Source organism: Musicola keenii (assembly GCF_014855505.1).
In the GTDB taxonomy this organism is placed as follows: domain Bacteria; phylum Pseudomonadota; class Gammaproteobacteria; order Enterobacterales; family Enterobacteriaceae; genus Musicola; species Musicola paradisiaca.
Map to the genome: position 1 here is coordinate 1 of NZ_JAAWVW010000006.1, position 57671 is coordinate 57671.

Here is a 57671-nt window from a genome sequence, read left to right on the forward strand (position 1 = left end):
GAGCGCTTCTTCCGTAGCCTGAAGACAGAATGGGTACCGACAGATGGCTACCGTGACAAACATGAAGCACAGAAGCAGATTAGTCTTTATATATTGAGCTATTACAACAGTGTCAGACCCCATCATTATAATGGAGGACTGACACCGGAAGAATCGGAAAATAGATATCGTTCTTACCGTAAAACCGTGGCCAATTTTACTTGACCACTACACAGTGATGTTATTGCCATGGGGGTGTTGTCAGCATGCCGGAAACTGAATATCCCAGTTCCCGGGCAAATCAGTGTCGTGGGGTATGACAACCTCGAATTTGCCGCTCACCTTGAACCGCCATTAACAACTCTGGCGATCCCTGCCGAGGCTATGGGTGTTCAAAGTGCAGAGGCGTTGATTGCACGTTTGCACAACAATATTGAAATCAAGTCGCATCAGCTCGAGACAGAGTTAATTATCCGAGGTTCCAGCCAGTAAACACAGCAGGTGTCGGTCATGAATACATCGGCTATGCGCAATACATCCGACGTCCCGCGTGACACGCGCCCCCTCAACCGGGGGCATTATTTTCTATCACGGTTATTGTCCATCGACATGTCGAGTCACGCGGCTCCAGCAACTCAAAACATTGCCACATGCAGCACGGTTCTAACCACAATGCCGAACAGCGCTCCCAATGCGGCATAGCGGAACAGTCGCGTTAACCGTGAGCCAACGCCGAGAAATATGCCGATCCCCGGCAAATCAAACGTCTGAACCAACAATCCGGCGGATGCATTGATCTGGCTGGCGGTCATTTTTCCCTGATGAACCAAATCCGATACCACACCGAAGTACGCCGTGCCGCCGGCCAGGCATTTCACCAGCGTCGGCAGCACAAAGACCGGGGAAATTCCGGCAGATGTCAGCAACGGCGATAAAACATGATCCAACGCCGTCACCGCACCGGCGGCTTCCAGCACACCGACAATCACCATCGACAAAATCAGCATCGGCACCGATCCCAACGCCAGCCGAATAGCATCCGATCCCGCACTGTTGATAATGCCGATCAGCCCTTTACCGCCCGTTTCCTCAGCCGGAACCTCGTTGGAACGACGGCCTTCTGACGAGGACAACCTGCGTCCCAGCACATGGTAGGTCAGGGCCGCCGCCGCCAGCCCACCGATAATCGAAATAACGATAGCCGCCGCCCAATGCAGCCCAAATGGCGTCAGGGGATAAAACACATTTCCTTGCCCCATAGCGAACACCATGGCCATGGTCGCCGCCATATGACGATCAGAAACGCCGCGTTTTTCCATAATAGACAGCGTCGCCAACGGCGCGGCAAAGCTGACGAAGTTAAGCTGGATCAACGCAAACGTGCTCATTCCGCTTAGCCCAAACGGGCGCAGAAGCGGCGCCATCCAGCGAACCAATAGATCGACAATCCCTTTGACTTCCAGAAACCGCATGATGACCAGCATCACGACCATGATCGGCAACAACGTATAGAGCGCGACGTCGACGGAGGATTTCCCCGCCGACATAATGATTCCAATAATGTCCATTGAATATCCCAGGCCGGTCATACGCATGAAGCCCGGCACATTACCCGTACTGTCCCGGTAATTTGCTATTGTCATTATCGTGCGGGAACATACGCCCGCCCCAAGCCCGGACATCTCTCCGCCTATGCGGAACCGATCCGGCCGTTCACTGGGCTATTTTCGTGATCTTCATCACGATATGCCAGTACATCTTGCACTCATCGCCAATGCTGATTTCATAAAAAGGCAGAGTGGCCACACGTAACCACAGCCCGGTATCTACAGATCACATCGGGCGCCGTTCGAATTACGACGATAAGGAGATGGCAATGAAGGTATTTTTAACATCCGCCCTACTGGCAACCATGCTGGGATATGGTGGGATTGCAGAGGCAAATCAGACCTTTGTCTTTATCCGTCACGGTGAAAAACCAGACAACGACAGCGGCCAGCTCACCTGTAAAGGATTGAATCGGGCACTGAGTATTCCGCAGGTATTACTCGGCCGTTACGGCACTCCCGATGCCATTTTCGCCTCGGCGCCCAAAACCAAAAAAATCGGCAGTTCCCTGCGACCGCTTACCACCATCACCCCCACCGCGATCCGAATATCACAGCCAGTCGATCTTCGATTCCGCGCAGACGATACCACCGAGCTTGCCAAGACACTGCTGACCGGGAAACCGCGCCAGTTGGTCTTTCTCTCCTGGGAACACAAGAACCTGGTCGTCGCCGCAAAAAAAATCATCAACATGGCCGGCGGCGATGACAGCGTGGTTCCCCCCTGGGCGGGATCCGATTTCGACGGCATTTATATCATCAAGCTGGACGACGCCGGCAAGTTCATCGCCTTCAGCCGGGAAACGGAAGGCCTGAACGGCGTGCCAGACACTTGCCCCAACACGTAATACCGACACGCCCATTACCGCATCAACACCAAGGGTATTGCTATGCGTAAAATTTGGTTTACCACCGGGGCCTCTCGGGGGGTTTAAACGTCGCTTTGTTGAGAGCGTGAAACAGCATTTCACGACCAGGCCCTATCCTGGTTCGTGACGGCATGTTTTACGCCTTAAATTCTGCGGCTCCCCGATGCCCAACGTTTCATCACCTTTACATCCCGAAAACAAAACAATAACTGTCCATTATTGTTTCACGAATAAATTAACGTCCGTTTTCCGGATATGGGCTGAGTAATGCCCGAACGCAGACGAAATTAAGAGGACAAACCGCAACGAGGCAACAAGGCCGGGGAAAATACAAGGCAGCGCTGCACCAGATGCTAACCATGCGGGTATAACACAGCAGGATGAAATATCGCGCCGTGGGGGCATCGTTACCCTATGATTTTTCTTCCATATTAGTGCGGACTTACCGATCGTATTCCTTCAGAGACAATCCGAATAATAACCGCTGTTGTTTCTTTAAATGCACTGGTTTAATCACCAATAAATAATTTTATTTATCAATTAGTTATCCAAATAATCGAGCAGTTGTCTCTCTGGCAGTCTGCACTCTTCAGAAAACAGGAGCGCTCGGAAAAATATCTCCCGCTTGACCCTATAGTAACGCTTGACCCTATAGTAACTACAGGGTGTTGAATAAGCCGCATACCACGGGTGGCGCGTCTCCACAGCGTCAGTCGTCTGGCAAATTCCAACAGTGAGCGGAGAAATATCTATGGGTATTTTTGACAAACTATTTGGCGGTCATCACGGAGGGGGACATCATGGACATCATCACGGCAATGGCCATCGTGATTCTCATGGCAGTTACCCAACCGGGAACAACGCGGGGATGAGTTGTCCGAATTGCCGATCGCTCAATGCCACCATCGCGCGTTTCTGCCAGCAATGTGGCTCATCGCTCGTGCCGGCAGACTGCCCACAATGCGGCACCTCGGTACAGGCTGGCGCGAAGTTTTGCGGCCAGTGTGGGAACACCATGACCTGATAACACCGTCACCTGATCCCCGGCGGTGTCCCGTAATGATGCGCGACGCTGCCTAGAACACCGAACCAGCGCACCGACAACGCCTTTCACTTCCAGAAACCGCATGATGACCCGCATCACGACCATAATCGGCAACAGTGTATACAGCGCAACATCAACGGACGCTTTCCCTGATGACGTGATAATTCCAATCACGTTCATGTAATGTCCCTGCACGCGGAAGCTGTCCCGGTATGTGCCAACAAGCACATACCAGTGCTCTCAGCCCGGACATTTTCGTGATAAATATCACAACATTCCGGAAAGTTTTTCACCCCATTCGGACGAACGCATCGTCTGCCGGTATCCGACGCCAGCCATCGGAACATCGCTATTGGCGACTGTAGCGCAGTAGCGAGCTGCCGCTTTCCCCGGTCATTAAAAGTGGATGGTTTCCTCGCCGTAACAGTAACGCGCGTACAGTTCTGGGTTGATATCGAAACCGATGCCCGGTTTATCCGGCACCGCCACCATACTGTCCTGATCCAGCGTCACTTCCGGCAGCATGAAATCCTGCGCCCAATAGCGTGACGACGGCGGAATGTCATGCGCCAGCAGGAAGTTGGGCAGCGTCGCCACCGCGATGTTGTGCGCCTTGCCGACGGCGGTATCCAGCATGCCGCCGCACCATACCGGGATCCCGGCATCCTGGCAAAAATCGTGGATCAGCTTGGTTTCGGTGATGCCGCCCACCCGCGCCACCTTGATATTGATGATGCGGCCGCTGCCTAGCTCAATGGCTTTGCGGGCATCCTCCACCGAGGCAATGCTCTCATCCAGACAGATAGGCGTCTCGATCGCCGCCTGCAACTTACGGTGATCGACGATATCGTCGTGCGCCAACGGCTGCTCGATCATCAGCAGGTTGTATTTGTCGAATTCCCGGAACAGCGGAATATCGTCCAGCGAATAGGCGGAATTGGCGTCCACCATCAGCGTGATATCGCCGAACTCGCTGCGCAGCGCCTGAATGTAGGCCAGATCCTTGCCCGGTTTGATCTTAATCTTGATACGGCGATAGCCTTCTTCCCGGTAGCCTGCCACCACGCGCACCAAATCCGCCGGCGTCGGCTGAATACCGATGCTAACACCCGCCTCGACCCGATCGCGCACGCCGCCCAGTTCGCGCCACAGCGGCGTCTGTTTCTGTTTGGTATAAGCGTCCCACACCGCGCCTTCCACCGCCGCTTTGGCGCAGTTGTTGCGGCGCACCGGCGCAAAAATATCGCGCACGTCGGAAGGATGACGAATCTCGCCGGCCTGGCGCAGCATCGGCACCAGAAAATCACGCATGATGTGCCAAGCGGTGACGTTGGTTTCCTCGTTGTAAAACGGCAGCGAAATCGCCGAACAATCGCCGTAACCCACCACATCGCCGCAGTGCGCTTCCACTACAGTGAAATACTTCTCCGTCTGGGTAGCGAAGCTGGTGGTAAACGGGGTTTTCAGCGTCATCTTCATTTGACGCAATACAATTTTATCTATTTTCATCTTTGTCCTTCACAACACAGTTAACGTCAAACCTGCGCCGCGACGCCGGGCTGTGCCGACGGGCGCGTGTGGATAGTCAGGCTCACCACCGCAGAGAACGCGGCAGCGGCCATCAAAAACAGGAACGCCGAGGGGTAGCCGAAGTGTTCGACCATCGCGCCGATCACCAGCGGTGCGATAAACCCGGCCGCCTGTCCGCCGACATTGATCACCCCGATACCGGATCCCACCATGCGCGACGCCAACACCTTGGTCGGCAGCGCCACGGCGATCGCCAACACAAACGATTTGAAAAAATAGGCGCAAGACTGGGCCACCACCACCGCAGTGATACTCGACGCGCTGTACATCAGATACAAGAACAGCGCGGTCAACAAGGCGCAGCCCATCAGCATTACGCGCTCACGGCCGTCAAAGAACCGGGTCATCACCCAACCGCCGGAGGCGGTCGCCACCCCGGCCATCACGTAAGGGATCGGTAACAGCACCCCCACCGCTTTCAGATCCAGATGACGCTCGGTCATCAGGTAAATCGGCATCCAGGAATCCAACCCTTTGTTGATCAGGCTCAGACCGAACCACACCGCCGCCAGCCGCCATAACAGTGGGTTTTTCATCACCTCGCGCCAGTCGGCGCCGCTCAGCCGCTCCGGCTCATTAGATACCCATGCCGGCTTAGCGCTGACAGTCAGGGTGTAGACCAACACAAACGCAATGCCGAGCAGGCCGATCACCATAAATGCATGGCGCCAGCCCAACGCCAGAATCAACGGCGCGATCAGCAAGGGCGCAATCATGCTGCCCACATAGTTGGAAGACATCAGTAACGACGTCATACGCGGCTTATCGCTGGGCGGAAACTGTTCCGCCGCGTTCTTGACGGAAGCGGAGGGATAAGCGCCTTCTCCCAACCCGAACAGAAAGCGAATCACCAGCAGCGCCGTCAACGACCAGGCGATGCCGGTTAGAAACGTAAATAACGACCACATGGCGATCGCCATCGCCACCACCACTTTGGCGCCGAAGCGATCCGCCAGCCAGCCGCCGGGCAACTGCATCAACCAGAAACCGAAATAAAATGCGCTCAGCACCAGCCCGATCTCACTGGGCGACAACGACAGCTCTTTCGCCATCTGCGTCGACCCCATACTCAACACCACGCGATCAATAAACGCCACGCACCAGCCGATATACAGCAGGAACAGCACCCAATATGATTTTTTTCTCGTGTAATGACCCATCTGTCCTGATTCCCCTGTGTGATGTTTGCGTTGTCTGCGGCCAGTGCGTTCTGCGACGCCTTCTTCCCTGCCGATACTCCCCTCCTGATTGCATACTAGACACCCGCCATCCATACTGCTATTTCAACTTTTTCACCACCCTATTGCCGAAACGGCAAACTTTAACCCTCGAGAAAATGCCATGACCGCCCGTTATCTGCAGGACACCGCCATCCGTTACTTTCTGGAGGTGGTGCGTTCCGGCTCCATCAGCGAAGCCGCCCAGCGCCTGAACGTCGCGGGTTCCGCCATCAGCCGCCAAATCAGCGGGCTGGAAGACCGGCTCAACACCACGCTGTTCGAACGGCGAAAAAGCGGCATGACCCCCACTGCCGCCGGAGAGTTGCTGGCGGCCTACGCCTTTCGTAATCAGTTAGAAACCGAGCAGGTCACGCAGGAAATTCGGGAATTGCAGGGATTACGACGCGGTGATGTGCGTATTGTCTCCACCGCGGGATTCAGCCTGGATTTTATTCCGATGGCGATCTCTTCGTTCCGCCAACGTTACCCCTACATCCGTTTTCAACTGCTGGTGGCGACCGCCGAAGAAGTGGCGCGTCGGCTGAATGAAGGCGAAAGCGATATCGGGCTGACATTCAGCCAGATCCCCACCGCCAATATTCACGTCGCTTACCGGCTGCATTCGCCGCTAGTGGCGGTGATGCAACGCCACCACCCGCTGGCAGAGAAAACGAATCTGCGGTTGTCGCAACTGGCGGGTTATCCACTCGGCGTGCCGGTTCGACATATTCTGACCCGGCGGCTGTTCGATGCCTGCTGTAGCCGTCAGGGGTTATTGATCGACCCGGCATTCGAAACCACTTCCATCAGCGCCCTACTGGCGTTTTCTCGCTATTGCGACGGCGTGGTGATTTCCACCGAACTGGTGGTGCGCCAATACCTGAAAGATCACGACATGGTGGCGGTGCCGATTACCGGCCAGGATCTGAATGGGCTCAATATCGAATTGAATACGCTGGCGGGGCGCACACTGCCCAAAGCGGTCTCCGCGTTTACCGAACATCTGATCCGGATCATGGAACAAGAGCAGGAACCTGACGCCTAGCCGCCAATGCCGCCAGCCGGGCGTATAATTCGGTTTTTTCCCTATGGACGTTGCGCTAACATGGCCGCCACGTTGTTTCTGGCAGAGTTATATGGATATCTGATGCGTCGCCTGATTGCAGTTGTTCCCCTGTTGGTTATGTTGTCCGCCTGTAGCAATACCCCGTCCGAATCACAGCCGGACACAATGATAACCGGCACCCATTCCCCCTCGTCCCCCACGCCGACCGGCGGATTCTTCAACCCAGGCGCCCAGAGCGGCATGTTGGCAAACGGCGATTTCGCCAACAGCCCGGATGTCGATCGCTTTATCGGCAAAATGGCGCAGCAGTACGGTTTCGACCGTCAGCAACTGCACACTATTCTGGGCCAGGCGCAACGGCTGGACTGGGTAATTCGGCTGATGGACAAACAGGCGCCGGCGCCGTCTGCAGCGGTGCCGTCCAACATTCCCAACGGCGCCTGGCTGCGTTACCGCAAACAGTTCATCACCCCGGATAATCTGCAGAACGGCGTCGCCTTCTGGAATCAATACGCCGATGCGCTGGAGCGCGCGCGGCAAATCTACGGTGTGCCGCCGGAGATCATTGTCGGCATCATCGGGGTGGAAACCCGCTGGGGCCGGGTGATGGGCAAAACCCGCATTCTGGACGCACTGGCGACACTGGCCTTCGCCTACCCGCGTCGTGCGGAGTATTTCCAAAGCGAACTGGAATACTTCCTGTTGATGGCGCGGGAAGACGGGTTTGACCCGCTATCGCTGCGTGGCTCGTTTGCCGGTGCGATGGGCTATGGCCAGTTTATGCCATCGGCCTTCAAAAAATACGCGGTGGATTTCAACGGCGACGGCGTCCCTAACCTGTGGGATCCGGTGGATGCCATCGGCAGCGTCGCCAACTACTTCAAATCAAACGGCTGGCAGCCGAACGAACAGATAGCGGTGCCTGCCAGCGGCCAGACCTTCTCACTGGATACCGGCTTCAAAACCCGCTACTCCCTGTCGACGCTGGCAGCAGCCGGGCTACGCCCCACCGCATCGCTGGGCGGCTATCAGGAAGCCAGCCTGCTGCGCCTTGATATGGGCAGTTACTACCAGTTCTGGTACGGCCTGCCGAACTTCTACGCGATTACCCGTTACAACCACAGCGTGCACTACGCGATGGCGGTATGGCAGTTAGGGGAAGAAGTCAGGAAAGCACGGCAGGGGTATTAAACCTGAGTTCAACTGCTGACAAACCCTTTAAGTACAGGGTGAACGGGTTTTCCGGCGTCAAAAACTGTGCTGAGGTGGGCGACTTCGCCGGGTGAGCCGCATGGACGCGGCGAAAGCCCGTGCCGCTCCGGGAGAGCGTCACGGGCGGCCCGAACAGCGAAGGCGAACGCCGAAGGAACCGCGAAGCGGCATAGTTTAGCCCTCAAGCCAGTGGTCAAGGAGAGGCGGCGTTTGAGCCTCTCCTTGTCGTGCGTGCGATGAAATGGCAAAGAAACTACACCGTTTATCCCGCACGAAACCATTCACTACCCAGACAGACTTCACCATACTAAACAACATGACCAGTTGGGTTGGCAACCCGGTTCTATCTGTACGATAAAAAGCCTCATACATCGTCTCATCCGCTGTGTTTTGCTGCATATTCTGCGCTGTTCACCCACTGGTGATCCTGCTCCCAGCTAAAGCGCCACTGGCGCACCGGCCCGGCCATCACGTTGAGGTAATAACTGTCGTAGCCCGCCAGCGTCGCTACCGGGTGGTAGCCACGCGGCACCATCACCACATCCCGGTCGTACACCGCCATGCACTCGTCCAGCGAGCGATCCTCGGTATACACCCGTTGCAGGCAGAACCCCTGCGGCGGATTGAGCCGGTGGTAATAGGTTTCCTCCAGATAGGTTTCCTGCGGCGGGTTATCGGCATCGTGCTTGTGGCTGGGGTAAGAACTGGTGCAGCCCTCGTCGGTGTAAACCTCTACCACCAGCAGGCTGTCCGCCGCCTTGTCTTCCGGCAGGATATTGTGCACGAAACGACGGTTATGCCCGATGCCCCGCGCTTCGGCGTCGATATCCTGTGGCGCGATCAAGCGGGTAGGATAGTTCCCGGCGCCCGGCGCGGCACAGACCGCCAGTTCCAGCGGCGTCTCAGCGCGGATGCTCACCGCTTCACCCGGCGTGACGTACACCGCCCAGGGTTTCTTGCGCTCGAACGGATTCATGCGATCGCCGATATGCTCAAACCGCACCTGTGGCGTCGTTACCGTCGCCCGGCCGCCCACCAACACCAGACAGCGCTCCTCGGCCACCACCGGCAGCGCTAGCGTCGCGCCGGTCGATAATTGGTAAACTTCAAACCCGACATGACGCCAGCCGGCGCGCGCCGGGGTAATCTGCTGGATGCGGCCCTGCGCATCCGGCGCGTGATAACGGGACAGCAATTCAGACATCGCCTACCTCCTGAAACATGCGTCTACGGCTCAGATCAGACCCGCATCACGGGCAAATCGCTGCAAATTATTGAACCCCAGCGTAGCGTAAGTCAGTGGGTGTGCCACTGCCGGGTCCTGTTCAGCTTCCACCACCAGCCAGCCCTGATAATCCTGCGCTTTTAGCAGTTGGAACAGCGACGGGTAATCGACACAGCCGTCACCCGGCACGGTGAACACCCCACTGAGTACCGCATCCAGAAAACTGGTTTTGCGGTTTTTCACGTCTTTGAGCACCTCGGGGCGGATATCTTTGCAGTGCACATGGTTGATGCGGCTTGCCCAGCGTTGCGCCACCGCCAGCGGGTCAGCACCGGCAAAGGTGAGATGACCGGTATCCAGCAACAATCCGACCTCCGGCCCGGTATGGGTCATCAGTTGGTCTACATCGTCGGCGGTTTCAATCACCGTGCCCATATGGTGGTGATAGGCGATTTGCACCCCCTGCTGCTGGGTATAACGGGCGAATTCGCTGAGCTTCTCGCCGTATTCCTGCCAGCGCGCCGCCGGGAAACGCGGCCGTAAATGCACCGGCGTGCGCTGCTCGCCATGCACCGCGCCGGTCACTTCGGCGAACACCAGTACGGTAGCGCCTAATTCCCGCAGCAGGTTGAGGTGGTCCTGCACCGCGGCGACTTCCTCTTTGACCGAACGGGTCAGCAACTGGCCGGAATACCAGCCGGAGACCAAACGCAGCCCATGCTGTTGCAGAATCGGCCCCAGCACGCTGGACTGGCGCGGAAACTTGTTGCCCAGTTCAAACCCGGCGAAGCCGGCCTGACGCCCTTCGCTCAGGCAGGTTTCCAGCGGGGTTCCCGCCCCCAGCGATGGCAGATCGTCGTTAGTCCAGGTCAGCGGATTGATACCCAGTTGAACGCTCATTTCGATTCCCTCTGCTCAGAATTAATGGAGTTAGCCACGCTGACGCCACAGGGCGATCAGCCGCAGGTAGTTGTCTTTAACGTCGGCAATCAGTTGCTGGTCGTCGATGTCACCACGCAGCCACTGTTGCGCCGGTTGGGCGAACAGCGTGCGCCCCACCGCGAAGCCTTTCACCACCGGTTGACCGGCGGCGGCGTTGAACCCCTGACGTAACGTCTCGATCGGCGCGTCCAACCCGAGGATCACCACACCACGGCAATAGGGGTCGCGCTCGGCCAGTAACTGTTCCAACCGTTGCCAGCCGTCGGCGGACAGCGGCGGCAGTTTCCACCAGTCCGGCCGGATGTCGAGGTTGTAAAAACGTTGGATCGCCCGCAGGTACAGCTCATCGCTGCGCGGCATATCGGCAGGGAGGATCACCTCCAACAGCAGCTCATGCCCGGACTGGCAACAAGCGCGATAAACCTCGCTCACCTGCCGCTCCTGCGCCAGTCGTAACGGGCTGTCGTCTTCCGGGTGGAAAAACACCAGACACTTCACCACCTGTTCCAACGGCCAGTTCACCAATTGCGAACCGATATTGCCGTGCTCCAGCACCAGCGGGCGCGAGCCCGGCAGTTCGATTGGGCGACCAATCCACCAGCCTTGCCCGGTAATGGTATTCAGCGCGTCCTGCCCGAAGGTGCCGTCGCATAATAGTCCGGCCTTGCCCGATGACATGCCATCACGCTGTAAACCGGCCTGCTGCGCCGCCTGCTGGCTGGCCTGGAGGATCAACTGTTTAAGTCGTGGAATACGGCTACGCTCAGCGCCGCAGGCCAGCGCCATTTCCTCCAGTTGGATACGGTGATCGAAGGCGATCACACACAGCTCTTCCCAGCGCCGACGGCGAGTGGTGACGCGGTGCAGGTGATTCAGCTCCCGATCCCGATCCGGGCGCGGCACCGTGTCGGCACGCGCCAGATAATTATCCAATTCGATACGGCTCGGCATCGCTGGGGCACAGCCGTGGCGTGATACCACCAGCGCACCACAGGCATTGGCGTAAGCACAGGCTTTTTCCCAACCCTCGCCGCTGAGATAACCACGCAGCAGGCCGGACATAAACGCATCACCCGCCCCCAACACGTTGAGCACCTCGACGCGCACGCCTTTGACGGTGATGCCCTCATCCAGCGACGCCGGAATGTCGCCGGTGAACACCGAACAACCCAGTGGGCCGCGCTTGCACACCAGTTCGGCGGCGGTGTGCGCCCGCACCTGCCGCAGCGCCTGTAGGGTGTCGGTGCTGCCGCCGGCGATATGAAATTCCTCTTCGGTGCCAACAATCAGGTCAAACAGGTTCAGCACCTGTTGCAACTGTGCCGTCACCGCCACCGACTCGATGAAACGGGTTTCGCCGTCGCCTAACGAGGTCAACCCCCACAGCACCGGCCGGTAATCGATATCCAGCACCGTTTTCACGCCGTGACGACGGGCGTAGCGCAACGCGGTCAGCACCGCCTCGCGGGTGTTCGGGTGTGACAAATGAGTACCGGTGATCGCCAGACAACGCGATGAAGCGATGTATTCCTCGCTGACGTCTTCCGGCGTGATGGCCATATCGGCGCAGTTATCGCGGTAGAAGATCAGCGGAAAGGTTTCCCGATCCTTGATGCCGAGCAGCACCAGCGCGGTCAGCCGTGTCGGGTCAGTGATCAGGTGGCTGGTGTCGCAGCCGACCTGCTGCAACTCTTCACGCAGAAAGCGCCCCATGTGCTCGTCGCCGACCCGCGCCAGCATGGAGGAGCGCAGCCCCTGCCGGGCGGTGCCGTAGGCCACGTTGCCGGAAGAACCGCCCAGATATTTGGCGAAGCTGCCCATGTCTTCCAGGCGCGACCCGATCTGTTGACCGTACAGGTCCACCGCTACCCGCCCCATGCAAATCACGTCAAACTGCTTTTGCGTAGTCATTACGTCCATTCCTGTCAGCCCAAAAGGGAAATCGACAACACGTCGGCCCGACCGTTATCCCACTTCGGTTATCCCGCTTCATGTACCGCCACCCAGCGCGCAGCCTGATGCGACAACACAATCGCGTCCAGCACCCGAGAAACCCGCCAGCCCTCTTCAAAATCAGGCCACAGCGGCAGGTCGGCGGCGATGCCGTTGATAAGATCGCGTACCTCGACGGTTTTCTGATCGTTAAAGCCGATGCCATGCCCGGCGCTGGCACAAAACGCGGCGTATTCCGGGTGCTGCGGCCCGATCAGCAAGGTTTGGAACCCCTGCCGGTTTGCCGGGTCGTCATGCCGATAGAGCTTCAGTTCCGCCATCCGCTCCTGGGTAAAACTGATGGCACCACGGGTGCCGGTGATGACATAACTCAGCCCCATTTTGCGCCCACAGGCCACCCGCGAGGCTTCGATCACCCCGCGTGCGCCGCTAGAGAAACGCACCATGGCATGGGCCTGATCCTCGTTTTCCACCGTCACCCGCTCGGCGGAACCGGCGCTAACCGGCCGCTGCGTGACCACCGTCTGCAGATCGCCGCATACCTCGGTAATGTCGCCCACCAGGTAGTGCGCCATATTGACGATGTGCGCCCCTACATCGCCCAGCGCACCCAGCCCGGCGGTGTGCCGGAAGCAGTGCCAGTCCGCCGGTTTATTCGGGTCGGCCAGATAGTCTTCGTTGTGGGTGCCGTAGAAGTGGGTCACGTCGCCGATTTCACCGCGGGCGATAATCTCTTTCGCCAGTTGCGCCGCCGGGTTCTTCATGTAGTTGAACCCCACCAGCGTTTTGACGCCGGCCTGGCGGGCGGCATCCGTCATCGTTCGCGCAGCGGCAGCGTTGAGCGCCAGCGGCTTTTCTGAATAGACGTGTTTACCGTGGCGAATTGCTTCCATCGCCATTTCCTGATGCAAAAAATTGGGGGCGCAGATATCCACCACGTCGATGGCCGGGTCGGCCACCAGTTCCTGCCAGTCACTGGTGAAGCGGGCAAAACCCAGTTCACGCGCGCGTTGCTGTGCCAGCTCCGGCGAGACTTCCGCCAACATCTCGCACACCCGTTGCCCTTTCAGCGCATACACCACCGGCGCCTGCGCATAAGCGATGGCGTGAGCGCGACCGATGTAGCCGGTGCCGATAAGACCGATTCGAACCTGTTTCATGTCTGTCGCTCCCGCTGTCAGAGTGCGCCGCGTCGGTTCTTGGCGTAGGTATCGAACGCCACCGCCAGCACGATGATGAGGCCGGTGATGATCTGCTGGTAATAGGCCGAGACATTCATCAGCACCAGCCCGTTAATCAGGATCCCCATGATGATGGAACCGATGACGGTACCGCTGATGCGCCCGTAACCGCCCATCAGCGAAGTGCCGCCGATCACCACCGAGGCGATCACCCGCAGTTCGAACGAAATACCCGCCACCGCTTCGGCGCTACCCAGCCGGGCGCTGAGAATAAACCCCGCCAGACCGGCCAGACAGCCAATCACCACATAGACGCTGACCAGTACCCGCTGCACGTTGACCCCGGCCAGTCGTGCCGCTTCGGTGTTGCCGCCGATGGCGTACACAAAACGCCCCCAGCGGGTTTTATGCAGCGCCAGCCAGCCTAACAGCGCCACCAGCGCAAAGATCCAAATCGGGATAGAGACGCCGAGCAGTTCGCCGCGTCCCCACCAGCGGTAGCCGGGGTCAAACCCGGCGATGGGCGCGCCGTCGTTAACAACCAGCGTCAGACCGCGCCAGATGGTCATGCCGCCCAGCGTGACGATGAACGGCGACAGCCGCAGACGGGTGACGCCTAGCCCGTGCAGAAAGCCGATCGCGGTGCCCATCATCAGGCAGATGCCCAACCCCACCAGCCAGCTCATGCCGCCCCAGGCCTGCGCATCGACGGTGGTGAAGTTATCGCCTTTGATAACGTAAGCGGCGGTCATGGCGCACACCGCCAGAATCGACCCGACCGACAGATCGATACCGGCGGTCAGGATCACGAAGGTCATCCCCACCGCCATGATGCCGTAGATAGACACCTCGGTGAGGATGTTGGTGATGTTGCGCTCGGTCAGGAAGTTGCTGTTCTGCGACTGAAAAAAGATCAGCAGCAGGATCATGAAAATGAACACCCCGAAACGCTCAAAGAAGGCGATCGGGTCAATGCGTCCCCGGCCGTTAGCCGGCGTCGGCAGTTTGGTACGGGATAAGGGTTGCTGCATGCTCATAGACTCTCCGTTATGCGGCCTGTGGTGCGTCATGGCAGATGGCCATCAGGGTCATCAGCCGCTCTTCCGTGGCGTCATCGCCGTGCAGTTCGCCGGTCATCCGGCCTTCGCTGAGCGTGATGATGCGATCGGAAATCGCCATCACCTCCGGCAAATCGGAGGAAATCACGATCACCGCCACACCGCGTTTCGCCATATCGAACAGCACCTGATGCACTTCGGACTTGGTGCCGACATCGATGCCGCGCGTCGGCTCATCGACGATCAGCACCCGGGGGTTGAGCGCCATACAGCGCGCCAGAATCACTTTCTGCTGGTTGCCGCCGGAGAGCTTGCGCACCTCCTGCTCACTGTCCACCATCTTGATGCGCAACGCCTGCCGGTAAGATTCGATCAGGTCGTCTTCACGGCGGGTATCCACGAAGTAGCGCCAGCGCAGCAGCGACGACAGGCTGGAGAGCGACAGGTTGTTGCGGATCGACAAGCCCAGCACCGCGCCCTCTTTTTTGCGATCTTCCGGCACCAGCGCGATGCCTTGATCGAGCGCATGCAGCGGATCGACCGGGTGATAAGGTTGGCCGTCGAGCCAGAACTCACCAGAGGTAAACGGGTCAGCGCCGAACAGACAGCGCGCCACCTCAGTACGACCGGCGCCCACCAGCCCGGCGATGCCGAGGATCTCGCCGGCGTGCACCTGAAAACCGATGTGGTCGAGCGCGATGCCGTGCGGGTCGAGCGGCGGTTTTTCCCGACACAACCCTTTCACCGCCAGCCGCACCGGCTTGTCCTGATGATGGGTTTCCGACGCCGGGCGGCGGGTGAACACCACATCGCGCCCGACCATCATGCGGATGATGCCCGCCACATCAATGTCGGACACATTGCCGGAGCCGGTGTAACGCCCGTCCTGCAATACCGTGAAGCGCTCGCACAGTTGGAACACTTCGTGCAACCGGTGGGTGACATAAATCACGCTGACGCCGCGTGCTTTCAGCTCACGTACCACCCGATGCAGGCTCGCTACTTCGCTGTCGCTCAGCGCGGCGGAGGGTTCATCCATCACGATCAACCGGGCGTTCAAGGTCAGCGCACGGGCGATTTCCACCATCTGCTGCTGCGCCACGCTCAGCCGCGCCACCTGGGTGGTCGGCGCTATGTTCAGTTGCAGGTACTCCAGTACCGTGCGGGCTTCCTGATTGACCGCCTGCGCATCGACAAACAGCCGATTACGTTGCAATTCGCGGCCAAGAAACAGGTTTTCCGCCACCGTCATATTGGGCAACAGATTGAATTCCTGATAGATGGTGACGATACCGCGGTTTTGCCGTGCTACCGGCGAGTCCTGTGGCGACAAGAGTTCGCCGTTGAAGCGGATATCGCCGCTGGTCTGGGGTTGCGCCCCGGCCAACGCTTTGAGCAAGGTGGACTTGCCGGCGCCGTTCTCGCCCAGCAGGGCGTGGATCTCGCCCGGCAGCACCGTCAACTGCACCTTGTTGAGCGCCCAGACACCGGAGAAATTCTTGGCCAGATCGGTAATCTTCAGTAAGGGTTCAGTCATGGGATAGCCCTCGTTGCGCACCCGCCGACGGGCCGGTGCGTGAGTGGAGTGTCCGCTTATTTACCCGCTTCGCCGATACGTTCCGCGTCGTTGAGGTTGTCTTTGGTGATCATGGTCGGCGGATAATCTACGCCGGTGATCGGCGCCTTGGTGCGGATATTGTTGGTCAGTTGCGTCATCGCCTGCGTGACCGCATAGCCGGGACGCTGATCGGCCGTCACCGACAGCCAACCGTCACGCACGCGAGCCAGCGCTTCCGGTACCGCATCAAACCCCGTGACCATCACGTCCCCCGGTTTCAGCCCCTGGCTTTGCAGCGCTTCGATCGCCCCCAACGCCATGTCATCGTTAGCTGACAAAATCACCTGTGGGCGTTTGGGCAATGACGGCAGCACGCTTTCCACAATGCGCATCCCTTCGGAACGCATCCAGTTGCCGGTCTGATCCGCCACCAGACGGTACTTGCTGCCGCCCGCTTTCAGGCTGTCGCGGATGCCCTGAGTGCGTTCAATATTGGATGAGGAACCCGGCTGCCCGGTCAGCAGCACGATATCGGCGCCGTTCGGAAAGCGCGCTTTGACGAAATCGGCAATCGCCTGCCCGCCTTTGTAGTTATTCGCACCGAAATGCGGCACGTTCTTGTCGGTTTTCACCGAACGGTCCAGCGTCACCACTGGCAGTTTGGCGTCCTGAATCTCCGTTACCGCGCCCGACACTGCGTTGACATCATTCGGTGACACCACAAAACCCTGGGCGCCGCGAGTGATGGCGTTCTCCAGATCCGCCACCTGTTTCGGGGAACTACCCTGGCTGTCCAACACCTGCAGGTTAACGCCCAATTCTTTAGCGGCCTTGACCGCGGTGCGTTGCATGTGGACTTCAAAAGGCATCGCCAGGTTGGGGGTACTGAATACAATCTGTTCGTTCTGGGCCTGCACCAGACCGGACGACATCGTGAAGGCCATCGCGGCGGCCAGGATGGTTATCTTTTTCATGGTGTTGTCTCTGTATCAGTTAGTTGGGTGTAAAGGTAAGGTCATGTTGTTATTGATGTCGTGATGCCAGGGCCTGATGCCATGCCAGACCCTGTAGTTGTGTCATGTCGTTATGTCAGAGCGAAACCGCACGCCCTGTCGCCAGCGACTCCAGCGCTTTGTCGGCCAGATACAGCGCCCGCTCGCCGTCGATGCCGCTGCACTCAGGCTGGGTACGCCCGTGCAGCACCTCGACGAAATGACGCCATTCCGCCGCGTAGGCGTCGCGATAGCGTTGCAAGAAAAAGTGTTCCGGTTTGGCGGCAAGGCAACCGGCCTCGCCCCAGTGTTCAACCTGATTTTCACGGATATTGCCCGCGCTCAACACGCCACACTCGCCGTGCAGTTCCAGCCGCTGGTCGTAGCCGTAGCCGGAGCGGCGGCTGTTGACGATGGTCGCCATCGCACCGGAAGCGAATTTGAACACCACCAACGCGGTGTCGATATCACCGGCCACGCCGATGGCTGGATCCACCAGATTGCTGCCCTGCGCGAACACCGACACCGGTTCTTCCCCCATGATAAAACGCACCATGTCGAAATCGTGGATGGTCATGTCGCGGAACATGCCGCCGGACACACGCACATACTCCGCCGGCGGCGGCGCAGGGTCGCGGGAGATAATCATCAGCGATTCGGGTTTGCCGATGCATCCTTCGCTCGCCAGCGTTTTCACCCGGCGAAACTGCGGGTCGTAGCGACGGTTAAACCCGACGAACAGCGGCACCTGCTGCTGCTCCACCACGTTCAGGCAGTCGCGTACCCGGGCGATATCCAGATGCACCGGTTTTTCGCAGAAGATGGCTTTGCCGTGGCGGGCGGCCAGTTCGATCAGATCCGCGTGGGTGTCGGTGGCTGAGGCGATCAACACCGCATGTACCGCCGGGTCGGCCATCGCCTCGTCGATCGTTTGCAGACGAGCCTGATATTTATCGGACAGCGCTTGAGCGTTGATCGGGTTGGGATCGACCACGGAATACAGGCAAGTGTCATGATGTCCGACGATATTCACGGCATGGACCTGGCCAATGCGGCCGGCGCCCAGTAAAGCAATGTTAAACATGGCTGCTCCCTCGATACGCTGACGTATCTCTGATGGGTTGTAGGGGTTCAGAGTCTGTTTAGAGTAAAGACAATAAAACGTTTATTTCAATTTCAGTAAAACTGGAAATTATATTTTTGCGCGCCAGGTAACATTTTGGTGACATATAAGCAAAATAGTGTTAGCACAATCACGAAACCGCCGCCGGTACACCATTGCGTTGCATGACAGGAAAAATATGAATACAGGAATAGGGTTAGCGCCAAAAAGCGGGAAAAATCAGGGAGTCGTGCCCCTGGCTGTCGTCGTGTTAAAACGGAAGAACCGAACCCACCAAGGTATTCACGTCAGAGATAGCATGAAAAAATAAATGGAATAAATATTTCGATTAATACCCTAACCTCACAAAAAAACCATCATGTGCATCCCCGACATCACTTCCATAGAGAAATATCTCCGCCCCTAAAAATTTGAGGCAGGTTTTACGTTTACTAAAAATGGATCGCCGGAGCTGCTATAAATCAAAATCTGCACTATTACTTTCTTATCAACGCCAAAACATTTATTCGTCATGCGACACATTGCAAACCTGCCGCCCTGCTTGAACCTCAAATTCGTTAGGGCGTAAATGTCACTGTTATATTTCCGGTATAGGGGATGGCGATGTTTGGATTATCAAAAATGCTAAATATAGAAGGAAGAAAGATTTCAGCGTCAAAGGTCAGTACGCTGGAATATGACATGAGCGCGATTAAGCAAAACATCCCTTATATCGAGTTTCTACCCAATGGCACTATTCTTTATGCCAACGCCATGTTTCTTGACTTCATGGGGTACTCCCTAGCGCAACTGCAGGGAGAACACCATCGTTTATTTTGCGATCCACATTATGTTGTTTCGGAGGCATATCGCTCTTTTTGGCAACGCTTAGCAAATGGCGAATCATTTTCAGGCGTATTTGAACGCTATAATAGCCAGCAAGACCAAGTCTTTCTGAAAGCCACCTATTTCCCGGTCAAAAACCGTAACGGTGAAGTCGTCAAAATCATTAAGTTGGCGGCCGATGTCACCCAAAACCATCAACGCTTGCAGGACAAAGAATCAATATTGTCTGCATTACACCGGTCATTAGCCGTGATCGAATTTACCCCGGAGGGAGAAATTATTTGGGCTAACGATAATTTTCTGAAAACGATGGGGTATAGCCTAGAAGACATTCAGGGCCAGCACCATCGGATATTCTGTTACGACACGTTTTATCGAGAAAACCCGCATTTCTGGGAAAAACTCAAAAATAGCGAGTCTTTTGTCGGCCGTTTTGAGCGTAAAACGTCGCAAGGAGAACGGGTTTGGCTGGAAGCCAGCTATAACCCGATCGTTGATAGCAACGGCCATGTATACAAAATAATCAAATTTGCCTCCGATATTACAACCCGTGTCGAGAATGCTAAACGCATTGCCGATATCGCCGTAACGACCTCAGAGCAGACGTCGCAAATTGCCTATAACGCAAATGATGTTCTCAATGAAACCGTTCGGAATTCGGAACGGGTCATCGTGTTGGTAAAACAGGCCTCAGATATCGGCACCCGGTTACATGAACATGCTAAAAACATCCGTGACATGATCGGCACGATCGATGCTATCGCTGCGCAAACCAACCTTCTGGCGCTCAATGCCGCAATAGAGGCTGCACGCGCAGGCGAATCGGGCCGCGGTTTTTCCGTCGTTGCACAAGAAGTACGCAAACTGGCGACCTCAACCTCAACGGCGACACAACAAATCACCCATATGGTTGAAGATAATTCCCAGTTAATTGAACAGATATATCAACAAATGGAGCAAATTAATCAGTTCCTCAGTAATGAACAGGAAAAAATACACGACTTAGCGCGCGGTTTTAGCGAAATAAATAGAGGTGTATCGGCATTTGTTGACGTTATTCATCGATTAAACATATAGCTCAGATACCATTCCGGTGATTTATTTCATCGGCAGATCACGAATAACCACCTTATTATTTTTTATCACAGCAAATAAAAATGGGGTGGTTATTAAAAACATCAGGCCCGGCAGCTATAGATGCCGGGGATTTCAACCAACGCTCAGAGATTCAAATGTTCATACCCAGTATATGAAGAAGGCTCTGCTGTGAAGCCGTTTGTAATTTAGTATCCTTGATATAACCGAAGCCCAGATTTTCATAAAATTTACGGGCACGAGCATTGCCCTCAAGAACCTCTAACCACAAAAACCCTTCACCGCGTTGCTGGGCAAGACTGACAATATATTCAAACAGTTGTTTTCCATAATGTTGACCTGTAGCACTTGAAGCCAGATATAACTTGTTCAGTAGTACGCCCGACATTTCCGTATCAGGAATTTTATCTGCCCATGTCACTTTGGCAAAACCCACTGGGTGATCGGTTTCTGCCAGATACCAGCACACATTGGGATCTGTCAGGTTTGACGCCAATATCGGGGTTGAGTATTCGCGCTCCAGATAATCATTCATTTCAGAATGCGATACCCACAGATGCTTGAAGTGAGTGCTATAGATTTCAAAGCCTAGTTTATGAAGTAACACTGAATCCGCTAAATGAGCCTTCCGTATATTCAATGCCATCTGGCAATCCTTACGTGTTAAACCAGATGCATAGTGTAACCTGTTAGATAAACGCTACATGATGCTCATTTTACAATCTGTTATTTTTCAATCGAAAAGATCATGGTTACTGAGCAGGTATGGCAGCAGATAAATGACCACTCTCTCCCTGACGAGGCGCTCGTTCCATTATCTGTCTCAATTAGCGCTGTTGGCATAATACGCTTGGTGAGTTAATAGCCTGATTAAGGTAGGTTCTCAATCCATCTCCCATTATTTCCATTAAGGATCAGCTATGGATTACAACATTCAGCGTCTGGATCAACGCCATGTAGTTGGGTTCCGTCTGGTAGGGCCGTGGGAACAAACCGTGCCGCAAGGGTTTGAACAACTGATGAAATGGGTGGATAAGCACGCAGTACAGCCACTGGAATGGATTGCGGTTTATTACGGCAATCCACAAGAGACATCACCGGAAAAACTGACGGCGGATACCGTGGTAAGCGTATCTGCTGATTTTCGCCTGCCTGCCGATAGCGAAGAGGTAATGGCACTGGAGATCACCGCAGGTCGGTACGCGATTGCCCACGCGCGCGTATCCAACGATGACTTCGGCGCGTCATGGCAGGCCTTTTTCGCCTCATTGCTCGTCGATGGAAACACGATCGACCCGGCGCGCGCTTGTTTCGAGGTGTATCTCAACGACGGCTACCGCGACGGCTACTGGGATATCGACATGCATATCCCAGTTCAGTGACACACCGTATTGATAGCGAAATGAAGTCATAACGATGATGAGCATCTGCTCCCGCAACAAAATCATCGCGGGGGCAGATGCCGCTAAAAATGCCGTCTGAAAGGTTTATCCGTCGTCAGCCCTAATACTGCCGTGCCTTCGCGCGCTGCCATTGCACTTCGCGTGCTGCGGCCTCAATCGCCGGGTTGTCCGCGACCTGCGCGGTACCGGTGTTCCACCAGGCGTCATAGCCATGGGTCATGGTTTTCGGCAGCACCTTGATGTCCAGCAGGCAAGGGCCGGAGTGTGCTTGCGCCTCACGCAACGCTTGTAGCAGCGACGTTTCGTCCCGCACCGTCCACGCCCGACAACCGTAGCTTTCGGCGTTACGGGCGAAGTCTACCGTCACCAGCGGGCCGGTCAATTTGCCGTTGACCGGGTCGCGCCGCCGGTTCTCGGTACAGAAACTGCCCATACCCTGACTCATCTGCAAATTGTTGATACAACCAAACCCAGCGTTGTCGAACAACAGCACGGTGATCTTAATCTCTTCCTGCACCGCAGTTTGCAGCTCGCTGTGCAGCATCAGGTAAGAACCATCGCCCACCATCGCATACACCGGCTGTCGCGGCGCCGCCAGCCGCGCGCCCACCGCCGCCGCGATCTCATAGCCCATGCAGGAATAACCGTACTCCAGATGGTAGCTGTCGGGCGTTTTCACCTGCCACAGCCGTTGCAGGTCGCCGGGCAGCGACCCTGCGGCGCCCACCACGATAGCGCTCTCCTCCACCGCATCGTTGAGCAGCCCCAGCACCCGGGTTTGCGTCAATCGGGTGCCCAGCGCTTCGCGGTATTCCGCTAGCTGTGCGTCCAGATGCCCGGCGATTTCCAGCGCCTGCCCGTCGCCGTCGCTCCGCTCGAACAGCCGCTGACGTTCCCGTTGCCAATCGAGGCTCGCCTGCGCAATTTCATCGTTCCAACCGCTGCGATAACCCCGCGCCTCCAGCATCTGCGTCAGTTGCGTCAGCCCCTCGCGGGCATCGGCGATCAGCGCGGCGGCATCCAGTTTGAATGCGTCGAACTCCGCCACGTTGAGCAACAAAAATTCGACCTGGGGATGGGCAAACAGCGATTTGGAGGCGGTGGTGAAGTCGGTCAGACGGGTGCCGACGCCAATCACCAGATCCGCCTGCGCCGCCAGCCGATTGGCAGCCTGCCCGCCGGTCACGCCAATGCCGCCCATGTTCAGCGGGTGCGATGAGACCACCGCGCCCTTGCCCGCCTGGGTTTCGCCAAACGGCAGGTTGAAGCGCTCGGCAAACTGGCGGAAAACCTCGTGCGCGCCGGCATAACGCACCCCGCCGCCGCAAATCAGCAGCGGGCGGCGTTTGCGCGCCAGCAATGCCGTCGCCTGTGCCAGCCGGGTAGCATCCGGTGGACGGCGCTCCAGATGGTGCACCCGCCGCTGAAAGAACGACAGCGGGTAATCCCAAGCTTCCGCTTGTACGTCCTGCGGCAGGCACAGCGTCACCGTGCCGGTATCCGCCGGGTCGGTCAGCACCCGCATGGCATTGATCAGCGCGCTCATCAGCTGTTCCGGGCGGCTGATGCGATCCCAGTAGCGCGACACCGGGCGCAGGCAATCGTTGGTGCTGACGGTGGCGTCATGATATTGCTCGATCTGCTGCAATACCGGGTCAGGCTGACGGCTGGCGAACACCTCTCCCGGCAGCAGCAACAGCGGAATACGATTAGCTGTGGCGGTGGCCGCCGCCGTCACCAGATTGGCGGAACCCGGCCCTACCGAGGTGGTTACGGCGTACACACGCCGCCGCCGGTGTTGCTTGGCAAACCCCACGGCGATGTGCGCCATGCCTTGCTCATTACAGCCCTGATGCACCCGCAAGTGCCCGGCATCCTGCTCCAACGCCTGTCCGATACCGAGTACGTTACCGTGCCCGAAAATCGTCATCACCCCGGCGAACAGCGGCGTCTCCTCACCGTCAACGCTGAGATACTGCTGATTGAGAAACCGGATCAGCGCCTGCGCCATGGTCATTTTCAACGTGTCCATTGTCTGCTCCCGCAAGTCAGGTGGAATTACTCCAGCGTGGGCATCACGAAGCTGCTGGCGTGCTGTTCCAGCCGCACACTGGCCGGCCAACGACTGGTAACGGTTTTCATGCGGGTATAGAAACGCACGCCGTCGTTACCGTGTACGTTGAGCGGGCCAAAAATAGAACGTTTCCAACCGCCAAAGCTGTGGAACGCCATCGGCACCGGGATCGGTACGTTAATCCCTACCATACCCGCCAGCACCTCTTCGCTGAACTGGCGGGCGGTTTCGCCGTCGCGGGTGAAAATTGCCGCGCCGTTGCCGTATTCGTGCTGGTTGATCAGGGTCAGCGCGGTCTGATAGTCCGGCACCCGCACCACCGACAGCACCGGGCCGAAAATTTCTTCCTGATAAATACGCATCTCCGGCGTCACCTTGTCGAACAGCGTCGGGCCGACGAAATAGCCTTGCTCATGCCCCGGCACGCGAAGCCCGCGGCCGTCGACGCGCAACGTCGCGCCCTGATCGACGCCGCTTTGAATATAACCGGTAATCTTGTCGCGATGTGGGCCTGAAATCACCGGCCCCATGTCGTTTTCTTTGCCTTCCACCAGGCCGGGGCCGACGCGCATCGCGGCAATCTGCTGCGCCAGCTTGCCGCACAGCGCCTCAGCGGCGTCATCCCCCACCGCCACCACCACCGACAACGCCATACAGCGCTCGCCCGCCGCACCATAGGCCGCGCCGAGAATCGCGTTGGCCGCCATCTCCATGTCGGCATCCGGCATCAAAATGCAGTGATTTTTAGCACCGCCCAGCGCCTGACAACGCTTGCCATGCGCCGATGCGGTGCGGTAGATGTACTCCGCCACCGGCGTCGAGCCGACGAAGCTCACCGCTTGCACGCGCGGGTCGGTCAGTAGCACGTCCACCGCTTCCTTGTCGCCCTGCACCACATTAAACACGCCGTCCGGCAACCCGGCGTCTTTCAGCAATTGCGCCAGCAACAGCGACAGCGACGGATCCTTTTCCGATGGTTTGAGCACGAAGGTGTTGCCGGTCGCCAGCGCGATCGGGAACATCCACATCGGCACCATCGCCGGGAAATTGAACGGGGTGATCCCCACGCACACGCCTAACGGCTGCATCAGCGAATGGCTGTCTACGCCGGAGCCGACATTGGCGGAATGCTCGCCCTTTTGCAGATGGGGAATACCACAAGCAAACTCCACCACTTCCAGGCCGCGGGTCAATTCGCCCACCGCATCGGAGTAAACCTTGCCGTGCTCCTCGGAAATTTGTCGCGCCAGCCGGTCCGTGTTCTCTTCCAGCAGCGCCTTAAAACGGAACAGGATACGGGCGCGCCGCAGCGGCGACTGTTTCGCCCAGTCGGGAAACGCGGCCACCGCCGCGCTGATAGCTTGTTTCACGTCGTCGGCGCGGCTCAGCGCCACCTGACGCACCGGTTCGCCGGTAGCCGGGTTGAATACCGGCGCGACGCGCGCGCTGTGACTGGCGGCGACCTCGCCGTGAATAAAATTGGATACGGTTTCCATGATTACACCTCTGCTGGGGTTTAGGGTGACAGATGGCTGATACCGATTTACTGTATATGAAATAAAAATTTCATTTTAATAGAAAATAAAACAAACGCTGATTATTGTGATCCAGCATAGGTTTTTCAGTAAACCTTAAGTAAACGTTGGAATATTGGAGTTCCCGCACCCTCTGGTAGGTCATAAGGTTGAAAAAAAACTGAATTATTTGTTCTATTTTCTACCGCAAGGGCAATAAATCGGTTTGAAATGACGGTTCGACTCACTAGAATCGGATCCAGAATATCCCGCCCAATGACGGAGAACACCACGATGGCCATGGCGACCAGCCTGAGAGAATTACAGGAGCAGATCCGCACGCGGTATGACACCCTGAGTAAGCGTTTGCAGCAGGTGGCGCGCTACGTGCTGGATAATACCAACAGCGTGGCGTTCGATACCGTGGCGGTGATCGCCGAGCAGGCGGATGTCCCGCCCTCCACGCTGATCCGTTTCGCCAACGCTTTCGATTTCAGCGGCTTCAACGAAATGAAACAGCTGTTCCGCATGAATCTGGTGGAGGAAACCGCCAGCTATACCGACCGGGCACGGCTGTTTCGCGAGTTGGAAGACACCGTACCGGAACGCCCGCAGGACATTCTGCACGAGTTTGCCCGCTCCAACGCGCAGGCGATGCAGCAACTGGCGGCACGCACCCGGCCGGAAGAACTGGAAAAAGCGGTCGAACTGCTGGCGCAAGCTGAGACCATCTACATTGTCGGGCTGCGACGTTCATTCAGCGTCGCCGCCTACCTGGCCTATGCGCTGAGCCATCTGGAGAGCCGTCCGGTACTGGTGAACGGGCTGGGCGGCATGTTCCGCGAGCAGTTGTGCCGGGTCAGCGCCAAAGACATTGTCGTGTCGATAAGCTTTTCTCCCTACGCACAGGAAACGGTGATGGTGAGCGAGATGGCGGCCCATGCGGGCGCCAGTCAGATAGTCATTACCGACAGCCAGCTCAGCCCGCTGGCCACCCTCAGCGAGGTGTGCTTTGTGGTGAAAGAAGCACAGGTGGATGCTTTCCGCTCCCAATCCGCCACCTTGTGTCTGGTGCAATCGCTGATGGTGTCGCTAGCCTACCGCCAGGGCAACAGCCAGCGACAGCGCGATGAGGGGCAAAAAAGCGCCTGACCGGTTGATATTCCCCCGCTCAGGCGTATGGATAAGGCTGTCACCACCATGTCGGGCGCGTACCCGGCACCGGTTTTCCCGCCATCATACCGTTGCCGGCGTGATCGTTCCCGATTATCCCCGCGAATCGACGTTTTCCAGCGACGGCGTTGCACCGACACGGCAGGCGGAGAGATAGCCAACCGCTGCCATACCGAAAACCAACCAGGGGATCAACGCCACTGAACCGGACGAAGAGCCGCTCAGAATATCCAGATTGCGAGTCACCATGATCAGCGCCGCCAGCATCGCTACCGAGGAGATCGCCGGCGCCCACAACCGGCTCCAGGCGGAGACCGGTAACTGAACCTCCCGCTGGAAGAATCGAATCACCGCCAGCGATACGCCCACTTGCAGCAACAGGATCGCCATGGTCGCCATCGCCGACCCCAGCGCGAAGATGTGCATCATCGGGTCGAGATCGGCGGCCACCATCGCCAGCAGCAGCGCCGCCATCAATCCGGTTTGCACCAGGCTGGCGATATAGGGCGTCCCTTTGCCGCCGCGCACCCGCGCCAGTTTCGACCACAGAAAACCATCGCGGCTGATGCTGAACAGATAGCGGGAAATAGTGTTGTGGAACGCCTGCGTGGCGGCGAACAGGCTAGTGATCAGCAGCAGCGACATCACCTGTTCAGACCAGCCGCCCAACAACCGAGTCGCCACATCGAAGATAAAGCGTCCAGGGTTGTTCACCGCCTGTTCGCGCACCTGTTCGACGCCGTATACCTGCACCATCGCCCAACTGGTTACGGCGAAAAACAGCATGATCAGCACCACCGCCATCAAGGTGGCGCGCGGCACGGTTTTTGCCGGATCGCGGCACTCTTCGCCGTAAATCGCGGTGGATTCGAAACCGATAAAAGCGGCGATGCTGAACACCAGCGCAATGCCGATGCTGCCCTGATAGATCACCGTCGGTGTGAACGCGGTTAGCGTCAGCGGCGTCGTACCGTGCGACCAGACCACCGCCGCATCGGTCAGCAACACGATGCCGACCTCCATCAGCATCAGAATACCCAGCACCCGCCCACCGATCTCCACACTCTCAATCCCCAGCAGGCACACCACCAGCAGCATCACCAGGCTGTACAGCCACCACGGCAGATCCACGCCAAAGTGCTCGTGCAGATACATACTGCTGAAGAAACCAAACATCGCCACCACCGCGATCTGGATGGCGAAATAGGCCAGCAGCGCCACCGCCAGCGCGCTGATGCCGGTACGCCGTCCCAGCCCCAGCGTGATATAGCTGTAAAACGCGCCGGCATTGGTGACATAGCGGCTCATGGCGATATAGCCGAAGGAAAACACCAGCAGGATCGCGCCGGCCATGATGTAGACCGCCGGAATGCCCGCACCATTGCCGGCGGAGATCGCTACCGGCAGTCCGCCGACCACTCCGGTCAGCGGAGAGGCGGCGGCTACCACGAAAAACACCAGCGACCACAACCCCAGACTGTTCTTTTTCAACTGACTGCTATTCATCCTGTACCCCCGTACCCACAACCCATCCGATAGCCCGTGCCATCGTGCAAACCGTGCGCAGACAACGCGCGCCAGCCATCCCTCGTCTATCGGGCCGGCGTAAGACGGACAGCGCACGGCAACACGAGGCCCCTTCGATAACCCGCGGCAACCGCCGCCGTTACAGGCAGGCGCGATACAGCATGTCGATATCATCACGGGTGGCGGCACGGGGGTTCTGCGCCAGGCTCACCCCCATGGTCTGCACGCAGTTATCCGCCATCCAGGGAATATCCTGTTCTTTCACGCCGAGATCCCGCAGCGTGAAGGTCAGCCCAATGTTGTGCAGCAAACGCCGCACCAGATCGATGCTGTGACAAGCCTGTTCCGTTTCGCCAAGACCGCTCGCTTCGCTGCTCATGGCGCGCGCCACCGCGGCAAAGCCGGGAATGTTGTCACGCCAGGAAAAACGCATCAGTTCCGGATACAGTGCCGCCAGCCCTTCGCCGTGGGTGATGTTGTACAACCCGCTCAGCGGGTGCTCCATCGCGTGCGGCAGGCCGCAGGCCGACAACCCGATGGACATGCCGCCCAGTGTGTTGGCCCAACACACCCGATCCCAGGCGTCGAGGTCGGTCACATCGCGACAAACGCGCGGCAGGAAGGTCGCCAACAATCCGATGGCGCGTTCGGTCATGATTTCCGTCATCGGCTGGCAAAAGTTGCCGACCCGCGCCTCGATGTTGTGGCTCAGCGCGTCAAAGCCGGTGGACGCCACCATGGCGGGCGACTGCGTCACCATCAATTCCGGATCGATAATCGACGTGCGGGCGAACAGCGCCGGCGTGAAGAATACCGGCTTGTCGTGGGTGTCCGGATTGGTGAACACCGCCACGCAGTTGCCCTCGCTGCCGGTGCCGGCGGTCGTGGTCATCAGCACCAGCGGTAACGCTCCGCCTTGCGGCTCCGGCTGCGCCAGATAGTCCAGGATCGAACCGCCGTTGCAGGCCATAAACGCGATACCTTTGGCGGCGTCCATCACGCTGCCGCCGCCGACGCCCAGCACCACATCGCACTGCTGTACGCGCGCCAACCGCGCGCCTTCATCCACCGTCGTGGTCAACGGGTTGGATTCGATCCGGTCGAACAGCGTCCAGCCGACGCCGCTTTGCGCCAGCCAGCCAGTCAGGCGATCGAGCAGGCCGGTTTTGCGGCAGCTGGTTTTTCCCGTCACCAGCAATACACGTTTCCCCAACGCCGCCACCTCTTGCCCGACGCGCTGCGCCTCCCCGCGGCCAAAACACAGCCTGACCGGCTGTACGTAAGTAAATTTCATCGTCGTCATCCTCACGCCGTGGCGGAAAGTGTGGCGGTCTGCACCCGATCGACCACCGCCGCGACCGATGACTCAAAGGCACTGAGCGCGTACTCCAACTCGTCATCCGTAATGGTGAGTGGCGGCAGGAAGCGAAATACCGCCAGGTTATTGATGGTGAAATTCACCTGGATGCGCCACTGCTCCACCATCAGGCCGGCGATGGGCGCCGAGTAGAATTCCCCCATCTCGGCATGCAGCGCCGCCGGTAATGGACAGAACTCCATACCGATCATCAGCCCTTTGCCGCGGACTTCTTTGATGACACCAGGATAGCGCGCCTGGATTTCACGCAGGCGCTGCATCATCCGTTTGCCTTTACGCTGCGCCATCCCGCAGAGATCGTTTTCAACGATAAACTGCAACGCCCCCAGCGCCGCCGCCGCACTGAGCGTGTTTTCCTGGTAGGTGGCGGTGTGGTGATAACAGGTTTCGATGGTGCCGTAAGCGGCCTCATACAACGCTTCGGTGCACAGATAGCCGCCGAACGGCACCAGACCGCCGGACAGCCCCTTGGCGAACACGATGCAATCCGGCACCACGTCTTCATGTTCGCAGCACCAGAATTTGCCGGTGCGCGCCGCGCCGCACTGGATTTCGTCCAACACCAATAGCGTGTCGTAGCGATCGCACAGCGCGCGTACCGTTTTCAGATAACCGGCGGGCGGGACGATAATGCCGCCTTCTCCCTGAATCGGCTCGACCACAAACGCCTTGTATTTGCCGGTGGACAGCGCCGCTTCCAGCTCGGATACCGAGCCGTAGGCGACATGGTCGATATTGCCCAGGGTCGGCTGCTGGCCGAAGCGCCATTTATCCTTGCCGCCCAGCGATACCGCGCCGGACGTTTTGCCGTGAAACGCGCCGAGCGTCGCCAGCAGGTGCGTCTTGCCGGGTTTGTGGCGAGTGCCGAGCTTGACCAGTTTGATCATGCCTTCGATGGCTTCGGCGCCGCCGGTGGCGGTTCCCATCTTGGTCAGCTTGCCCTGCGGTGAAAGCAGCGCCATGTTGTGCGCCAGCGCGGCGGTGACGCTGTGGTAGGAAATCGCTCCCATCATGAACAGGCGGTTGTCGAAACACTTCTGCAAACAGGACCAAACAAACTCGTTGTTGTTGCCGACGGTCACTACGCCGACGGCACCAATCATGTCCAGGTGCTTGTCGCCATTGTCATCAATGAAGGAACAACCTTCCGCCCGCACAAAATATTTGGCATGCCCATCCAGCGAACGCATGCGGTTCAGGTGGGTCAGCTGCAACGCCCGGGTGGTGTCACCGTCCAGCGCAATCGCTTCGTCAATGGTGTAAAAACCCGGTACCACGTCTTTTGCCTGTGCCATAAACAACCTCACTCAAATAGGATTCAGGGGAAATGCGAACCATGTATCAACGGTGTCTGTGAGTTGTTTATAGCGGGAGGCGGCAGGGAGAAAATAGAATAAATCGGCACCGGGCAGGGTGCAGAACCGGCGTTATTTTGGTGCATTTTTGCACTAAAAAAAGGCGGCCGTTTCGACCCACCATCAAACGCTCGCCCTAGACCGGGAGATATTGAAAAGGCTCGGATAACAACCCGTTAGCGTGAACTGCCACTATGCGGCGGCATCAGCACTGCCGGATGCGATGTTGGTAACGTACCGCCTGCAGCCCGGCGAGATAACGTTTCGGCGAGCAGGACGCAAACTGTTTGAATTCACGAAGAAAATGGGACTGATCAGCGTAGCCGAGACGTTGGGCCAACTGCGCCAGACTCTCCACGTCGCCATGATTGAGCAGTGATAATGCACGCTGAAAACGAATGGTGCGGCAGAAGGCTTTCGGCGACATGCCGCAGTGGTCGTGAAACAAGCGGTGAATATAGCGGGCGGAATAAAGCGTCTTTCGCTCCAGATCCTCCACCCGGATCACGCCGTCGTGGGCCATGATCAGATCGATAATCTGCAACAGCAGCGGCGACGAGGCGCGGTTGGTCCAGTGGGCGAAATAATGCAGGAACAGCGTGATCTGCTCACTGAAATCTCGGCTGCGCACCAGCCGGGCCAGTAATCGCGCCGCACCGGGCGCCACATCCTGAAACGGGATCTCCTGACCGGCCAATTCTCCCGGCGACAGATCCAGAAACGCCGGCATCACACCCGGCATAAAGCGCACGCCGAAATAGCGCTCCCCCGGCAACAGCCGGGTGGCCTGGGCCGACACCGTGCTACCGCACACCCGGCCGCCCGGCTCGTCCTGATTGCAATGAAACAGCAGGTCGACACTGCCATCCGGCACCGCCAGCGTTACCGGCTGCTCACGCGCAACGGAAAAGCTGTAGAAATGGGCAATCGGCGAATTATCGAGATTCTTTTTCAGATACTCTTCAGCCGCATTGATAACGAACCAGGGCTGCAACGGCCGCACGCTTAACGACATTGAACAATGATGCATTTGCCCTTCTCCTTGCCGTGGTGACAATTCACCGTGATGGCAATTTTCCGTGGTAGTCATGACAACAGAGCAATTTTTACGCCAACGCCGGCATGCGGATAGCAATGCGGCCAGAGCGTGGTATAAAAACGGGGCGGCCCGCGTCATGGCGGGATAAATGCTGACCGGTTTGGCAAAAAAGTCCCCTTTTATCGCTCCATTGGCGGTCTTAAGTGGTACTCTTTCCGGGCCGGCGTCTTGTACGAATCAACGGCGGTAGCAGGTTGTAAAGTAGAAAGAATCCATAACGGAAAGAGTGATATGAGCAAAATTCGGGTTGGCGTGGTTTTTGGTGGTAAATCCTCTGAGCACGAAGTGTCACTGCAGTCCGCAAAAAATATTGTGGACGCGATTGATAAAACGCGGTTTGACGTCGTACTGCTGGGTATCGATAAACAAGGAACATGGCATCTCAACGATGCGTCCAATTATCTGCTCAACGCCAATAATCCGTCGCTGATCGCGCTCAACCGCTCCAGCCGCAATGTGGCGTTGGTGCCCGGCCAATCCCATAATCAGTTGATTGAAACCAGCAACGCCAGCGCCCTGTCACAGATTGACGTGATCTTCCCGATCGTACACGGCACGCTGGGCGAAGACGGTTCGCTGCAGGGGCTGCTGCGTATGGCCAATATTCCGTTTGTCGGCAGCAGCGTGCTCGGTTCTGCGGTCAGTATGGATAAAGATGTCACCAAACGCCTGCTGCGCGATGCCGGCCTGCGGGTCGCGCCGTTCGTCACGTTGACCCGCGCCAACCGCGAACGCCATCACTTCGCCGACATCACCGCCCACCTCGGGCTGCCGCTGTTCATCAAACCGGCCAACCAGGGTTCTTCCGTCGGCGTCAGCAAGGTACGCAACGAAGCGGAATTCCGGCAGGCCGTCGAGCTGGCCTTCAGCTACGATCACAAAGTGCTGGTGGAATCCGCCATCGTGGGCCGTGAAATCGAGTGCGCGGTGCTGGGCAACGATCACCCTGAAGCCAGTGTCTGCGGCGAAATCGTGGTGCATGACGAATTCTATTCCTACGATACCAAATACATCAGTGAAGACGGCGCGGCGGTGGCAATCCCCGCACCGATGTCGGACAGCACTCATCAGCGTATCCGCGAGATCGCCGTTCAGGCGTTTCAGGCGCTGGATTGTCAGGGAATGGCGCGGGTAGACGTGTTTCTGACCCCGCAGGAAGAAGTGATTGTCAACGAAGTGAATACGTTGCCGGGCTTCACCAACATCAGTATGTATCCCAAACTCTGGGAAGCCACCGGCATCGGTTATACCGCCCTGATTACCCGGCTGATTGAACTGGCTCAGGAGCGCCACGCGCAAGACAGCAACCTGCAAAGCTCCGTGCAACGCTAAATCCTGTCGGCCCCGAAACTGCCCGGGGCCGTTTCCCGCCAGGCTCAGAGTCGAGCCAGCGAAGTAAAGTTATCCGTCGTCATTGAGGGTTGAAAATCAATTACCTCATAGTCAGCTACCGCCTGGAACGGATCCCGCTTCAGGAAATCATCCAATTCCGCCCGCTCAATGCTTGTTGCCAGAATCACGCCCCCGGTACGCGGATTCTTGCGCCCGGAAGCGATGAATACGCCCTGCGCATATCCCTGTTTCAACCAGGTAACATGCGACTCCAGCAGATTCTCCACTTCATCTAGCGGCGCTTTGTATGTCAAACTAATAATATACATAGGCTTATCTCTATTTATCAGGGAGTTACCGGCCAGCTGCCGTTCTGCAGCACAACCCGGTAGCCATCAGGATCGCAGAAGGTTTTCCTCTGTCGTTCCCAGTAAGGATTGAATGACATCACGACGCGAAACCCGGCTCAGATCATGCGTTTGCAAACCTGCCGCCAGTCTTCGGGTTCAGGGATGTACAGCACCGACACGTCGTCCTCCGTCGGAGACGGCGTCACCGGGTGCGTATGGCAGCATAAACGCCAGATGCCAGGCCACCCCCTTGCGCCCCAGCATAGCACCGCTGAATCCATTATGTTGTGAAACATCCAGCCCGAATCCGCGCTAATACAGTCTTAGACTACGCGGCAAATCCGTGACGGGCCGGGCGATACGCTATATCGTCATTTATGAGCCCCGTGTATGCGAACGGTGCATCCCATCCTGTTGTTTCACTGTCGCGATCGGCATGACAAATTTACCACTCGCGGAAAATCCTGATTGCACACGCAGCACAAAATACTGTATTTTAATACAGTATTTTGTATGGAGATGGAACAATGTACGTAGAGCTGGTTTACGATAGAAGAAACGTGAGCGGATTACCTAACGCCGAAGCATTGATCCGGGCGGAATTGACCAAACGCATCCAGCGCACATTTCCGGATGCGGAAGTTAAAGTGAAGCCAATGCAAACCAACGCCATCAATTCCAATGCCAGCAAGCAGGATAAATCCGCTATCAACCGGATTATCGAAGAAATGTTCAATGAAGCCGACGAATGGCTGGTCAGCGACTGATCAGAAAAAACGCCCGACGCTTCTCCGCCAATGCTCTTTTGCATGTCTATACGCCGGGCGCATGCCACGGCGCGTTAATACTACGCGGCTCAACACATCACCGATGGTCAGGAACACTATCGATACTCAACCTTCGTGGTATTCGTCAGCGTCGATAACGTCTGAGCGGCGCCTTTGCCGTTGGTCATCAACACCCGACACACCACAGGATTAAAACGTACATCGTAACGACAGGTCGTGCGGGTGATACTGGTCTGCTCGCCGTTTTCCGTCACGCTCATGGTGGAGTCAAGGCGTTTCCCCGGCGCAGCATCATTACGCAGAGAAACCGACGTCACTTTGCCGCTCTCCGGCGAAGTAAAAGTCATATCGCTGGGGAAACCGTCATCATCGTACTGGTAGGTGGCGAATGGCGTCGTATGGCCGTTATAAAATACGTCGGTGATAAACCCTTTATCATCATGCCGGTAGATCAGACGCCCATCGACGGATTTTTCCAGCAGGCAGTCTTTCCCCAATTGGAACGCGGGCTTGCGATCATTGCGATCCACCAACAACTGCCCTTCGCGCACCAGGTCAAGATCCAGATTCATCGTCGGCTGGTAGCTTTTCAGCGTATCGACGCAACCGTTCTGATTCAGCGTGACGGCCACATACGCCACCACTTTCCCTTGTTCATCAGTCTGGGTCTGTGTGAAACGCTTTATTTTTCCCCGTAAGGCATCAAAACCGAAAATATTGGAAAAACCCGCCATCATCGGGCTGACCGGCTCAAGACGTTGTTTATCGTCACATCCGGCCACCGCCAACATAGCAGCAGTCAGCGCTATTGTGCGTTTATTCATATCCTTATCCAATGCTATCGATGTGAAGTAGATGCCAGTGTACGCCAATTCTCTGAGGGCAAAAAAGAAGATAAACAGACACGGCCACTGTTCGAAAACGGAGGGAAAGCGCTTCCGTAACGATGCTTCACTGCGGCGGGCAGATGCATGACGCCTAACCGATAAGCAGTCAGGCGGGAAAACGGGACGTTACGGGCGCCTCAATGCGATAAACCGCGACTCTCATCCGCTGGCGCAGCGTCACCATCGTGACGCGATGGAAACCCAGCGCGTGAAAACCGCTTTTCAGCAACACCTTGCCGGATGCCACATTCTGCGGCAGGTGACAGGCATAAATCCGCCGCACTCCCTGGGTGAAAGCAAACTGACACATCGCCCGGCAGGCTTGTGTGCCCAACCCTTGGTGCCAGTGCGCCGCCGTCAACCAATAGCCGATTTCCGGCTTATCGCCATCCATTGCACTCAACGCTATCACACCGATCAACTGCCGACTGTGCTGCAGGCAAATGGCGAAAGCCGCGCTTTGCCCCAGCGTCCAGCTGTCCTCCAGCCCGGTAATCCAGCGTTCAATCAATTCACGAGGGCACGGATACGGAATTTGCACCGTCATAGCGGCGATGCGCGGGTCACTATTGAGCAGTTGGGTCAACACGAGGGCATCCGTCAGACGCAACGGACGCAATTGCAGGTGTGTGGTGGTCAGCGAAGGTTGCTGCATGCCGAATCTCCTTTTAGACGCCCGACCCGGCCTGCAAGGCGAAGCGCACAGTATTAGGCTGCGCCCGCCGCTATGCGTGACGCAGCCTAAACCTCCCGCTTCCACGACGATCAGGAATACAAAATACCCTCCGCCTGATCGCATTCCTGCCGGGAGAACCCCGCATAAGACAATGCGTCAATCAGGGTTTTCCTATCTATGCCGGGATAAACGTCGTCATCCATAATAAAACTGCCCACTTCATCCGGCGCTAACTGAGGAAACTGCTGATGCAGCCCGATAGCGACATCGCGGGCAGCATAGCCCAGAACACGCAAAATCGATGCAATCTCCAGTGGCGACGTCTCCTCCTGATATACCGTATAAATCACATCCGCCAGTAAGCTGGGAGTAAGCACATTCACTTTAGAAACATCGTTATAGCGGCTGCCCAGCGACTGGATGATATGCTCAACGGCCTCGCTGGGCCCATAGCCCCGTTCGCGAATACGAGACAACACGGACACCATCTTCTCTTTCAGATCGATAAACATAATGCTGTTCCTTCGTCAAAATGGCGATCTCGCCCGTAAAGCGCGAAGGCATTCCTGAAATGTAAACCGACGTCCCTGTACATCGCGCCCGCATTGCAACTGCCCTACGGTTCTTTGAACCTGTACCTGACTCCAGATCCATCTGGGTGCCCGGGCAGCCCGCTCTTTGGTTCTGCCCGTCACTCATCACATTGTTCCATCAAGAGATACTCTCTCTTTATCAGCATAGGCGTCAGTCATTATCCTTCCACTGCGCCGATCCGATTTGCGATAAAAAATCCAGGTAACGTCGCCGTTAAAATTAACAATGTTATTACATTCAGCCATCATAACCCGCCATGGGCCGTCTGAGTGTGATGACCGGCAACAAACCCAGAGCGCGCGTGCGGTCTGTATCGATTTTCGCGATGTTAGGGCGGTTAATTTTAGGCGATGGCTGCTATCATGAATGAATTCCGGCCGATAACGGCCATGCCGCTCATGCCGTACCGAGACGTAGCCTGGTTGGATGTTCCGCAAACACACATTGAAACAACTCTTCCGGTCGTCATCGATAAATTTTGCCGCAGGACGGTGATAATACCCGCCCTTAACGGTCATTGTTCAGCAACATAAGGTTATTCAGTCATGATCACCACCGACGGTAATAACGCGGTCGCCTCCGTAGCCTGGCGATCCAATGAAGTTATCGCTATCTATCCGATTACCCCCAGTTCCACCATGGCGGAACACGCGGCGGCCTGGTCGAGCGACGACCGACACAACGTATGGGGCGACACACCTCGGGTGATCGAGATGCAATCGGAAGCCGGGGCGATCGCCACCGTTCACGGTGCCTTGCAGACCGGCGCGCTGGCCACCTCTTTTACCTCTTCCCAGGGGTTGCTGCTGATGATTCCCACGCTGTACAAACTGGCCGGCCAACTGACGCCGTTTGTGCTGCACGTTGCCGCTCGTACCGTGGCGACTCACGCGCTCTCCATTTTTTGCGACCATTCGGACGTCATGGCGGTACGCCAGACCGGCTGCGCCATGCTGTGCGCCAGCAACGTACAGGAAGCGCAGGACTTCGCGCTCATATCCCAAATCGCCAGCCTGAACAGCCGTCTGCCGTTTATCCACTTTTTCGACGGATTCCGAACCTCGCACGAGATCAACAAGATTGAGCCGCTGAGCGATGACCAGATCCGCCAGTTGCTGCCACAGGCGGCGATTGACGCGCACCGTGAGCGAGCGCTTACCCCTGAACGACCGGTGATTCGCGGCACCGCCTCCAATCCGGATACCTTCTTCCAAGCGCGGGAAGCCACCAACCCCTGGTATAACGCGGCCTTCGCCCATGTCGAACAGGCGATGGACGGTTTTGCCGCCGTCACCGGGCGTCAGTATCGGCCGTTCGAGTATTACGGCCACCCGGAGGCGACCCGCGTCATCGTGATGATGGGATCCGGCGCGGGCACCAGCGAAGACGTGATCGATACGTTGCTGACCCGCGGTGAAAAGGTCGGGATAGTAAAAGTGCGCCTGTATCGGCCGTTCTCCGCGCAGCGCCTGCTGGCGGCGATTCCGCACAGCGTGCAGACCATCGCCGTACTGGATCGCACCAAAGAACCTGGCGCACAAGCGGAACCGCTATATCTGGATGTTATGACCGCGCTGGCGGAGGCGTTCTCCCGAGGTGAGCGCCCACTTATGCCGAAAGTCATCGGCGGCCGTTACGGTCTCTCCTCTAAAGAATTCACACCGCAGTGTGTGGCTGCCGTCTTCAGCGAGTTAGCGCTTGCCAACCCTAGAGCGCGCTTTACCGTGGGTATTTATGATGACGTCACTCACTTGTCGTTGCCGCTGTCCGCTCAGCCGATGCCGCAGCATACCTCACTGGAAGCATTGTTCTATGGGCTCGGCAGCGACGGCACCGTCTCCGCCGCCAAAAACTCCATCAAAATCGTGGGCAACGCCACGCCGCTGTTCGTGCAGGGCTACTTTGTCTACGACTCCAAAAAAGCGGGTAGCCTGACCGTTTCCCACATGCGCGTGGGGCCGCATCCCATCAACTCCGCTTATCTGATCGAACAGGCGGATTTCGTCGCCTGCCATCAATGGCAATTCATCGACAAATACAGCATGGTGGAGCGGCTGAAGCCCGGCGGTATTTTCTTAATCAACTCTCCGTATGGCAGCGATGACCTGTGGCACCGTCTGCCGCAGGAAGTACAGGCCGGGCTGAACCGTCTCCAGGCGCGCGTGTATTGCATCAATGCGGCCAAAATCGCCCGCGAATGCCAACTGGGCGCGCGTATCAACACCGTAATGCAGATGGCGTTCTTCCATCTCACCGATATTCTGCCCGGCGGCGATGCACGGGAAAAACTGCGCCACGCCATCGCCACCAGCTACGGCAGCAAAGGCCAGGAACTGGTAGAACGTAACTGGCGCGCGCTGGACGCCACGCTGGAAGCGTTGACCGAGGTGACGCTGGCGGCAGTGAATCCGGACAGCCCCCAACGCCCGCCGGTGGTATCCGAAGCCGCGCCGGATTTCGTCAAGACCGTGACCGCCGCCATGCTGGCTGGGCTGGGGGATAGCCTGCCGGTCTCCGCGCTGCCGCCGGACGGCACCTGGCCGGTCGGCACCACCCGCTGGGAAAAACGCAATATCGCCGAGGAGATCCCTTTGTGGAAACCGGAGCTTTGCACCCAGTGCAACCACTGCGTGGCCGCCTGTCCGCACTCCGCCATCCGCGCCAAGGTGGTGCCCGCCGACGCGATGGCCGATGCGCCCGCGTCGCTGCAATCGCTGGAGGTGAAAGCCCGCGACATGCGCGGCCAGAAATACGTCCTGCAAGTCGCGCCGGAAGACTGCACCGGCTGCAACCTGTGCGTGGAAGTGTGCCCGGCCAAGGATCGCCAGAATCCGGAGATCAAGGCTATCAATATGGAGCCCCGGCTGGAGCATGTCGCGACCGAAAAAACCCACTATGATTTCTTCCTCCAACTACCGGAAATCGATCGCAATACGCTGGAGCGTATCGATATCCGCACCTCGCAGTTGATTACGCCGCTGTTCGAATATTCAGGCGCTTGTTCCGGCTGCGGCGAAACGCCGTATATCAAGCTGCTGACCCAGTTGTACGGCGATCGTCTGCTGGTGGCCAACGCCACCGGGTGTTCCTCGATTTACGGCGGGAACCTGCCGACCACACCCTGGACTACCGATGCCAATGGTCGCGGCCCGGCGTGGGCCAACTCGCTGTTTGAGGACAACGCCGAGTTCGGGCTGGGCTTCCGTCTGAGCGTCGACCACCATCGCCAGCGCGCTCTGCGACTGCTGCGCGAACTGACGCCGCAGCTCCCGGCGGAACTGGTCGCCGGATTGCAGGAAGACGGCGTCGCCACCGATCGGCGCCGCGAGCAGATCGCCCATTTACGCCAGTCGTTGGCATCACTGGAGAACGACGCCGCCCGCCAGTTGGCAGCGGAAGCCGACCATTTGGTCGACAAATCGGTTTGGCTGATTGGCGGCGACGGCTGGGCCTACGATATCGGCTACGGCGGACTTGACCACGTCATGAGCCTGACGGAGAACGTCAATGTGCTGGTGTTGGATACCCAGTGCTACTCCAATACCGGCGGCCAGCAGTCCAAAGCGACGCCGCTCGGTGCCGTCACCAAATTTGGCGAGAAAGGCAAACGCAAAGCGCGCAAGGATCTGGGCATCAACGTGATGATGTACGGCCACGTCTATGTGGCGCAGATTTCACTGGGCGCACAGCTTAATCAGACGGTGAAAGCCATCCAGGAAGCGGAAGCCTGGCCGGGCCCGTCGCTGATCATCGCGTACAGCCCGTGTGAAGAACACGGTTACGATCTGGCCTTCAGCCACGATCAGATGCGTCAGTTGACCGCCACCGGTTTCTGGCCGCTGTACCGCTTCGATCCGAAACGCGCCGAGGAAGGTAAACCCGCGCTGGTGACTGACTCCCGTCCGCCGTCCGCCAGCCTGAGCGAGACGTTGCTGAACGAACAGCGCTTCCGTCGCCTCAACAACCAGATGCCGGAAGCCGCCGCCCAGCTTTACGAGGAAGCCGAGGCGGATCTGCGCCGTCGTTACGACTTCCTGACGCTGCTGGCGGGAAAGGCGGAGAAGAGCAGTCAGGAGTAATACGGTTTCGAACGTGCGTAATACCGATGAACGCGGCTCTCGACTGAGGGCCGCCCTGTTTTCTGCGCGAAAAGGCCGGTTGTTTCCGTGATCAGCAACAAAAAATGTGATTCATTACACATCTGGTTTTCTCCGACGCCATTCTGAACATATAATGCGCACCGGTCGTCGGCAGTTCGGACTCTCCGGCCCGACCGCCTATAAATAAACGTTCCCTTATGCCGGAATGGCTTTAACACTCAACAAAGATATGAAAATGAGCATTCGCGCGATCTTGACGTTAGTGACGGCGGCCGCTGCCTTTAGCCAGACAGCCCAAGCCGTGGTTTATCCCTTGCCTGCACCGAACAGCCGTCTGGTGGGCGAAAATATCCAGGTCACCATCCCCACCGACAGCACCGCTCCGCTGGAGCAATTTGCCGCTCAGTACCAAATGGGGCTCAGCAACCTGCTGGAAGCTAATCCGGGTATTGACGTTTATCTGCCTAAACCCGGCAGCACTATGACCGTTCCACAGCAACTCATCCTGCCCGATGCGCCGCGCGAAGGCATCGTTATCAACAGCGCTGAAATGCGCCTGTACTACTATCCGAAAGGCTCCAAGACCGTGGTCGTGCTGCCGATCGGCATCGGCCAGCTTGGCAAAGATACGCCGATCAACTGGGTCACATCCGTACAGCGTAAGAAAGAACGCCCGACCTGGACGCCGACCGCCGCCATGCATGCCGAATATGCGGCCCGTGGCGAGTTCCTGCCGAAAGTCTATCCGGCCGGCCCGGATAACCCGATGGGCCTGTACGCGCTCTACATCGGCAATCTGTACGCCATCCACGGCACCAACGCCAACTTCGGTATCGGTCTGCGCGTCAGCCACGGCTGTGTCCGTCTGCGCGACAAAGACATCAAGTTCCTGTTCAACAATGTTCCGGTCGGTACCCGGGTTCAGTTCATTAATGAGCCGGTAAAAGCCACCGTCGAGCCGGATGGTTCCCGTTACGTGGAAGTTCACAATCCGCTGTCCCGTACCGAAGAGGAGTTCAACTCCGATATCCAGGTGCCGATCAAGCTCACTCAGGTGGTGGCCAAGGCGCTGGCGGATGCCAGCGTGAACGAAAGCGAAGTCAATCAGGCGCTGCAAACCCGTTTGGGCATGCCCGTCAAGGTCAACGGCCCGGCGGAAGAAACGGCCCCGGCGTCTCAGGCTCCAGAGATTCAGCAGGCCAGTTCGCCCGCGCCGCAGGATAACGTGCAGCCGACCCCTTCGGTTCAACCGGTCGCGCCGAATGCAGAGCCCGTCGCTCCGACAACCGACGCCAGTAAATCCTGATAGCAGGATGACCAGGGCTGCCACCGGGCGGCCCTGTTTTTTTGCCCCCCACCGCGCACGTATCCCTTACTCACCGCGCCCTCTCCATCATTGCCTGTTCGGATGAAACTCTCAGTGTTTGTTGCATTAGTTTTTTTCGCATTAGCTCACAATATTAATTGACATATCATCTATTGAGTTGTTAATTAATTACCCACCACATCTCACCAGATATCGCCGACCATGACTCAACCCGAAGCCACCGCCAGACGTCGTTTCGCCATTATGCTGGGGCAGACTACCCGCCTCTGGCGCCGCGTCATCGACCGTGAATTGCAACCCTACGGACTGACGCAATCCAGTTGGCTACCGCTGCTCTATATCGCCCGTACCGAAGGCCCTATTCATCAGAAAGCGCTGGCAGATGCCCTCAGTCTTGATGCATCGGGCATCGTCAGAGTGCTGGACTGCCTGCAAAAGCAAGGATTCATCGAACGTCGCGAAGGTAGCGACCGACGTTTTCGCGAGATTTTCCTGACCGACTCAGGCCAGGAACTGGTGCAAAAAGTCGAACTCTGCGCCGAAAAAGTACGTGTGCAGGCACTCACCGGGTTGACCGATCAGGAGATTGTCCAGGTCAGCCGTGTCATCAATCAGGTCATCGAAAACCTCACCCGAGCAGAACAGCAGCCGTCATGAAAAAAATCGTCGTTTTTCTGGCGGGGTACCAACGTCTGGATCATCGCCACAGAATTTTTTTGTTGGGAGGGGTCGGCACATTACTGCTGGCGTTACTCGCCGTCGCCGTCTGGCTGCATCAGCGTTTCAACCACGTCACCGAAACCGACGCGCGCGTGGTGGGTGAAGTGATTTCACTGGCCAGCCGTGAAAGTGGCTGGGTCATGGCGCGTCCGGTCATCGACGGTGATGTCGTCCGCCAGGGGCAACTGCTGGTTCAGATTGACGATCGCGACGCCCAGCTGCGTCTGGCACAGCAGGAGGGCAACCTGGCCGCCGCCGACGCCCAGATTCGCTATAGCGAAACCCAGCGTCAGGTGACGGATCTGACTACGCAATCAGCGCTGGAGGAAGCGCGCGCCAAGCTGGCCGCGACGGAATCCGCCATCAATAATGTCGGCTATCAGCTCAACCTCGCCCAGAACAATTTCCAGCGCGACGATCAGTTGCTGAAGAGCAACCTCACCGCCCGTAAAAACTGGGATGAAACCCACACCGCCTTGCTACAACGCCAGAGCGAATTACGCGAAGCGCAAGCGCAGCACAACGCGCAGCTGGCGGCACTGCATACCGCCGAAGCCGAGCGCAGCACGCTACAGGTGCTGGATCGCCAGATCGATATGCAGCGTCAACAGCGTACCGCCATTCAGGCCCAGGTCGATCAGCTCAGACAAGAGATCGCCGACCGAGCGCTGCGTTCGCCGGTGGACGGCGTGGTGGATCGCACCATTACCCATCAGGGCGATTATGCACAGGCTGGCCAGTGGCTGATGATGGTGCACGATCCGCGCAACCTGTGGGTGGAAGCCAACGTCAAGGAAACCGCCATCGATCGGATCAAGGTCGGGCAACCGGTGAGTATTCAGGTGGATGCCTATCCCGATCGCCATTTTCAGGGGCATGTCATGCGAGTCGGCAATACCGCTACCAATCAGTTCGCCCTGTTGCCCAGCCCGAACCCGTCCGGCAACTTCACCAAGATCACCCAACGGGTGCCGGTACGTATCGCGCTGGATCAGCCGGACGCCGCGCTGAAACCCGGACTGATGGCGGAAGTCAGCATCGATGTCACCCATTGAAGCCCAGGCGGCGCGGTTCGGTAGTTCCTACCGTTGGCTGGCGACCGTCACCATCATGCTCGGCACCATCGCTACCACCGCGACGGCGACCATCGTCAACGTGGCGATGCGCGACATTATGGGCGCGTTCGGCATGGGGCAGGATCAGGTACAGTGGCTTTCCACCGCCTTTCTCGCCTCTATGACCGCCACCATGCTGATGACCGCCTGGATGCTGGATCGCGTTGGCTACCGGGCCACCTATGTCGGTTCGTTAGCCATCTTCACCCTCGGCAGCCTACTCGGCACCTTCAGCCAGAACAGCGCGGAAGTGATCCTGGCGAGGATCCTGCAAGGTTGCGCATCCGGCATTATTCAGCCGCTGGCGATGATCGTCATTTCCCAGGTATTTCCAGTTTCGGAGCGCGGCAAAGCAATGGGCATTTACGGCGTCGGCGTGATACTGGCTCCGGCGTTGGGCCCGGCCGTCGGCGGGCTGATGGTGGATCAACTAAACTGGCGTGCAGTGTTCATGATGATCATCCCGTTTTGCCTGGCCGGGATCGCTGCAGCGTCCGTGATCCTGCCGCCCAAAGGCCGTGGCGACAGCCCGGCGCGGCGGCGCTTCGATGCGCTCGGTTTCCTGCTGATGGCGCTCTCCCTCACCACGCTGCTGACCGGGCTTTCCAACGGCCAACGCGAAGGTTGGGACTCGCTTTTCATCATCGGCATGCTGGCGTTTTCTGTTCTTTGCATGGCGGGATTTATCGTGCGCGAGCTCACGACCGCTCACCCATTGCTCAGCCTGCGGGTGTTCGCTAATCCGGCCTTTACCTCCGGCTGTATCGTCGCGTTCGTGCTGGGGGCTGGTCTGTATGGCTCCACCTATATCATTCCGTTATTTCTTCAGGGAATTCAGGGATATACCCCCACCCGTTCCGGCCTGCTGCTGATGCCTGCCGGGCTGGCGCTGGGGATGGTGTTTCCGTTCGCCGGCGCGTTCAGCGACCGTCTGAAACCCCACACATTGGTCGCGGCGGGGTTGCTGTTGTTCGGTATCTCCTGCTGGCTTTCCGGCGACGCCGATACCGATACGCCATTCTGGACCATGGTGTGGTGGACCATCATCGGCCGCGTCGGCCTTGGCCTGATGTTGCCTGCTATGAACGCGGGTTCATTGCGGGCCCTACCACCGGATCAATTGGCGCAGGGCGCAGGTAGCATCAACTTCATCCGTCAGCTCGGCGGAGCGATGGGCGTCAACCTGCTGTCGGTCTTCATTGAGCGTCGTACCACATTCCACGGACAGGCGCTGGCACAAGCGCTGAACGTCGGCAACCCGCGCAGTACCGACGCCATTCGGCAACTCAGTCTGTTGTTCGGCCATGGCGGCAACCCACTGGGCGAGCCGCTGAGCAGCCAGATCAATCCCGGCATTCTCACCTATCTGCAATCTATGGTATCCGCCAAAGCACAGATGCTGGCGTATCAGGACGGTTTTCTGATCGTCGCGATAGGGTTTTTCATCGCACTGCTGCCAGCCTGGTTCGTTCGCCCCCGTCCTGCAGCGGCTAACGCAACGCGCCCGACTCAGTCACGCTGAATCGACCGGTATTAAAGGATGATCCCAGTAGGCGTTATTGGCGCAGCCAGTCTGGACACCGATTACGCGCAGACAATATGCCACGCTGAGTGAACGGACAACGTAATGTGTCCGGCCCAACGGGCCAGCGCCGCGAGTAAACCGGTGCGTGCACGGCGTGCATGAGGATATCGCGCACGGCCCGGGCCGACATGGCAAGTCGAATAGCCCTAATGGGATGTCATGGGGGGATGTTTATTTTTTCCTGGTGCGGCACTGCGCCAGTGAACCAGCGCCGCAACAAACGGAGTAACAGCATGGGGCAATCGCAATGGCTTACTCATCAGGATGATATTCCAGTAAATCGCCCGGCTGACAGGTGAGGATCTCACAAATTTTCGCCAGGGTATCGAAACGTATGCCTTTCACTTTTCCTGATTTCAGCAATGACAGGTTCTGTTCGGTAATTCCAATCAAATGCGCCAACTCACGCGATTTCATTTTCCGCTGCGCCAGCAGCACATCCAGTCTGATAACGATTGGCATAGTTTGGTCAGATCACAAGATTAGTCACTTTCGCCCGCGCATACGGGCTGATATCCACGCACATCGAAAACGACGCAGCCATGGCAACATTTTCATTACAATTAATTGTTTTTACTAACAATAATGATGTTGAATACGACGACTGCCACCGGGTATATCAACGTCACAAAATCATCATCTTCGACAGATTATTTCCTCTCGGGATTATATTTTATCGTTAAACGATAAAATCTCACCCCCATACATTAATCAATGTATTTCTCTCGATTTTAGTCAGATCAAATTAAAAAAACTTATTTCATGATCTCTATGACAGAACATGACTAAAAACCGGTAAAACCCGTGACGCTAGTTTACTTTCGATGTGAACCAGCAAATGATAAGAACATAAGTTCATTTCAAATGAAATAATGTTTTAATATTGTTAGGCGAATTGATCATGAGTAAACAAATATCTTTTAAACACACGTTCTGCTACGGCAGCGCGAACTTGCTAGGCAGTGGCGCCCTGGCCATTAGCGGTGCCTGGCTTATGTATTTCTACACCACATTTTGTGGGTTGACGTTGGTTCAGGCGGCTTCTATTTTCTCCGTCGCCAGTATTCTTGACGCAATCAGTAACCCGATCATGGGTTACATCAGCGACAACTTCTACAACACCCGTATCGGACGTGCATTTGGGCGCCGTCGTTTCTTCATTCTATTGGGTATTCCTTTGGTGCTGGTCTACCCGATGCTGTGGATGGAAGGTTTCGGCTTCTGGTACTACATGGCGACCTACATTCTGTTCGAGCTGATTTACACCTCCATCATGGTGCCTTATGAAACGCTCGCGACCGAAATGACCACCGATTTTAAAATGCGCTCCAAACTGACCGGTTCCAAAGCTATTTTCGGTAAGGTCGCCAACTTCCTGGCTGCCTTTATTCCAGGTCAGTTCATCGGTATTTACGGTAAGGATTCCGCCACGCCGTTCTTCTACACTGGCTTGGCCTATGGCGCCATCATGTGTGCGGCGATGATCGCGCTGTATATGACCTCCTGGGAACGCTCTCCCAACGAGGTGATGCGCGAAAACACACAGAACCTTTTTCAGGCATTGAAGAAACTCAGCATCGACATGACCTCCACATTCCGTTTGCGTATTTTCCGCAAACATCTGGGCATGTATCTGTTCGGTTTCGGTGCTGAGTGGCTGTTCGCCTCTGCATTTACCTATTTCATCGTGTTTGGCCTGCAACAGAGCACGGCGCTGGTTTCTCAGCTCAACAGTTTCAGCTCTATCATGCAGTTCATCTCGACGTTTCTCTTCATCGGCATTTGCGTGAAGATGGGTTTCGGGCGTCCTTATCGTCTGGCGCTGACAGTCGTTATCGTGAGCGTACTGGCCTACGCCGCGCTCTATTTCACTCACTGGTCGCCGGCAGTTGAAATCATCGTACTGTTTGCCATCACCGCCGTATTCGGCCTGAGCACCGGCGGCATCTACTACATCCCCTGGACGGTTTACACCTTCCTGGCTGATGTGGACGAAGTCTTGACCGGCCGCCGCCGTGAAGGGATCTACGCCGGCGCTATGACCTTCGCCGGGAAAATGGTGCGTTCGGTCATCGTGTTTGCAATGGGTTGGATCCTGAGCCAGTTCGGGTTTATTTCCGGTAAAGCTGCACAGCCTGAAAGCGCGGTGCTGGCAATTATCGGCGTGTTCTCTCTGGGTGTGATTGGTCTGGCCGTTGTCGCGATTTACTTCAGTTCCCAAATGAAGCTGGATCGTAAAAACCACATGATTCTGCTGCAGGAAATCGCCCGTATCAAAGCTGGCGGCGCCATTGCCGATGTACCGGCCGAGGCCCGTGCGGTAGCAGAAGAACTCACTGGTTGGAAATATGAACAATGCTGGGGCAACAACCCGCTGGGCCGCACAGCGGAACAACCTGAGCCGGTGATCGCCACGTCTCCCCGCTGATATCGCTATCGGCAGTAAAAAACCACCTCTGCGAAGAGGTGGTTTTTTTGTTTAAACCCCACCCTCAGATTAGCGCGGCGTCTCGCAGTTCGCTTTTGAGATAGGCGTAGTAGATAGGAGCAGCGATCACGCCGGATATGCCGAACGCGGCTTCAAACACCAGCATCGCCAACAGAATCTCCCAAGCATGAGCCTTGATACGTGTTCCCACAATCTGTGCGTTAAGGAAATACTCCAGTTTGTGGATCAATATCAGGTAAACCAACGCGATCAACGCCATCGGCAACGAGATCGACAACGCGGCAATAAATACCACTGAATTAGAAATCAGGTTCCCGATAACCGGCAACAGACCAAAGATAAAGGTCAGTATCACCAGCGTCTTGGCGAATGGCAGGTGAATCTCAAACGTAGGCAGAATACCGAGGATAAACAGCGACGATAGAATGGTATTCACCAGCGATATTTTTACCTGAGCGAACACGATGTTGCGAAACGACGCGGAAAGCAGTGCAACCCGGTGCATCAATTCCGTTTTCAACAAGGGTTTATCTATACTGGGCTCAATGCTGTACAACGAAATGATCGCGCCGAGGATCATTCCTATCAACATGGTGACAAAACCATGCAGAAAGTCTTTCCCCATGTTCTGCAGCATGGCGACGTGCTTTTGCAGCCACATGACGAATTCATGTTGTAGCTCTTCAACGCTGACCGGCAGATAACCGGGCAGATAGGTCATAAGTTGCGTTTGTACATCATCCAGAATAAAGGCGATACGGGCGTTAAACACACTGGTATCTTTCATTTCCTGCATCAGCAACCCGACCAGAGCGCCGAATATCAGGCTCAGCAGGCTGACTACGATCGTGCTGATAACCGCGACGACCGCCAGGCGCGCACGCTTGCCGCTAATGACTTTCTGGAAATAGGGAGTCAGCAGATTGACGATTTCATAGACCAGAAAACCAGCGATAAAGCAGGCCAGCAAACGCAGTTCAATCAGCAGCAGCAGCCCCCCCATGATAAAGATGAAGCTTAATAGTCTTGCCTGTTTCAAATTCAACAACTGCATAATGACATCCTGTTTACGGATTACTACGTCAGGGAATAATCGTATCCCCCAACCGACCGGAGTTCGCTATCAACGGGGCAATGCTCTGACATTGAAATGCTATTTCAGCGAATCATTGTTAGCATTTTAGACGGGAAACACCAGTGACATTTCATCCGGCGCCGCAACATCGCTGCACCAAATAAGGGCTCTACTTTATGCAGCCATAACGTCCAGCTATAAGGTTCTTACCCTGCTCTAACCGGGCTAGGCACCCCCTGCTACGAGGATCCTTACTGCGTGCTTCTCAACATTTAGATCCTCTTCGACATGCCACACACGAATGACATTTTTAGCCCGGCAATCATGACGACAATTAACGCCTATGGGTATTTTCTGAATATTTATTCAGCGCGGAATTCTCGTTTATTCAGAAAAAAATTTATTTTTTACTGTATAAGTGACGTGACTGATAAACACCATTTTCCAATTATGCTGTCGCCGATATAGCTAAAGACAATAAATATTCCGACAGCATCATTTTATATTCCATGCTATTTAAAAAACAGGTAATACATAAAAAGCACATTTTCAAATGAAAAATGTACATAATTATTAATGCTTAATATGCCATATAACAGTCAGTGATTATCGAAACGTATCGATATAAAACTATCGGCAAAGAGATAAGGGGATTAAGACTATTGTCAGTGGAGAAAATCATACAGGCACATACAATCACCGCATCTGTATGAATGACAGACAGGAATACATCATGACCTCTTATGGACTGGGGTATCAGGAAGCCAAATTCGTCGGCTGGTCGCCATCCTCAGCATTCAGGATAAGCAGCGACAGCACCCTGTTTTCCACATTCAGTTTGGAGAAAGAGAGTGTGCTCATCGGCTTTTTGGCAAACCCATCCGACAATAGATCCCAGACAACATTAGTGCTCAGGAGATCCGCATTCGTCATAAAATCCTGATAAGCAAACTTCACGTTTACCGGTAACATCTCATCAATTGACGAAGGTGCATCGGCATCAGCGGGCAAACCAAAGTGCGCATTAAACGCCGAATTGGCGCAAAGAATCTTACATTTCTCATCAATGACGGCAATGGCGCGTCTATCGTTATGAACCGGCGTACTCAACACGCCAATGATTTCATTCCGTCCAAATATCAGACTCATCCTGTCCTCTGCTCAATGCTATGTGAAATCTATCCGTCGCCACGTAGTAACCATATGAATAAAATGACACGTGTTACGACAATAGCTTTAAAAGACACCAGACATACAAATCCGGTGAATACAGAGCAATCAAACCGTCAAAAGTAAAGCCGGACAAATCAACAAACACACATAGACAGTGTAGCCGCAGGGCATAAAGTAATTTCGTCCGTTATTATGAATAAAAAATAAATTTACATCAGATTATTATTTAACAATTATCTTTACCGTAACTTCAAAATTGAAATCGAAAATAGCTATTACAGTAAGTCAGTTTATTTATTAAACGATGCTGCACTTCCTCCTTCACTGACAGGCAGCGCAGTACAATGAGGGGAAGCACGATGATCTTCTTCTCGATCGTTAGCACTATATCTGCTTTGACCAGTCGGCGATCGTCCAAATAAGCACTATCTTTGGGCCTTTTGATCATCAATTTCGATCAATTCCAGACAATTAATAGTGATTGGCTATTAAATCAGCTATTTATCTAATGATCTATTTTACGATCGCGTTAGCGGCTATTTTGATCGCCAAACTGTGACGGCGATCGCTTAATCTCCCCCCCCCTCTCCAGGGAAACCCCGGCCCAACTTGAGAATCCGATACTATTCTTAATAGACGAAATCTCCCTGCTTTTCCTGCAATGCGTGATCCACGGCGCAAAAAAGAAACAAATGTCAACACACCACTTCTATTAACGTTTGGTTGACATAGTATTAACAACGTTTAAGGAGAAGCGCTATGAGCCAAAATAACAAACACCCTATCCCCACTAACATCGCTGAAAACGCCTTAATCACCGCCGAACAATACAAATCTATGTATCAGGCATCCGTTCAGGATCCTGAATCATTCTGGCGAGAACAAGGCAAAATCATCGATTGGATTACACCGTACACCCAAGTCAAAAATACCTCTTTTGATCCAGGGCATATCCGCATCCGCTGGTTCGAGGACGGTACATTGAACGTCGCGGCCAACTGCCTCGACCGCCATTTGGATAGCCTGGGCGATCAAACTGCGATCATCTGGGAAGGCGATAATGCCAAAGAGAGCAAAACACTCACCTACCGGGAATTGCATCAGTCAGTATGCCGCTTTGCTAACGTTCTAAAATCGCAAGGTATAACCAAAGGCGACGTCGTGGCCATCTACATGCCGATGGTGCCTGAAGCTGCGGTAGCCATGCTGGCCTGCGCCCGTATCGGTGCGGTTCATTCCGTTATCTTCGGCGGGTTTTCGCCGGAATCGATTGCCGGCAGAATCGTCGACTCCAGCGCCAAACTGGTCGTCACTGCAGATGAAGGGATCCGTGCCGGTCGGGTCATCCCATTGAAGAAAAACATCGATGAGGCACTGGCCAACCCCGCCGTTACCACTGTAACCAGCGTGATCGTATTCCAGCGTACCGGTGGTACCCCCGGTAATTGGCATGATGGGCGCGACTTATGGTGGCACGATCTGATAGCGCAAGCCGACGATCACTGCCCGCCAGAAGCTATGGATGCAGAAGATCCACTGTTTATCCTCTATACCTCGGGTTCTACCGGCAAACCAAAAGGGGTTCTGCATACCAGCGGTGGTTATCTGGTCTATGCGTCTACGACCTTCAAATATGTCTTCGACTACCATCCTGGCGATATCTACTGGTGTACTGCCGATGTTGGTTGGATCACCGGACACAGCTATCTGGTTTACGGCCCGCTTGCTTGCGGCGCGACGACGTTGATGTTCGAGGGCGTTCCGAACTGGCCCGATGCCAGCCGCATGGCCCAGGTCGTCGACAAACATCAGGTCAATATTCTGTACACCGCGCCAACCGCAATCCGAGCCTTGATGGCGGACGGTGATAAAGCAATTTTGGGCACGTCGCGTCATTCGTTGAAGATCATGGGATTGGTAGGCGAACCTATCAACCCGGAAGCCTGGGAGTGGTACTTCCAAAAAATCGGCAACAGCCAATGTCCGATTGTCGATACCTGGTGGCAAACCGAGACCGGTGGCTTCATGATCACCCCGCTCCCTGGTGCCATCGAAACCAAAGCGGGATCCGCCACCTTACCCTTCTTCGGCGTACAACCTGCTCTGGTAGATAACATGGGCAACCCGCAAGAAGGCGCCTGCGAAGGTAATCTGGTCATCACCGATTCCTGGCCAGGCCAGGCGCGTACATTGTTTGGCGATCACGATCGATTCGAACAAACCTACTTTTCTACCTTCAAAGGCATGTATTTCAGCGGTGACGGCGCACGTCGGGATGAAGACGGCTACTACTGGATCACTGGCCGTGTCGACGATGTGCTTAATGTGTCCGGCCACCGTCTGGGAACCGCGGAGATCGAATCCGCACTGGTCTCTCACCCCAAGATCGCTGAAGCGGCAGTCGTCGGAATTCCGCACAGTATCAAGGGTCAGGCGATTTACGCTTATGTCACGCTCAATCATGGCGAGGAGCCCACCAGCGAGCTTTATACCGAAGTTCGCAACTGGGTTCGCAAAGAGATTGGCGCCATTGCCACGCCGGATATTTTGCACTGGACTGATGCCTTGCCCAAAACGCGATCCGGCAAGATCATGCGACGGATCCTTCGCAAGATCGCTGCTGGCGACACCAGCAATCTTGGTGATATTTCCACGCTTGCCGATCCGGGCGTCGTGGAGAAATTGTTGGAAGAAAAACAAGCGATGGATACGCCGTCTTAACTGTCATCCGATAAAAAACGTACCGTCCACGCCAGCCGTTCAGGCGCGCGTGAGACGGTGACGGAACAGCAATTTTTCTGGCGATAATCCACTTTTGATTGGAGATTGATGATGAATGAGCTCATTTATCAACGGATTGAAAGTAACCCGCTGTTTAAAGAACTGGTACATAAACGGCAACGTTTTGCTCTGTTACTTTCAATCATCATGCTAGTGCTGTATGTCGGTTTCATTCTATTGATTGCTTTTGCACCAGGCTGGCTGGGCACGCCAGTTTCGCCCGGTGCGGGCACAACCCGAGGGATCCCGTTGGGAATCGGGTTGATCATTATTTCTTTCGTACTCACCGGTATTTATGTTTACCGGGCTAATGGCGAGTTCGATCGCCTGACCAAACAGCTGCTGGATGAGGTACAAAAATGAAAAACCGCATTTTTCTGCTGTTAGGGCTGTTAATGCTCCCCTGGTGGGGACACGCGGCTGATGCCGTCACCGGTAATGTTCAGAAGCAGCCGCTCAATATTCAGGCCATCGTGCTGTTCGTGCTATTTGTAGTAGCCACACTCGGTATTACCTATTGGGCTTCCAAACGAACCCGTTCTCGTAGCGACTACTATACGGCTGGCGGCAATATCACCGGCTTACAAAACGGCCTGGCGATTGCCGGAGATTATATGTCCGCCGCATCCTTTCTGGGGATTTCCGCGCTGGTATACACCTCTGGTTTCGACGGCCTGATTTATTCGCTGGGTTTTCTGGTGGGGTGGCCGATTATCCTGTTCCTGATTGCCGAACGGTTGCGCAACCTTGGCCGTTACACCTTCGCTGATGTCGCGTCCTACCGTCTGCAACAAAAACCGATTCGCACGTTGTCCGCCTGTGGTTCGCTGGTCGTGGTAGCCCTGTATCTGATTGCGCAAATGGTCGGAGCAGGAAAACTGATCCAACTACTGTTTGGGCTGAACTACCATGTCGCAGTCGTACTGGTAGGCATCCTGATGGTGATGTATGTATTGTTCGGCGGCATGCTGGCCACGACCTGGGTACAAATTATCAAGGCCGTTCTGCTGCTGTGTGGTGCAACGTTTATGGCGATCATGGTGTTGAAATCGGTCAATTTCAGTTTTGACGCACTGTTCACCCAGGCAATGGCGGTACACCCAAAACATGACGCCATCATGCGCCCCGGCGGTTTGGTCTCCGACCCGGTCTCAGCGTTGTCTCTCGGTCTTGGCCTGATGTTCGGTACCGCCGGCCTGCCGCATATCCTGATGCGTTTCTTCACCGTCAGCAATGCCAAAGAAGCGCGTAAGAGCGTGTTCTACGCGACCGGTTTCATGGGGTACTTCTATTTTCTGACCTTTATCATCGGCTTCGGCGCCATATTGCTGGTCAGTGCCAACCCGACGTTCAAAGACGCCGCCGGCACCCTGATCGGGGGTAACAACATGGCGGCAATCCACCTCTCCAATGCGGTTGGCGGCAATTTCTTCCTCGGGTTCATCTCCGCAGTGGCTTTCGCTACCATCCTGGCAGTAGTCGCGGGGCTGACGCTGGCTGGCGCCTCTGCGGTCTCGCATGATCTGTACGCGAATGTGATACGCAAAGGCACCGCGACAGAGCGTGAGGAACTGCATGTTTCGAAGATCACCGTACTGGTGTTGGGCGTGGTGGCTATCGCTCTGGGGGTTCTATTTGAAAACCAGAACATTGCGTTCATGGTCGGGCTGGCCTTCTCTATTGCTGCCAGTTGTAACTTCCCCATCATCATCATTTCGATGTACTGGTCGAAACTGACGACCCGAGGCGCGATGATTGGCGGCTGGGCCGGCTTGCTTACCGCCGTTATTCTGATGATCCTTGGGCCGACCATCTGGGTGAAAATTTTGGGACACACCGCCCCTATTTACCCCTATGAATATCCGGCGTTGTTCTCCATGCTAGTGGCTTTTGTCGGCATCTGGTTATTCTCGATCACCGATAATTCGCCGAACGCCATCGAAGAACGCGGCAAATTCAAAGCGCAATTTATCCGCTCACAAACTGGCGTCGGCGCGTCGCGCGGTTCATCCCACTAAAATACTGCCATCGGGGAGCCTGCATCCGGCAGGTTCCCCCCCCTCAGGCGATGTCCCGACCACGCAACATCAGCTACACACGCTCACTCAGCACCGCTTCGAGTAAATCCAGTTCCCGCAAGATTTTTTGTAGCGTTTCATTACTGATGCGCTGCGTCGCACGCAAGTGATAAAGCTCAGCGCGCTCCGAATTCACGGCCGCCAGACGAAAACGGCGCTCCAGATTCTCCACCGCCATGCTGTTCTCCATCTCATCGATCCCCGCGACGCGACGATGTAGCATACCGATGACGCGAGCGCTGACCTCCGCCAGCATTTGGTCGTCCAGATTCTCTTCACAATCCGACGCCAGACGCTCATGCATTTTCGTCAAACTGTCTATCGCCACCTGCGCCATCACGACCCGTGCCATGCGTTCTTCTTTCTTACGCACGCTGTGATCCGTCACCGTAATGCCCCGCAGTAACAGCGGCAACGCAGCAACGCCACAAAACAGCGATAACAAAATCACGCCGGTGGCGATAAATACCAACTGGTAGCGGGATGGAAAATCCTCACCGTTGTTAAGCAATAAAGGAATCGAAAGCACGCCCGCGAGGGTGATAGCGCCGCGCACGCCGGCAAATGTCGATATCAACAGCTCGCGCGTGGAATATTCGGCAAACAACATCGGCCGTTTGCTCTGGATATGACGGCTATATATTTTCATCATCCATAGCCAGACAAACCGCAATACCAACAATGCCAGATAAATCAACCCTATATCAGCGAACAAGACCCAGTTTTCAATGGTGGGATCGCGATCAGCCTGCGCGATCGACTCTTCCAGTACGCCGGGCAATTGCAGCCCAAGCATCAGAAACACCATGCCGTTGAACACAAACTCCAGCATGCCCCACACCCCATTGGCTCGTAACCGCATATTCAACGGCGCGAGACGCATCAATTGGGTTCTGCTGATCGTCATACCAGCAGCAACCGACGCCAGAATACCAGACACCCCGAAATGTTCTGCCACCAGATAAGAGGCAAACGGCAACAGCAACAGTAGGACAATCTGAGTCGCGGCTTCATCGTCACTCCAGCGCCCCATTGCCGCCAACGATTTACTGTACAACCAGGTGATGGCAATCCCCGCCAACAAACCGCCCAACGCCACATGCAGGAATGCCAGCGTAACGCCAGAAACGCTAAACACCATGGCACCCAACGCAATGGCGACAGCAAATTTCAGCGACACCAGCGCGGAAGCATCGTTCATCAACGCTTCGCCCTGCAGGATCCCCATCAATTTTTTGGGAATGCGCTCTTCCCCTACAATCCCCGAGAGCGCAACGGCATCGGTCGGCGAGAGTACAGCGGCCAGCGCAAACGCCGCAACCAGAGGCATTTGCGGGATCATCCAGTGAATCAGATACCCCATTCCCACCACGGTAATAATGACCAACACCAGCGCCAGCCCCAGTATTTCCCGGGTGTGATACAGAAATTCGCGGGTCGACGTTTTCCAGCCATCCGCGAACAATAACGGTGGGATGAACAACACCATAAACAGCTCGGGATTAAAATCCACATGCAGGCCGAATTGCGGCCACGCCAACATGGCACCGAGCCCGATTTGCATAAGAGGAAGCGGCATCTGGAAAGGCATAAGGCGAGTTATCACCCCAGACAGAGATACCACCAGCGTCATCATCAGAATGGTAAAGAATATTTCCATGCGTTCCCTGGTTATTTGCCGTTACATGAAAGTGCGCATCATGCGTAATACGGCACAACTCAGGCAGCAAAATACCAGGGTTCACCACGAGTGAGGCGTCCTTCCTGCGGCGTCCCCCGACAGCGGGCTTCAGTGAACGGTATTACACACTACAGATGTCGTTCCGGCGGACACCGAGACTGCCCTCGCCAGAAAATGACCCTTTCAATATAACAAGATACGAACGAGACGTGGGGGAAAAACACGGTACAGCAGCAAAAAAGGGGAAACGACGTTCCCCCTTTTTCGAAAACATCCACAGAACAAGGCTTACAGAGCCCAACCACCCGCGTAGAAAACCACCAGCGCAATGGCAATGATGACCGTACCGATGTTCAATTTGCGCCATTCGCCGGAGAAGATACGGCCCAAAACCAGCGTACCGAAGCCCAACATAATACCGGTCACAATGTTACAGGTCAGAACGATAAATACCGCGCAAACCAGACCAGACATGGCATCGACAAAATCATCAAAATTCAGTTTGGAAACGTTGCTCAACATCAGCAGACCGACATACATCAATGCCGGCGCGGTGGCATAAGCCGGCACCAGATAAGAGAGCGGCGACAAAAACAGGATCAGCAGGAACAGAACCCCGACCACCGTTGCCGTCAGGCCGGTTTTGCCGCCCGCGGCAGTCCCAGCGGCGGACTCGATATACACCGCAGCAGGAGATGTTCCCACCAGGCTGGAGAAAATACTGCTTACGGAGTCAGCCGTCAGCGCCCGCCCGCCATTGATAATCTGACCCTCCTTATCCAGCAGATTAGCCTGCCCGGCAACCGCACGAATCGTGCCGGTCGCATCAAATACTGCCGTCATCACCAGCGCCAGAACGCTCGGCAATACCACCGGCTGCAGTGCACCTTTGATATC

At 56.2% G+C, this 57671-nt stretch carries 47 protein-coding genes and 3 pseudogenes (1 of these 50 running past the window's edge); 21 read left to right on the top strand and 29 right to left on the bottom strand.

Going from position 1 to position 57671, the window contains the following annotated elements:
• Positions 1-204 (top strand): IS3 family transposase (locus HEP82_RS07750; protein WP_192457560.1); only part of this gene is annotated, 204 nt, incomplete at its 5' end.
• An 18-nt stretch (positions 205-222) separates the two neighbouring features.
• Positions 223-471 (top strand): substrate-binding domain-containing protein, encoded by a 249-nt coding sequence (locus HEP82_RS07755; protein WP_331252922.1) that lies wholly within the window; start codon positions 223-225, stop codon positions 469-471.
• Positions 472-614: 143 nt separating this feature from the next.
• On the opposite strand, the gene HEP82_RS07760 is transcribed toward HEP82_RS07755, so the two are convergent.
• Positions 615-1547 carry a nucleoside recognition domain-containing protein gene (locus HEP82_RS07760; RefSeq protein WP_192457562.1) on the bottom strand — a complete coding sequence of 311 codons (933 nt, stop codon included), beginning with the start codon at positions 1545-1547 and terminating at the stop codon, positions 615-617.
• 308 nt (positions 1548-1855) lie between these two features.
• Here HEP82_RS07760 and HEP82_RS07765 point away from each other — a divergent pair, with 308 nt between their 5' ends.
• A complete protein-coding gene (locus HEP82_RS07765; protein ID WP_192457563.1) occupies positions 1856-2434 on the top strand; it encodes a histidine phosphatase family protein in 579 nt (192 codons plus the stop codon).
• Positions 2435-3323: 889 nt separating this feature from the next.
• A complete protein-coding gene (locus HEP82_RS20210) occupies positions 3324-3479 on the top strand; it encodes a double zinc ribbon domain-containing protein (RefSeq protein ID WP_225622386.1) in 156 nt (51 codons plus the stop codon).
• Positions 3480-3539: 60 nt separating this feature from the next.
• Here the strand turns inward: HEP82_RS20210 and HEP82_RS07775 are convergent.
• The 3 genes and pseudogenes from HEP82_RS07775 to HEP82_RS07785 all read right to left on the bottom strand — a co-directional run.
• Positions 3540-3680 (bottom strand): annotated as a pseudogene (locus tag HEP82_RS07775) (nucleoside recognition family protein); the annotation flags it as partial.
• A 216-nt stretch (positions 3681-3896) separates the two neighbouring features.
• Entirely contained in the window at positions 3897-5009 is a 1113-nt protein-coding gene (menC, locus tag HEP82_RS07780; protein ID WP_192457565.1) for an o-succinylbenzoate synthase, read from the bottom strand.
• A gap of 26 nt (positions 5010-5035) precedes the next feature.
• The gene (locus HEP82_RS07785; RefSeq protein ID WP_192457566.1) at positions 5036-6250 is read right to left on the bottom strand and encodes an MFS transporter; all 1215 of its coding nucleotides are present in this window, start codon (positions 6248-6250) and stop codon (positions 5036-5038) included.
• A 181-nt stretch (positions 6251-6431) separates the two neighbouring features.
• On the opposite strand from HEP82_RS07785, the gene HEP82_RS07790 reads away from it, so the two are divergent.
• Complete coding sequence (locus HEP82_RS07790; protein WP_015854899.1) at positions 6432-7355, top strand: LysR family transcriptional regulator; 924 nt, start codon at positions 6432-6434, stop codon at positions 7353-7355.
• A gap of 102 nt (positions 7356-7457) precedes the next feature.
• The gene (gene mltB / locus HEP82_RS07795; RefSeq protein WP_192457567.1) at positions 7458-8567 is read left to right on the top strand and encodes a lytic murein transglycosylase B; all 1110 of its coding nucleotides are present in this window, start codon (positions 7458-7460) and stop codon (positions 8565-8567) included.
• 397 nt (positions 8568-8964) lie between these two features.
• Here the strand turns inward: mltB and iolB are convergent, their stop codons facing one another.
• The 8 genes from iolB to iolG all read right to left on the bottom strand — a co-directional run bounded on the left by iolB (position 8965) and on the right by iolG (position 18581).
• Positions 8965-9792: a 5-deoxy-glucuronate isomerase gene (iolB, locus tag HEP82_RS07800; RefSeq protein WP_192457568.1), complete on the bottom strand. Its 828-nt coding sequence runs from the start codon at positions 9790-9792 to the stop codon at positions 8965-8967.
• Positions 9793-9822: 30 nt separating this feature from the next.
• Positions 9823-10713 carry a myo-inosose-2 dehydratase gene (gene iolE, locus HEP82_RS07805; protein ID WP_192457569.1) on the bottom strand — a complete coding sequence of 297 codons (891 nt, stop codon included), beginning with the start codon at positions 10711-10713 and terminating at the stop codon, positions 9823-9825.
• A gap of 30 nt (positions 10714-10743) precedes the next feature.
• Complete coding sequence (locus HEP82_RS07810; RefSeq protein WP_192457570.1) at positions 10744-12666, bottom strand: bifunctional 5-dehydro-2-deoxygluconokinase/5-dehydro-2-deoxyphosphogluconate aldolase; 1923 nt, start codon at positions 12664-12666, stop codon at positions 10744-10746.
• Between the two features lie 68 nt (positions 12667-12734).
• Entirely contained in the window at positions 12735-13868 is a 1134-nt protein-coding gene (locus HEP82_RS07815; RefSeq protein ID WP_192457571.1) for a Gfo/Idh/MocA family protein, read from the bottom strand.
• 17 nt (positions 13869-13885) lie between these two features.
• Positions 13886-14920, bottom strand: coding sequence for an ABC transporter permease (locus tag HEP82_RS07820; protein WP_192457786.1), 1035 nt, complete (start codon positions 14918-14920; stop codon positions 13886-13888).
• Between the two features lie 16 nt (positions 14921-14936).
• Positions 14937-16484 carry a sugar ABC transporter ATP-binding protein gene (locus HEP82_RS07825; protein ID WP_192457572.1) on the bottom strand — a complete coding sequence of 516 codons (1548 nt, stop codon included), beginning with the start codon at positions 16482-16484 and terminating at the stop codon, positions 14937-14939.
• 56 nt (positions 16485-16540) lie between these two features.
• A complete protein-coding gene (locus HEP82_RS07830; protein WP_192457573.1) occupies positions 16541-17479 on the bottom strand; it encodes a substrate-binding domain-containing protein in 939 nt (312 codons plus the stop codon).
• Positions 17480-17594: 115 nt separating this feature from the next.
• The gene (gene iolG / locus HEP82_RS07835; protein WP_192457574.1) at positions 17595-18581 is read right to left on the bottom strand and encodes an inositol 2-dehydrogenase; all 987 of its coding nucleotides are present in this window, start codon (positions 18579-18581) and stop codon (positions 17595-17597) included.
• Positions 18582-19301: 720 nt separating this feature from the next.
• Between iolG and HEP82_RS20215 the strand changes: the two are divergent.
• Both HEP82_RS20215 and HEP82_RS20220 read left to right on the top strand, forming a co-directional pair.
• Positions 19302-20000: pseudogene (locus HEP82_RS20215) on the top strand (PAS domain-containing protein); the annotation flags it as partial.
• 117 nt (positions 20001-20117) lie between these two features.
• On the top strand, positions 20118-20522 hold the full coding sequence (locus HEP82_RS20220; protein ID WP_407938278.1) for a methyl-accepting chemotaxis protein: 405 nt from the start codon (positions 20118-20120) through the stop codon (positions 20520-20522).
• Positions 20523-20673: 151 nt separating this feature from the next.
• Here the strand turns inward: HEP82_RS20220 and HEP82_RS07845 are convergent, their stop codons facing one another.
• A complete protein-coding gene (locus HEP82_RS07845; RefSeq protein ID WP_192457575.1) occupies positions 20674-21186 on the bottom strand; it encodes a GNAT family N-acetyltransferase in 513 nt (170 codons plus the stop codon).
• Between the two features lie 274 nt (positions 21187-21460).
• Here HEP82_RS07845 and sbmC point away from each other — a divergent pair, with 274 nt between their 5' ends.
• The gene (gene sbmC / locus HEP82_RS07850; RefSeq protein WP_192457576.1) at positions 21461-21922 is read left to right on the top strand and encodes a DNA gyrase inhibitor SbmC; all 462 of its coding nucleotides are present in this window, start codon (positions 21461-21463) and stop codon (positions 21920-21922) included.
• A 121-nt stretch (positions 21923-22043) separates the two neighbouring features.
• Here sbmC and iolD read toward each other — a convergent pair whose 3' ends face one another.
• Together iolD and HEP82_RS07860 are read right to left on the bottom strand one after the other, a co-directional pair.
• Entirely contained in the window at positions 22044-23975 is a 1932-nt protein-coding gene (gene iolD / locus HEP82_RS07855) for a 3D-(3,5/4)-trihydroxycyclohexane-1,2-dione acylhydrolase (decyclizing) (RefSeq protein ID WP_192457577.1), read from the bottom strand.
• A 26-nt stretch (positions 23976-24001) separates the two neighbouring features.
• On the bottom strand, positions 24002-25513 hold the full coding sequence (locus HEP82_RS07860) for a CoA-acylating methylmalonate-semialdehyde dehydrogenase (RefSeq protein WP_192457578.1): 1512 nt from the start codon (positions 25511-25513) through the stop codon (positions 24002-24004).
• A gap of 312 nt (positions 25514-25825) precedes the next feature.
• Here HEP82_RS07860 and HEP82_RS07865 point away from each other — a divergent pair, with 312 nt between their 5' ends.
• A complete protein-coding gene (locus HEP82_RS07865; RefSeq protein ID WP_192457788.1) occupies positions 25826-26683 on the top strand; it encodes a MurR/RpiR family transcriptional regulator in 858 nt (285 codons plus the stop codon).
• Positions 26684-26797: 114 nt separating this feature from the next.
• On the opposite strand, the gene HEP82_RS07870 is transcribed toward HEP82_RS07865, so the two are convergent.
• The 4 genes from HEP82_RS07870 to HEP82_RS07885 all read right to left on the bottom strand — a co-directional run bounded on the left by HEP82_RS07870 (position 26798) and on the right by HEP82_RS07885 (position 31994).
• The gene (locus HEP82_RS07870) at positions 26798-28210 is read right to left on the bottom strand and encodes an APC family permease (RefSeq protein WP_192457579.1); all 1413 of its coding nucleotides are present in this window, start codon (positions 28208-28210) and stop codon (positions 26798-26800) included.
• Positions 28211-28370: 160 nt separating this feature from the next.
• On the bottom strand, positions 28371-29525 hold the full coding sequence (locus HEP82_RS07875; RefSeq protein WP_192457580.1) for an iron-containing alcohol dehydrogenase: 1155 nt from the start codon (positions 29523-29525) through the stop codon (positions 28371-28373).
• A gap of 11 nt (positions 29526-29536) precedes the next feature.
• Entirely contained in the window at positions 29537-30904 is a 1368-nt protein-coding gene (locus HEP82_RS07880) for an aspartate aminotransferase family protein (RefSeq protein ID WP_192457581.1), read from the bottom strand.
• Positions 30905-31169: 265 nt separating this feature from the next.
• A complete protein-coding gene (locus HEP82_RS07885; protein ID WP_192457582.1) occupies positions 31170-31994 on the bottom strand; it encodes a helix-turn-helix domain-containing protein in 825 nt (274 codons plus the stop codon).
• Between the two features lie 300 nt (positions 31995-32294).
• Between HEP82_RS07885 and ddlA the strand changes: the two genes are divergently transcribed.
• Entirely contained in the window at positions 32295-33395 is a 1101-nt protein-coding gene (gene ddlA, locus HEP82_RS07890; RefSeq protein ID WP_192457583.1) for a D-alanine--D-alanine ligase, read from the top strand.
• 44 nt (positions 33396-33439) lie between these two features.
• Here the strand turns inward: ddlA and HEP82_RS07895 are convergent, their stop codons facing one another.
• Both HEP82_RS07895 and HEP82_RS19960 read right to left on the bottom strand, forming a co-directional pair.
• Positions 33440-33724, bottom strand: coding sequence for a YciI family protein (locus HEP82_RS07895; RefSeq protein ID WP_192457584.1), 285 nt, complete (start codon positions 33722-33724; stop codon positions 33440-33442).
• A gap of 17 nt (positions 33725-33741) precedes the next feature.
• A pseudogene (locus tag HEP82_RS19960) lies at positions 33742-34105 on the bottom strand (VOC family protein).
• A gap of 167 nt (positions 34106-34272) precedes the next feature.
• On the opposite strand from HEP82_RS19960, the gene HEP82_RS07900 reads away from it, so the two are divergent.
• Entirely contained in the window at positions 34273-34512 is a 240-nt protein-coding gene (locus HEP82_RS07900; protein ID WP_015854908.1) for a DinI family protein, read from the top strand.
• 116 nt (positions 34513-34628) lie between these two features.
• Here the strand turns inward: HEP82_RS07900 and HEP82_RS07905 are convergent, their stop codons facing one another.
• The 3 genes from HEP82_RS07905 to HEP82_RS07915 all read right to left on the bottom strand — a co-directional run bounded on the left by HEP82_RS07905 (position 34629) and on the right by HEP82_RS07915 (position 36608).
• Positions 34629-35357, bottom strand: coding sequence for a YnfC family lipoprotein (locus HEP82_RS07905; protein ID WP_192457585.1), 729 nt, complete (start codon positions 35355-35357; stop codon positions 34629-34631).
• A gap of 169 nt (positions 35358-35526) precedes the next feature.
• Complete coding sequence (locus HEP82_RS07910; RefSeq protein WP_192457586.1) at positions 35527-36075, bottom strand: GNAT family N-acetyltransferase; 549 nt, start codon at positions 36073-36075, stop codon at positions 35527-35529.
• 110 nt (positions 36076-36185) lie between these two features.
• Positions 36186-36608, bottom strand: coding sequence for a hypothetical protein (locus HEP82_RS07915; protein WP_192457587.1), 423 nt, complete (start codon positions 36606-36608; stop codon positions 36186-36188).
• Positions 36609-37235: 627 nt separating this feature from the next.
• On the opposite strand from HEP82_RS07915, the gene nifJ reads away from it, so the two are divergent.
• The 5 genes from nifJ to HEP82_RS07940 all read left to right on the top strand — a co-directional run bounded on the left by nifJ (position 37236) and on the right by HEP82_RS07940 (position 45474).
• Positions 37236-40769 carry a pyruvate:ferredoxin (flavodoxin) oxidoreductase gene (nifJ, locus tag HEP82_RS07920; RefSeq protein WP_192457588.1) on the top strand — a complete coding sequence of 1178 codons (3534 nt, stop codon included), beginning with the start codon at positions 37236-37238 and terminating at the stop codon, positions 40767-40769.
• A gap of 256 nt (positions 40770-41025) precedes the next feature.
• Positions 41026-42096, top strand: coding sequence for a L,D-transpeptidase family protein (locus HEP82_RS07925; protein WP_192457589.1), 1071 nt, complete (start codon positions 41026-41028; stop codon positions 42094-42096).
• A 222-nt stretch (positions 42097-42318) separates the two neighbouring features.
• Positions 42319-42774 (top strand): MarR family winged helix-turn-helix transcriptional regulator, encoded by a 456-nt coding sequence (locus tag HEP82_RS07930; RefSeq protein ID WP_192457590.1) that lies wholly within the window; start codon positions 42319-42321, stop codon positions 42772-42774.
• Complete coding sequence (locus HEP82_RS07935; RefSeq protein ID WP_192457591.1) at positions 42771-43892, top strand: HlyD family secretion protein; 1122 nt, start codon at positions 42771-42773, stop codon at positions 43890-43892. Before HEP82_RS07930 ends, HEP82_RS07935 begins: the two co-directional genes overlap by 4 nt.
• The gene (locus tag HEP82_RS07940) at positions 43879-45474 is read left to right on the top strand and encodes a DHA2 family efflux MFS transporter permease subunit (RefSeq protein ID WP_192457592.1); all 1596 of its coding nucleotides are present in this window, start codon (positions 43879-43881) and stop codon (positions 45472-45474) included. The genes HEP82_RS07935 and HEP82_RS07940 overlap by 14 nt, the downstream gene beginning before the upstream one ends.
• 315 nt (positions 45475-45789) lie before the next feature.
• On the opposite strand, the gene HEP82_RS07945 is transcribed toward HEP82_RS07940, so the two are convergent.
• A complete protein-coding gene (locus HEP82_RS07945; protein WP_192457593.1) occupies positions 45790-45999 on the bottom strand; it encodes a helix-turn-helix domain-containing protein in 210 nt (69 codons plus the stop codon).
• A 439-nt stretch (positions 46000-46438) separates the two neighbouring features.
• Between HEP82_RS07945 and HEP82_RS07950 the strand changes: the two genes are divergently transcribed.
• Positions 46439-47965, top strand: coding sequence for an MFS transporter (locus HEP82_RS07950; protein ID WP_192457594.1), 1527 nt, complete (start codon positions 46439-46441; stop codon positions 47963-47965).
• A 64-nt stretch (positions 47966-48029) separates the two neighbouring features.
• On the opposite strand, the gene HEP82_RS07955 is transcribed toward HEP82_RS07950, so the two are convergent.
• Both HEP82_RS07955 and HEP82_RS07960 read right to left on the bottom strand, forming a co-directional pair.
• Entirely contained in the window at positions 48030-49040 is a 1011-nt protein-coding gene (locus HEP82_RS07955) for an AI-2E family transporter (RefSeq protein WP_192457595.1), read from the bottom strand.
• Positions 49041-49817: 777 nt separating this feature from the next.
• The gene (locus HEP82_RS07960; RefSeq protein ID WP_192457596.1) at positions 49818-50210 is read right to left on the bottom strand and encodes a transcriptional regulator; all 393 of its coding nucleotides are present in this window, start codon (positions 50208-50210) and stop codon (positions 49818-49820) included.
• Between the two features lie 783 nt (positions 50211-50993).
• Between HEP82_RS07960 and acs the strand changes: the two genes are divergently transcribed.
• From acs to actP, 3 genes are all read left to right on the top strand, one after another.
• Positions 50994-52955 carry an acetate--CoA ligase gene (gene acs, locus HEP82_RS07965; protein WP_192457597.1) on the top strand — a complete coding sequence of 654 codons (1962 nt, stop codon included), beginning with the start codon at positions 50994-50996 and terminating at the stop codon, positions 52953-52955.
• A 111-nt stretch (positions 52956-53066) separates the two neighbouring features.
• The gene (locus HEP82_RS07970) at positions 53067-53378 is read left to right on the top strand and encodes a DUF485 domain-containing protein (RefSeq protein WP_192457789.1); all 312 of its coding nucleotides are present in this window, start codon (positions 53067-53069) and stop codon (positions 53376-53378) included.
• Positions 53375-55033 (top strand): cation/acetate symporter ActP, encoded by a 1659-nt coding sequence (gene actP, locus HEP82_RS07975; RefSeq protein WP_192457598.1) that lies wholly within the window; start codon positions 53375-53377, stop codon positions 55031-55033. Before HEP82_RS07970 ends, actP begins: the two co-directional genes overlap by 4 nt.
• Positions 55034-55106: 73 nt before the next feature.
• On the opposite strand, the gene HEP82_RS07980 is transcribed toward actP, so the two are convergent.
• Positions 55107-56753: a Na+/H+ antiporter gene (locus tag HEP82_RS07980; protein WP_192457599.1), complete on the bottom strand. Its 1647-nt coding sequence runs from the start codon at positions 56751-56753 to the stop codon at positions 55107-55109.
• Positions 56754-57062: 309 nt separating this feature from the next.
• On the bottom strand, positions 57063-57671 hold the final stretch of the coding sequence (locus tag HEP82_RS07985; RefSeq protein WP_192457600.1) for an NCS2 family permease. The gene runs 759 nt beyond the window's last position; only the last 609 of its 1368 coding nucleotides appear in the window; its start codon lies beyond the right edge, outside the window — the gene reads right to left on this strand; its stop codon occupies positions 57063-57065.

Coding starts and splice junctions, on each gene's coding strand:
- HEP82_RS07925 (WP_192457589.1), top strand. CDS start 41,026: ATGAGCATTCGCGCGATCTTGACGTTAGTGACGGCGGCCGCTGCCTTT.
- HEP82_RS07765 (WP_192457563.1), top strand. CDS start 1,856: ATGAAGGTATTTTTAACATCCGCCCTACTGGCAACCATGCTGGGATAT.
- mltB (WP_192457567.1), top strand. CDS start 7,458: ATGCGTCGCCTGATTGCAGTTGTTCCCCTGTTGGTTATGTTGTCCGCC.
- acs (WP_192457597.1), top strand. CDS start 50,994: ATGAGCCAAAATAACAAACACCCTATCCCCACTAACATCGCTGAAAAC.
- HEP82_RS07945 (WP_192457593.1), bottom strand. CDS start 45,999: ATGCCAATCGTTATCAGACTGGATGTGCTGCTGGCGCAGCGGAAAATG.
- HEP82_RS07830 (WP_192457573.1), bottom strand. CDS start 17,479: ATGAAAAAGATAACCATCCTGGCCGCCGCGATGGCCTTCACGATGTCG.
- iolD (WP_192457577.1), bottom strand. CDS start 23,975: ATGGACACGTTGAAAATGACCATGGCGCAGGCGCTGATCCGGTTTCTC.
- HEP82_RS07955 (WP_192457595.1), bottom strand. CDS start 49,040: ATGCAGTTGTTGAATTTGAAACAGGCAAGACTATTAAGCTTCATCTTT.
- sbmC (WP_192457576.1), top strand. CDS start 21,461: ATGGATTACAACATTCAGCGTCTGGATCAACGCCATGTAGTTGGGTTC.
- HEP82_RS07870 (WP_192457579.1), bottom strand. CDS start 28,210: ATGAATAGCAGTCAGTTGAAAAAGAACAGTCTGGGGTTGTGGTCGCTG.
- HEP82_RS07910 (WP_192457586.1), bottom strand. CDS start 36,075: ATGCAGCAACCTTCGCTGACCACCACACACCTGCAATTGCGTCCGTTG.
- HEP82_RS20210 (WP_225622386.1), top strand. CDS start 3,324: ATGAGTTGTCCGAATTGCCGATCGCTCAATGCCACCATCGCGCGTTTC.
- HEP82_RS07970 (WP_192457789.1), top strand. CDS start 53,067: ATGAATGAGCTCATTTATCAACGGATTGAAAGTAACCCGCTGTTTAAA.
- HEP82_RS07820 (WP_192457786.1), bottom strand. CDS start 14,920: ATGCAGCAACCCTTATCCCGTACCAAACTGCCGACGCCGGCTAACGGC.
- HEP82_RS07930 (WP_192457590.1), top strand. CDS start 42,319: ATGACTCAACCCGAAGCCACCGCCAGACGTCGTTTCGCCATTATGCTG.
- iolG (WP_192457574.1), bottom strand. CDS start 18,581: ATGTTTAACATTGCTTTACTGGGCGCCGGCCGCATTGGCCAGGTCCAT.
- HEP82_RS07875 (WP_192457580.1), bottom strand. CDS start 29,525: ATGAAATTTACTTACGTACAGCCGGTCAGGCTGTGTTTTGGCCGCGGG.
- HEP82_RS07760 (WP_192457562.1), bottom strand. CDS start 1,547: ATGGACATTATTGGAATCATTATGTCGGCGGGGAAATCCTCCGTCGAC.
- HEP82_RS07825 (WP_192457572.1), bottom strand. CDS start 16,484: ATGACTGAACCCTTACTGAAGATTACCGATCTGGCCAAGAATTTCTCC.
- HEP82_RS07935 (WP_192457591.1), top strand. CDS start 42,771: ATGAAAAAAATCGTCGTTTTTCTGGCGGGGTACCAACGTCTGGATCAT.
- iolE (WP_192457569.1), bottom strand. CDS start 10,713: ATGAGCGTTCAACTGGGTATCAATCCGCTGACCTGGACTAACGACGAT.
- ddlA (WP_192457583.1), top strand. CDS start 32,295: ATGAGCAAAATTCGGGTTGGCGTGGTTTTTGGTGGTAAATCCTCTGAG.
- HEP82_RS07790 (WP_015854899.1), top strand. CDS start 6,432: ATGACCGCCCGTTATCTGCAGGACACCGCCATCCGTTACTTTCTGGAG.
- HEP82_RS07940 (WP_192457592.1), top strand. CDS start 43,879: ATGTCACCCATTGAAGCCCAGGCGGCGCGGTTCGGTAGTTCCTACCGT.
- HEP82_RS07785 (WP_192457566.1), bottom strand. CDS start 6,250: ATGGGTCATTACACGAGAAAAAAATCATATTGGGTGCTGTTCCTGCTG.
- HEP82_RS07895 (WP_192457584.1), bottom strand. CDS start 33,724: ATGTATATTATTAGTTTGACATACAAAGCGCCGCTAGATGAAGTGGAG.
- HEP82_RS07880 (WP_192457581.1), bottom strand. CDS start 30,904: ATGGCACAGGCAAAAGACGTGGTACCGGGTTTTTACACCATTGACGAA.
- HEP82_RS07960 (WP_192457596.1), bottom strand. CDS start 50,210: ATGAGTCTGATATTTGGACGGAATGAAATCATTGGCGTGTTGAGTACG.
- HEP82_RS07810 (WP_192457570.1), bottom strand. CDS start 12,666: ATGACTACGCAAAAGCAGTTTGACGTGATTTGCATGGGGCGGGTAGCG.
- HEP82_RS07905 (WP_192457585.1), bottom strand. CDS start 35,357: ATGAATAAACGCACAATAGCGCTGACTGCTGCTATGTTGGCGGTGGCC.
- nifJ (WP_192457588.1), top strand. CDS start 37,236: ATGATCACCACCGACGGTAATAACGCGGTCGCCTCCGTAGCCTGGCGA.
- HEP82_RS07900 (WP_015854908.1), top strand. CDS start 34,273: ATGTACGTAGAGCTGGTTTACGATAGAAGAAACGTGAGCGGATTACCT.
- HEP82_RS07950 (WP_192457594.1), top strand. CDS start 46,439: ATGAGTAAACAAATATCTTTTAAACACACGTTCTGCTACGGCAGCGCG.
- HEP82_RS07885 (WP_192457582.1), bottom strand. CDS start 31,994: ATGCATCATTGTTCAATGTCGTTAAGCGTGCGGCCGTTGCAGCCCTGG.
- HEP82_RS07980 (WP_192457599.1), bottom strand. CDS start 56,753: ATGGAAATATTCTTTACCATTCTGATGATGACGCTGGTGGTATCTCTG.
- menC (WP_192457565.1), bottom strand. CDS start 5,009: ATGAAAATAGATAAAATTGTATTGCGTCAAATGAAGATGACGCTGAAA.
- iolB (WP_192457568.1), bottom strand. CDS start 9,792: ATGTCTGAATTGCTGTCCCGTTATCACGCGCCGGATGCGCAGGGCCGC.
- HEP82_RS07815 (WP_192457571.1), bottom strand. CDS start 13,868: ATGAAACAGGTTCGAATCGGTCTTATCGGCACCGGCTACATCGGTCGC.
- HEP82_RS07860 (WP_192457578.1), bottom strand. CDS start 25,513: ATGGAAACCGTATCCAATTTTATTCACGGCGAGGTCGCCGCCAGTCAC.
- HEP82_RS07915 (WP_192457587.1), bottom strand. CDS start 36,608: ATGTTTATCGATCTGAAAGAGAAGATGGTGTCCGTGTTGTCTCGTATT.
- HEP82_RS07845 (WP_192457575.1), bottom strand. CDS start 21,186: ATGGCATTGAATATACGGAAGGCTCATTTAGCGGATTCAGTGTTACTT.
- actP (WP_192457598.1), top strand. CDS start 53,375: ATGAAAAACCGCATTTTTCTGCTGTTAGGGCTGTTAATGCTCCCCTGG.
- HEP82_RS07865 (WP_192457788.1), top strand. CDS start 25,826: ATGGCCATGGCGACCAGCCTGAGAGAATTACAGGAGCAGATCCGCACG.